At 60.2% G+C, this 55,113-nt stretch carries 52 protein-coding genes and 3 tRNA genes (1 of these 55 cut by a window edge); 20 read left to right on the top strand and 35 right to left on the bottom strand.

The window, feature by feature from the left end:
* Positions 1-91: 91 nt before the first annotated feature.
* The 3 genes from fadJ to ACJ8IN_RS14105 all read right to left on the bottom strand — a co-directional run bounded on the left by fadJ (position 92) and on the right by ACJ8IN_RS14105 (position 4,060).
* Entirely contained in the window at positions 92-2,257 is a 2,166-nt protein-coding gene (gene fadJ, locus ACJ8IN_RS14115; protein ID WP_308326154.1) for a fatty acid oxidation complex subunit alpha FadJ, read from the bottom strand.
* Positions 2,257-3,567, bottom strand: coding sequence for an acetyl-CoA C-acyltransferase FadI (gene fadI, locus ACJ8IN_RS14110; RefSeq protein WP_308325934.1), 1,311 nt, complete (start codon positions 3,565-3,567; stop codon positions 2,257-2,259). The genes fadJ and fadI overlap by 1 nt, the downstream gene beginning before the upstream one ends.
* 196 nt (positions 3,568-3,763) lie before the next feature.
* On the bottom strand, positions 3,764-4,060 hold the full coding sequence (locus ACJ8IN_RS14105; RefSeq protein WP_072145088.1) for a YfcZ/YiiS family protein: 297 nt from the start codon (positions 4,058-4,060) through the stop codon (positions 3,764-3,766).
* A 405-nt stretch (positions 4,061-4,465) separates the two neighbouring features.
* Here ACJ8IN_RS14105 and fadL point away from each other — a divergent pair, with 405 nt between their 5' ends.
* Positions 4,466-5,788: a long-chain fatty acid transporter FadL gene (gene fadL, locus ACJ8IN_RS14100; RefSeq protein ID WP_033648086.1), complete on the top strand. Its 1,323-nt coding sequence runs from the start codon at positions 4,466-4,468 to the stop codon at positions 5,786-5,788.
* A 117-nt stretch (positions 5,789-5,905) separates the two neighbouring features.
* Here fadL and mlaA read toward each other — a convergent pair whose 3' ends face one another.
* From mlaA to ccmA, 10 genes are all read right to left on the bottom strand, one after another.
* Positions 5,906-6,664 carry a phospholipid-binding lipoprotein MlaA gene (mlaA, locus tag ACJ8IN_RS14095; protein ID WP_033635394.1) on the bottom strand — a complete coding sequence of 253 codons (759 nt, stop codon included), beginning with the start codon at positions 6,662-6,664 and terminating at the stop codon, positions 5,906-5,908.
* A gap of 28 nt (positions 6,665-6,692) precedes the next feature.
* Positions 6,693-7,907, bottom strand: coding sequence for a c-type cytochrome biogenesis protein CcmI (ccmI, locus tag ACJ8IN_RS14090; RefSeq protein WP_047571136.1), 1,215 nt, complete (start codon positions 7,905-7,907; stop codon positions 6,693-6,695).
* Positions 7,907-8,374 carry a cytochrome c-type biogenesis protein gene (locus ACJ8IN_RS14085; protein ID WP_049233953.1) on the bottom strand — a complete coding sequence of 156 codons (468 nt, stop codon included), beginning with the start codon at positions 8,372-8,374 and terminating at the stop codon, positions 7,907-7,909. Before ACJ8IN_RS14085 ends, ccmI begins: the two co-directional genes overlap by 1 nt.
* Positions 8,371-8,922, bottom strand: coding sequence for a DsbE family thiol:disulfide interchange protein (locus ACJ8IN_RS14080; protein ID WP_015378623.1), 552 nt, complete (start codon positions 8,920-8,922; stop codon positions 8,371-8,373). Before ACJ8IN_RS14080 ends, ACJ8IN_RS14085 begins: the two co-directional genes overlap by 4 nt.
* The gene (locus ACJ8IN_RS14075) at positions 8,919-10,889 is read right to left on the bottom strand and encodes a heme lyase CcmF/NrfE family subunit (RefSeq protein ID WP_308325935.1); all 1,971 of its coding nucleotides are present in this window, start codon (positions 10,887-10,889) and stop codon (positions 8,919-8,921) included. The genes ACJ8IN_RS14080 and ACJ8IN_RS14075 overlap by 4 nt, the downstream gene beginning before the upstream one ends.
* Complete coding sequence (ccmE, locus tag ACJ8IN_RS14070; protein ID WP_004936264.1) at positions 10,886-11,380, bottom strand: cytochrome c maturation protein CcmE; 495 nt, start codon at positions 11,378-11,380, stop codon at positions 10,886-10,888. Before ccmE ends, ACJ8IN_RS14075 begins: the two co-directional genes overlap by 4 nt.
* Complete coding sequence (gene ccmD, locus ACJ8IN_RS14065; protein WP_004936267.1) at positions 11,377-11,613, bottom strand: heme exporter protein CcmD; 237 nt, start codon at positions 11,611-11,613, stop codon at positions 11,377-11,379. The genes ccmE and ccmD overlap by 4 nt, the downstream gene beginning before the upstream one ends.
* Positions 11,610-12,347, bottom strand: coding sequence for a heme ABC transporter permease (locus tag ACJ8IN_RS14060; protein WP_004936270.1), 738 nt, complete (start codon positions 12,345-12,347; stop codon positions 11,610-11,612). Before ACJ8IN_RS14060 ends, ccmD begins: the two co-directional genes overlap by 4 nt.
* A 119-nt stretch (positions 12,348-12,466) precedes the next feature.
* Positions 12,467-13,126: a heme exporter protein CcmB gene (ccmB, locus tag ACJ8IN_RS14055; protein WP_025303731.1), complete on the bottom strand. Its 660-nt coding sequence runs from the start codon at positions 13,124-13,126 to the stop codon at positions 12,467-12,469.
* The gene (gene ccmA, locus ACJ8IN_RS14050) at positions 13,126-13,758 is read right to left on the bottom strand and encodes a cytochrome c biogenesis heme-transporting ATPase CcmA (RefSeq protein ID WP_033653721.1); all 633 of its coding nucleotides are present in this window, start codon (positions 13,756-13,758) and stop codon (positions 13,126-13,128) included. Before ccmA ends, ccmB begins: the two co-directional genes overlap by 1 nt.
* Positions 13,759-13,978: 220 nt before the next feature.
* Here ccmA and ACJ8IN_RS14045 point away from each other — a divergent pair, with 220 nt between their 5' ends.
* Entirely contained in the window at positions 13,979-14,905 is a 927-nt protein-coding gene (locus tag ACJ8IN_RS14045) for a formate/nitrite transporter family protein (protein ID WP_033653720.1), read from the top strand.
* Between the two features lie 129 nt (positions 14,906-15,034).
* Positions 15,035-15,109: transfer RNA gene (locus tag ACJ8IN_RS14040), tRNA-Arg, on the top strand.
* Between the two features lie 94 nt (positions 15,110-15,203).
* Here ACJ8IN_RS14040 and ACJ8IN_RS14035 read toward each other — a convergent pair.
* The 4 genes from ACJ8IN_RS14035 to ACJ8IN_RS14020 all read right to left on the bottom strand — a co-directional run bounded on the left by ACJ8IN_RS14035 (position 15,204) and on the right by ACJ8IN_RS14020 (position 19,198).
* Positions 15,204-16,478 carry a lactonase family protein gene (locus ACJ8IN_RS14035; RefSeq protein ID WP_308325936.1) on the bottom strand — a complete coding sequence of 425 codons (1,275 nt, stop codon included), beginning with the start codon at positions 16,476-16,478 and terminating at the stop codon, positions 15,204-15,206.
* A 20-nt stretch (positions 16,479-16,498) separates the two neighbouring features.
* Entirely contained in the window at positions 16,499-17,299 is an 801-nt protein-coding gene (locus ACJ8IN_RS14030; protein WP_308325937.1) for a helix-turn-helix domain-containing protein, read from the bottom strand.
* A gap of 704 nt (positions 17,300-18,003) precedes the next feature.
* Positions 18,004-18,225, bottom strand: coding sequence for a hypothetical protein (locus ACJ8IN_RS14025; RefSeq protein WP_004936288.1), 222 nt, complete (start codon positions 18,223-18,225; stop codon positions 18,004-18,006).
* A 1-nt stretch (position 18,226) separates the two neighbouring features.
* Positions 18,227-19,198, bottom strand: a complete 972-nt coding sequence (locus tag ACJ8IN_RS14020) for a hypothetical protein (protein ID WP_041036124.1) — start codon at positions 19,196-19,198, stop codon at positions 18,227-18,229.
* A 227-nt stretch (positions 19,199-19,425) separates the two neighbouring features.
* On the opposite strand from ACJ8IN_RS14020, the gene ACJ8IN_RS14015 reads away from it, so the two are divergent.
* The 3 genes from ACJ8IN_RS14015 to dsdC all read left to right on the top strand — a co-directional run bounded on the left by ACJ8IN_RS14015 (position 19,426) and on the right by dsdC (position 22,707).
* The gene (locus ACJ8IN_RS14015; protein ID WP_033653717.1) at positions 19,426-20,922 is read left to right on the top strand and encodes a helix-turn-helix transcriptional regulator; all 1,497 of its coding nucleotides are present in this window, start codon (positions 19,426-19,428) and stop codon (positions 20,920-20,922) included.
* Positions 20,923-21,056: 134 nt separating this feature from the next.
* The gene (locus ACJ8IN_RS14010; RefSeq protein WP_033648096.1) at positions 21,057-21,308 is read left to right on the top strand and encodes a CsbD family protein; all 252 of its coding nucleotides are present in this window, start codon (positions 21,057-21,059) and stop codon (positions 21,306-21,308) included.
* A gap of 469 nt (positions 21,309-21,777) precedes the next feature.
* Positions 21,778-22,707, top strand: a complete 930-nt coding sequence (gene dsdC, locus ACJ8IN_RS14005; RefSeq protein WP_060424386.1) for a DNA-binding transcriptional regulator DsdC — start codon at positions 21,778-21,780, stop codon at positions 22,705-22,707.
* 11 nt (positions 22,708-22,718) lie between these two features.
* Here the strand turns inward: dsdC and ACJ8IN_RS14000 are convergent, their stop codons facing one another.
* Both ACJ8IN_RS14000 and ACJ8IN_RS13995 read right to left on the bottom strand, forming a co-directional pair.
* Positions 22,719-23,021, bottom strand: a complete 303-nt coding sequence (locus ACJ8IN_RS14000; RefSeq protein ID WP_041036126.1) for a hypothetical protein — start codon at positions 23,019-23,021, stop codon at positions 22,719-22,721.
* A gap of 213 nt (positions 23,022-23,234) precedes the next feature.
* Positions 23,235-23,525 (bottom strand): hypothetical protein, encoded by a 291-nt coding sequence (locus ACJ8IN_RS13995; RefSeq protein WP_015378635.1) that lies wholly within the window; start codon positions 23,523-23,525, stop codon positions 23,235-23,237.
* A 396-nt stretch (positions 23,526-23,921) separates the two neighbouring features.
* Here ACJ8IN_RS13995 and ACJ8IN_RS13990 point away from each other — a divergent pair, with 396 nt between their 5' ends.
* Positions 23,922-25,073 carry a porin gene (locus ACJ8IN_RS13990; RefSeq protein WP_033635409.1) on the top strand — a complete coding sequence of 384 codons (1,152 nt, stop codon included), beginning with the start codon at positions 23,922-23,924 and terminating at the stop codon, positions 25,071-25,073.
* A 56-nt stretch (positions 25,074-25,129) separates the two neighbouring features.
* On the opposite strand, the gene mltB is transcribed toward ACJ8IN_RS13990, so the two are convergent.
* Positions 25,130-26,218 (bottom strand): lytic murein transglycosylase B, encoded by a 1,089-nt coding sequence (mltB, locus tag ACJ8IN_RS13985; protein ID WP_033648101.1) that lies wholly within the window; start codon positions 26,216-26,218, stop codon positions 25,130-25,132.
* A gap of 279 nt (positions 26,219-26,497) precedes the next feature.
* Here mltB and ACJ8IN_RS13980 point away from each other — a divergent pair, with 279 nt between their 5' ends.
* Entirely contained in the window at positions 26,498-26,953 is a 456-nt protein-coding gene (locus ACJ8IN_RS13980) for a DUF805 domain-containing protein (protein ID WP_060424388.1), read from the top strand.
* On the opposite strand, the gene pgaD is transcribed toward ACJ8IN_RS13980, so the two are convergent.
* The 4 genes from pgaD to pgaA are packed head-to-tail and all read right to left on the bottom strand — an operon-like array spanning position 26,950 to position 33,191.
* Complete coding sequence (gene pgaD / locus ACJ8IN_RS13975; protein ID WP_060424390.1) at positions 26,950-27,390, bottom strand: poly-beta-1,6-N-acetyl-D-glucosamine biosynthesis protein PgaD; 441 nt, start codon at positions 27,388-27,390, stop codon at positions 26,950-26,952. The genes ACJ8IN_RS13980 and pgaD overlap by 4 nt on opposite strands.
* Positions 27,387-28,721: a poly-beta-1,6-N-acetyl-D-glucosamine synthase gene (pgaC, locus tag ACJ8IN_RS13970; protein WP_308325939.1), complete on the bottom strand. Its 1,335-nt coding sequence runs from the start codon at positions 28,719-28,721 to the stop codon at positions 27,387-27,389. Before pgaC ends, pgaD begins: the two co-directional genes overlap by 4 nt.
* Complete coding sequence (pgaB, locus tag ACJ8IN_RS13965; RefSeq protein WP_308325940.1) at positions 28,718-30,724, bottom strand: poly-beta-1,6-N-acetyl-D-glucosamine N-deacetylase PgaB; 2,007 nt, start codon at positions 30,722-30,724, stop codon at positions 28,718-28,720. Before pgaB ends, pgaC begins: the two co-directional genes overlap by 4 nt.
* A 10-nt stretch (positions 30,725-30,734) precedes the next feature.
* Positions 30,735-33,191, bottom strand: coding sequence for a poly-beta-1,6 N-acetyl-D-glucosamine export porin PgaA (pgaA, locus tag ACJ8IN_RS13960; protein ID WP_308325941.1), 2,457 nt, complete (start codon positions 33,189-33,191; stop codon positions 30,735-30,737).
* A 581-nt stretch (positions 33,192-33,772) separates the two neighbouring features.
* Here pgaA and ACJ8IN_RS13955 point away from each other — a divergent pair.
* The gene (locus tag ACJ8IN_RS13955) at positions 33,773-34,210 is read left to right on the top strand and encodes an antitoxin HicB (protein WP_039564886.1); all 438 of its coding nucleotides are present in this window, start codon (positions 33,773-33,775) and stop codon (positions 34,208-34,210) included.
* Between the two features lie 557 nt (positions 34,211-34,767).
* Positions 34,768-34,842, top strand: coding sequence for a membrane protein YpdK (gene ypdK, locus ACJ8IN_RS13950; protein WP_099782600.1), 75 nt, complete (start codon positions 34,768-34,770; stop codon positions 34,840-34,842).
* Between the two features lie 66 nt (positions 34,843-34,908).
* Here the strand turns inward: ypdK and ACJ8IN_RS13945 are convergent, their stop codons facing one another.
* The 3 genes from ACJ8IN_RS13945 to ACJ8IN_RS13935 all read right to left on the bottom strand — a co-directional run bounded on the left by ACJ8IN_RS13945 (position 34,909) and on the right by ACJ8IN_RS13935 (position 37,431).
* Positions 34,909-35,433, bottom strand: coding sequence for a cytochrome b (locus ACJ8IN_RS13945; protein WP_060422013.1), 525 nt, complete (start codon positions 35,431-35,433; stop codon positions 34,909-34,911).
* 109 nt (positions 35,434-35,542) lie between these two features.
* Entirely contained in the window at positions 35,543-36,772 is a 1,230-nt protein-coding gene (gene alaC, locus ACJ8IN_RS13940; RefSeq protein WP_033648107.1) for an alanine transaminase, read from the bottom strand.
* Between the two features lie 119 nt (positions 36,773-36,891).
* On the bottom strand, positions 36,892-37,431 hold the full coding sequence (locus ACJ8IN_RS13935; RefSeq protein WP_033648108.1) for a GNAT family N-acetyltransferase: 540 nt from the start codon (positions 37,429-37,431) through the stop codon (positions 36,892-36,894).
* 168 nt (positions 37,432-37,599) lie between these two features.
* Between ACJ8IN_RS13935 and ACJ8IN_RS13930 the strand changes: the two genes are divergently transcribed.
* The 3 genes from ACJ8IN_RS13930 to ACJ8IN_RS13920 all read left to right on the top strand — a co-directional run bounded on the left by ACJ8IN_RS13930 (position 37,600) and on the right by ACJ8IN_RS13920 (position 41,366).
* On the top strand, positions 37,600-38,844 hold the full coding sequence (locus ACJ8IN_RS13930) for a DUF1479 domain-containing protein (RefSeq protein WP_060427600.1): 1,245 nt from the start codon (positions 37,600-37,602) through the stop codon (positions 38,842-38,844).
* Between the two features lie 99 nt (positions 38,845-38,943).
* Positions 38,944-40,635 (top strand): sensor histidine kinase, encoded by a 1,692-nt coding sequence (locus ACJ8IN_RS13925; RefSeq protein WP_033635418.1) that lies wholly within the window; start codon positions 38,944-38,946, stop codon positions 40,633-40,635.
* A complete protein-coding gene (locus ACJ8IN_RS13920) occupies positions 40,632-41,366 on the top strand; it encodes a LytR/AlgR family response regulator transcription factor (RefSeq protein ID WP_033653705.1) in 735 nt (244 codons plus the stop codon). The genes ACJ8IN_RS13925 and ACJ8IN_RS13920 overlap by 4 nt, the downstream gene beginning before the upstream one ends.
* Positions 41,367-41,370: 4 nt before the next feature.
* Here the strand turns inward: ACJ8IN_RS13920 and ACJ8IN_RS13915 are convergent, their stop codons facing one another.
* Entirely contained in the window at positions 41,371-41,703 is a 333-nt protein-coding gene (locus tag ACJ8IN_RS13915; protein WP_308325942.1) for a DUF2502 domain-containing protein, read from the bottom strand.
* Positions 41,704-42,100: 397 nt separating this feature from the next.
* Here ACJ8IN_RS13915 and ACJ8IN_RS13910 point away from each other — a divergent pair, with 397 nt between their 5' ends.
* Positions 42,101-43,330, top strand: coding sequence for an L-lactate MFS transporter (locus ACJ8IN_RS13910; protein WP_033635420.1), 1,230 nt, complete (start codon positions 42,101-42,103; stop codon positions 43,328-43,330).
* A gap of 70 nt (positions 43,331-43,400) precedes the next feature.
* Here ACJ8IN_RS13910 and glk read toward each other — a convergent pair whose 3' ends face one another.
* A complete protein-coding gene (gene glk / locus ACJ8IN_RS13905) occupies positions 43,401-44,363 on the bottom strand; it encodes a glucokinase (RefSeq protein ID WP_033648112.1) in 963 nt (320 codons plus the stop codon).
* A 310-nt stretch (positions 44,364-44,673) separates the two neighbouring features.
* Here glk and ACJ8IN_RS13900 point away from each other — a divergent pair, with 310 nt between their 5' ends.
* Positions 44,674-45,921 carry an ion channel protein gene (locus ACJ8IN_RS13900; RefSeq protein WP_060427603.1) on the top strand — a complete coding sequence of 416 codons (1,248 nt, stop codon included), beginning with the start codon at positions 44,674-44,676 and terminating at the stop codon, positions 45,919-45,921.
* Here ACJ8IN_RS13900 and ACJ8IN_RS13895 read toward each other — a convergent pair.
* Both ACJ8IN_RS13895 and ACJ8IN_RS13890 read right to left on the bottom strand, forming a co-directional pair.
* Positions 45,918-46,610 (bottom strand): aspartate/glutamate racemase family protein, encoded by a 693-nt coding sequence (locus ACJ8IN_RS13895; RefSeq protein ID WP_060424402.1) that lies wholly within the window; start codon positions 46,608-46,610, stop codon positions 45,918-45,920. The genes ACJ8IN_RS13900 and ACJ8IN_RS13895 overlap by 4 nt on opposite strands.
* Before the next feature lie 67 nt (positions 46,611-46,677).
* Positions 46,678-47,130 carry a multidrug/biocide efflux PACE transporter gene (locus tag ACJ8IN_RS13890; RefSeq protein ID WP_060424405.1) on the bottom strand — a complete coding sequence of 151 codons (453 nt, stop codon included), beginning with the start codon at positions 47,128-47,130 and terminating at the stop codon, positions 46,678-46,680.
* 99 nt (positions 47,131-47,229) lie between these two features.
* Between ACJ8IN_RS13890 and ACJ8IN_RS13885 the strand changes: the two genes are divergently transcribed.
* Positions 47,230-48,099 carry a LysR family transcriptional regulator gene (locus ACJ8IN_RS13885; protein ID WP_060424407.1) on the top strand — a complete coding sequence of 290 codons (870 nt, stop codon included), beginning with the start codon at positions 47,230-47,232 and terminating at the stop codon, positions 48,097-48,099.
* On the opposite strand, the gene ACJ8IN_RS13880 is transcribed toward ACJ8IN_RS13885, so the two are convergent.
* Positions 48,096-49,757 (bottom strand): alpha-keto acid decarboxylase family protein, encoded by a 1,662-nt coding sequence (locus ACJ8IN_RS13880; protein WP_308325943.1) that lies wholly within the window; start codon positions 49,755-49,757, stop codon positions 48,096-48,098. The genes ACJ8IN_RS13885 and ACJ8IN_RS13880 overlap by 4 nt on opposite strands.
* A 189-nt stretch (positions 49,758-49,946) precedes the next feature.
* On the opposite strand from ACJ8IN_RS13880, the gene mgrA reads away from it, so the two are divergent.
* Positions 49,947-50,936: an L-glyceraldehyde 3-phosphate reductase gene (mgrA, locus tag ACJ8IN_RS13875; protein ID WP_060424408.1), complete on the top strand. Its 990-nt coding sequence runs from the start codon at positions 49,947-49,949 to the stop codon at positions 50,934-50,936.
* Between the two features lie 224 nt (positions 50,937-51,160).
* A complete protein-coding gene (locus tag ACJ8IN_RS13870) occupies positions 51,161-51,571 on the top strand; it encodes a DUF2502 domain-containing protein (RefSeq protein WP_049195598.1) in 411 nt (136 codons plus the stop codon).
* Positions 51,572-51,612: 41 nt separating this feature from the next.
* Here the strand turns inward: ACJ8IN_RS13870 and ACJ8IN_RS13865 are convergent, their stop codons facing one another.
* Entirely contained in the window at positions 51,613-52,848 is a 1,236-nt protein-coding gene (locus ACJ8IN_RS13865; RefSeq protein ID WP_033635427.1) for an Nramp family divalent metal transporter, read from the bottom strand.
* A 377-nt stretch (positions 52,849-53,225) separates the two neighbouring features.
* On the opposite strand from ACJ8IN_RS13865, the gene ACJ8IN_RS13860 reads away from it, so the two are divergent.
* On the top strand, positions 53,226-54,413 hold the full coding sequence (locus ACJ8IN_RS13860) for a NupC/NupG family nucleoside CNT transporter (protein ID WP_004936373.1): 1,188 nt from the start codon (positions 53,226-53,228) through the stop codon (positions 54,411-54,413).
* A 118-nt stretch (positions 54,414-54,531) separates the two neighbouring features.
* Here ACJ8IN_RS13860 and ACJ8IN_RS13855 read toward each other — a convergent pair.
* Both ACJ8IN_RS13855 and ACJ8IN_RS13850 read right to left on the bottom strand, forming a co-directional pair.
* A tRNA-Ala gene (locus ACJ8IN_RS13855) sits at positions 54,532-54,607 on the bottom strand.
* A gap of 60 nt (positions 54,608-54,667) precedes the next feature.
* Positions 54,668-54,743 (bottom strand) — tRNA-Ala (locus ACJ8IN_RS13850).
* Between the two features lie 308 nt (positions 54,744-55,051).
* Here ACJ8IN_RS13850 and ACJ8IN_RS13845 point away from each other — a divergent pair.
* Positions 55,052-55,113 carry the beginning of a formate/nitrite transporter family protein gene (locus ACJ8IN_RS13845; RefSeq protein ID WP_308325944.1) on the top strand. 724 nt of this gene lie beyond the right edge of the window, so 62 of the gene's 786 nt are visible here — the first part of the coding sequence; its start codon is at positions 55,052-55,054; the stop codon falls past the right edge of the window.

The raw sequence follows: 55,113 nt of genomic DNA, 5'->3' as shown, positions 1-55,113 counted from the left end.
ACAGCCTCACCGGCTGACGCTGTTGCAAGGAGTGATGGCGATCACAACGCGACCCTGTTGCAACTATAGTGCAAATCGGGCCGCCCTGCGTTCAGCTCCCCAGCGGGTAAAAGCGCTCGCCCTGCTGCGCCATGCGCTGCAGGCGTTCGCACGGGGCGAAATGCTCGCCGTGCTGCTGACGCAGGTAGTCCAGCGTCTTCACCACTTTCTCGGCGCCGAGCTCGTCCATATAGCGGAACGGGCCGCCGAGGAACGGCGGGAAGCCGATGCCGAACACCGCGCCGATGTCGCCGTCGCGCGCGCTGCGGATCACGCCTTCGTCCAGGCAGCGCGCCGCTTCGTTCAGCATCATCATCACGCAGCGTTGAGCGACGGTCGCCGGCAGCATGTGCGCCTTCGGCGTGACGCCGAGCAGCGTATACAATGAGGTATCCGCACGTTTGCGCCGCTGCCGCTGCTGCCCTTCGCTCGGGTAGAGATAGAAGCCGCGGCCGTTCTTGCGCCCTTTGCGCCCGTCTTTCAGCACCGCATCGAACGCGGCAGGCGCGGCGAAGCGCGGCCCCAGCGCCTCGACCAGTACCGGGATGATCTTGGTGCCGACGTCGATGCCCACTTCGTCCAGCAGGGTGATCGGGCCGACCGGGAAACCGAAGTCCACCAGCGCCTTGTCCAGCGACTCAATCGGCTCGCCTTCCAGCAGGCAGCGCGCCGCTTCGTTGATGTACGGCGCCAGGATGCGGTTGACATAAAAACCGGCGCTGTCACCCACCACGATGGCGGTTTTACCCTGCTTGTGCGCCAGAGCCACGGTGGTGGCGATGGTCTCTTCGCTGGTGCCGGCGTGCGGGATCACTTCCACCAGCGGCATCTTGTCCACCGGGCTGAAGTAGTGCAGGCCGATCACCTGCTGCGGCCGCTGGGCCTTTTCGGCGATGCGGCCGATAGGCAGCGAGGAAGTATTGGAGGCGAACACGGTATGCGGCGCGCAGTTGGCTTCTACCTCGGCCACCATCTGCTGCTTCAGCGCCAGATCTTCGAACACCGCCTCGACCACGATATCCACCTGTTCAAAGCCAGTGTAATCGGTAGAGCCGGAGATCAGCATCATCTGCTTTTGCCGTTCCGCCGGGCGCATGCGCTTGCGGCGCACCCGCTTGCCGAGCACGTCCCAGCTGTATTTCAGCGCATGGTTGATACCGGTTTCATTGATGTCTTTGATGCGAACCGGCAATCCGCCGCGGGTGGCGGTGACGCAGGCGATGCCGCCGCCCATCAGGCCGCCGCCGAGAATGCCGACGCGATGCAGGGCGTGCGGCTGGGCATTGCCGCCCCGCTCCTTTTTCAGCGCGGTGGAAGCGAAGAACAGGCTGCGCAGCGCCGCCGACTGCGGCGTCATCGCCAGCTCGCCAAAGGCGCGCGCTTCAGCCTCATAGCCGCTGGCGCTGCCGTGATCCAGCCCGGTGCGCACCACCTGAATGATGCGCTCCGCCGCCGGGTAGTTGCCGTGGGTTTTCGCCAACGTTTTCTTGCGCACGATGCTGAACAGCAGACTTCTGCCCAGCGGGCCGTTGAGCAGGCGATCCTGCCACGGTAGCTCGCGCTGATGCTTCCAGCCCTGCTTCACCCGCTCGATGGCGGTCTGCAACAGAATCGACTGCGGCACGGCGTCGTCCACCAACCCCATGCGCAGCGCCTGGCGGGCGCGAATGTGCTTGCCGGTCAGGATCATGTCCAGCGCCTTGGCGGCGCCAATCAGGCGCGGCAAGCGCTGCGTGCCGCCGGAGCCCGGCAGCAGGCCCAGCTGCACTTCCGGCAGCCCGAGCGCGGTTTTGTCATCCAGCGAACAGATGCGGCCATGGCAGGCCAGCGCCAATTCCAGGCCGCCGCCCAGGCAGGCGCCGTGAATGGCCGCCACTACCGGCACCGGGAACGCGGCGATCTGCGCCAGCGTGCTCTGCCCTTTCCTGGCCAGCGTTTCCGCCTCTTTGGCGCTGGTGCAGGCGGCAATCATAGTGATGTCGGCGCCGGCGATAAACGAGTCCGGCTTGCCGGAAACGATCACCAGCCCTTCCAGCGCGGTATGCTGCTGCGCCCGGATCAGCACGTCGTTGACCTGTTCGACGAACTCGGCCTTGAGCGTGTTCACCTTGTCGCCCGGCACGTCGATGGTGATCACGCCGATGTTGTCGGGGCGAATCGTCAGCTGAAAGGCCGACGGTTTGGCGCGCTGTTCATGCAATGCGTTTTCGAAGCTCATCATTCCACCTCCACGATCATCGCGGCCCCTAACCCGCCGGCGGCGCAGGCGGTGGTCAGGCCCAGCCCGCCGCCGCGGCGTTTCAGCTCATGCAGCGTCTGGGTGATCATGCGCGCGCCGGTGGCGGCGAACGGGTGGCCATAGGCGATGGAACCGCCCAAGACGTTGAATTTGTTCATGTCCACTTCGCCGATCGCCTGGCTGCGGCCAAGCTTCTCGCGGGCGAACTCTTCGCTGGCGAACATCTTCAGGTTGGCCAGCGTTTGCGCGGCGAAGGCTTCATGCATGTCGATGAGCGTCAGATCGGCCAGACCGATGCCGGCGCGATCCAGCGCCAGCGGCGTAGCGTAGGAAGGCCCCAGCAGCATGTCTTCCCACACGTCGATGGCGGCGAAGGCGAAGCTGCGCAAATAGCCCAGCGGCTGCAGCCCCAGCTCTTTGGCACGCGATTCGCTCATCATCAGCACCGCCGCCGCGCCGTCGGTCAGCGGCGTGCTGTTGGCCGCGGTGACGCTGCCATGCTTGCGATCGAACGCCGGCTTCAGCTTGGCGTAGGAAGCCAGGCTGGAATCTTTACGGATGTTGTTGTCTTCAGAAAGCTGCGCGCGGTAAGGCGGCACATAGGCGGTCATCACCTCGTCGCGCAGCCACCCTTCCCGCCAGGCCTTGGCCGCCAGCTCGTGGGAACGGTGCGCCAGCGCATCCTGCGCCTCGCGGGTGATGCCGTGGCTCTTCGCCATCTGCTCGGCGGTATCGCCCATGCGCAGGCCGGTGGAATACTCCGCCACCGCCGGCGGCACCGGCATCAGATCGCGGAATTTCAGCCGGCTGAACAGTTTGAGGCGCTGCGACAGCGTGCGCGCCTTGTTGACGTCCACCAGCGTGCGCGCCAGCGCCTTGCTGACGCCGATCGGCAAGACGGAAGAAGAATCCGCCCCGCCGGCGATGCCAACGCTGATGCTGCCGGCCATGATGCTCTCCGCCACGTTGGCGATCGCCTGGAAGCTGGTGGCGCAGGCGCGCGACACGCTGTAGGCGTCGGTATGGACGCTCATGCCGGTGCCGAGCACGATTTCACGCGCGATGTTCGGCGCCTCGGGCATTTGCACCACCTGGCCGAACACCAGTTGTTCGATAAGCTGCGGATCGATGCCGCTGCGCGCCAACAGCTCGCTCACCGCCGTTTTCCCTAAATCCACCGCCGGAATGCCGTGATAGGCAGTCGCCTGTTTGGCAAAGGGGGTACGCAGTCCATTCACAATCGCAATGCGGTCACCATGACGGGTCACCAACGGCAGTGCCTTACTCATAAATGCTCCTGAAGAAAATAACGTCAGCGCAATGGGCAGAAAGAGGTCTGACCTGATGAGGTCATTGTTAACCAAACGGTTACATTTGGCAAACCGGCAGAGATCAAAACTGCGAGCAGGCGCACTTTCTATCGGGGGCGGTGTGGGGAAAGGCAATCCCCGGCACGCGGCAGGCGGCGCCGGGGTAAAACGGGGATTAACGCAGGCCGAGCTGGAAGATCAGGGTTTCCGCCTGGCAGGCGAAGGTAAAATCGGCCTCCAACTGCACGCCGCCGTCAACCGGTTTAATGCTACTGCTGATGTCACAAGGGTCGGATTCGACCGCGCGTGCCTTTTCGCTCAGGGCGGCCAGCATCGCCTCCGCATCTTGTTGATTGCTGAACACCTGGCTGTAGGACGCGGTGCAATCGGTGTTATCCATCACGGTGCCGACATCCACACAGCAACACGCGGCGGTTTCCTGGGCGCTGCATTTATTAATTGCATCTGACATGATTGGTTCTCCTCAAAGGCCTCGGTTATCAGCCCAAATTGCCGTTTTACTCACCGGCACAAAGCTACAAAATTCTGCAGGTATTTTACGCTTCCACGCCGGCAATCACTAGCACTTACTTTTAATGGGTGTTTTAAGTGATGGAAATCACAAATAAAAATGAGCGCCTGCTAAGGAATGGTAAGAATTTTGTTATTTACCGCTGGCGTTTTGTTAAGCAGATCTCTTTTTTGATATCAGGTTGGAAATATTTCAAAAACAAACTTGCAACATTTTCACAGGTCAGACCTATACTTCAGCCACTGGTCTGATTTGTCTGAACGATAACGGACCCTACAATCCCGCGCTCCTTGTTACCTCGTGTAACAATAGTTTAAATAATAAACACATAATGAGGTTTTGGTCATGAGCCAGAAAAACCTATTGACTAAATCAGCTCTCGCAGCTGCAGTGGCAATTATCTCTTCAAACGTGTCTGCCGCAGGATTCCAGCTGAATGAGTTCTCATCAGCTGGTTTAGGACGTTCGTATTCTGGCGAAGGCGCCATGGCGGATACGGCGGCCTCGGCAAGCCGCAACCCGGCGTTGCTGATGATGTATACCCGCCCGGAACTTTCTTTCGGCGCGGTCTTCATCGACCCGGACGTTGACATTACCGGTCAATCCCCTTCCGGCGCCAGTTTGGATTCGAAAAACATCGCGCCGACCGCCTGGGTGCCGAACCTGCATTATGTTCACCCGATTAACGATCAGTTCGCCGTAGGCGGCTCGGTCACCAGCAACTACGGTCTGGCGACAGAATTCAACGACGGCTATACCGCCGGCGCTTACGGCGGCAAGACCGATCTGACCACCCTCAACCTGAACCTCAGCGGCGCATACCGTCTGAATCAACACTTCAGCTTCGGTCTGGGCTTCGATGCGGTGTACGCCAAAGCCAAACTGGAACGTTACGCCGGTGAACTGCCGAAGCTCATCGCCGGTTCCGGCCAATTACCGCCGCAGCTAGCCGGCCCTGTTTCGCAGATCCCGGCAGATACCCAGATTTCGCACCTGAAAGGCGACGAATGGGGCTTCGGTTGGAACGCCGGTATTCTGTACGAAGTGGATGAAAACAACCGTTACGGCCTCACCTACCGCTCTGAAGTGAAAATCGACTTCGACGGCGACTACAAGAGCAGCCTGCCTTCAGCCTTCAACCCGCTGCTGGCCTCTCAAGGCCTTCCGTGGGGCACCAACGGCAACACCATTCCGGGTTCTCTGAGCCTGCACCTGCCGGAAATGTGGGAGCTGTCCGGTTACAACAAAGTGGCGCCGCAGTGGGCCATCCACTACAGCCTGGCCTACACCAGTTGGAGCCAGTTCCAGGAGCTGAGAGCCACCGGCAACAACGGCCAAACGCTGTTCGAGAAGCATGAAGGCTTCAAAGACGCTTACCGCATCGCGCTGGGTACCACCTACTTCTACGACGACAACTGGACCTTCCGTACCGGTATCGCCTTCGATGACAGCCCAGTGCCAGCACAGAACCGTTCGATTTCCATTCCGGATCAGGATCGCTTCTGGCTGAGTGCCGGTACCACCTATGCGTTCAACAAAGACGCGTCGGTCGACGTCGGCGTTTCCTACATGCACGGCCAGAAAGTCACCATCAAAGAAGGCCCTTACACCTTCAACTCTGAAGGTAAAGCCTGGCTGTACGGCGCCAACTTCAACTACCGCTTCTAATCTCGCCTGAGATGGACGCCAAAGCGCCCCGCGGGGCGCTTTTTCTTTGCCTGCCGCGTGCCGCCGGCATAAAAAACCCGCCTGCCGGCGGGTTTTTCATTGGCGTGACGCCCGTGATTACTGCGAGTCGATCTCGTCCAGTTCGCCCTGAATCGCCTTGGCGTTCGGGTTCTCTTCCGGCTTGAGCGAGCCGCCGTTGGCGATGAAGTCGTGGCGCTGGAAGTAAGCTTCGCGCACCATGATGTAAGGATCGGAGGAGTTGCGCAGCAGGCCGTCGGAATCCAGCAGCTGGGCGCGGGTTTCGATCCCCTCGACCACCCATTTACCCGCCGACATCCAGAAGGTAAGGTAGCTCAGCATCGGATACAGCGTATCCGCAAAGTCGCCGCCGTCTTCACGCAGGGTGAAGCTGCCGTAGCCCGGCAGCATCACGTACGGGCCGTAACCCACATCGTAATGCCCCAACGTGCTGCCGAAGCGGTTCGGCTCTTCGCGCGCCAGTTTCGGGTTGGCCATGCCGGCCACGTCGATCAGGCCGCCCATCCCGAGCAGGGTGTTCAGGAAGAAGCGGTTGAAGTGAATCATCCCGCGGTAAGGGTCGCCCTTGAGGAAGGCGTTGACCATGCTGGCCGGCTCTTCCAGGTTGGAGGTGAAGTTGCTGATGCCGTTACGCGCCGGCATCGGCACGTAGTCACGCCAGGCCACCGCGACCGGACGCAGGATATAGGGATCCAGGACGTTGTAGTTGAAGTCGAACATCGTCCGGTTGAATCCTTCCAGAGGATCGGAACGCCCTTGCGGATCGTTGTCTGGCGCGCTGGCACAGCCCACCAGTAATACCGTTGCGAATGCCACCCCAGTCAGGCGAAAGTTCATATTTTTCTCCATAAAAACACGTTCGGTCTTATTTTTCAGTGACCTGCTTGTTTATCTGAACGCTAACCTGCTCTTTACCGCTGAATGTCTGCAGCGAGCTTTCGCCGAACCAGTCCCCCGGCTGCGGCGTGGCCAATCCGTCCTGTGAGAGGCGCACACGCACCTGCACCTGATGCTGCGCCGAGAGCAGACGCTCGGGCATCATGGCGTTGCTGTCATCCAGAGAGAAAGACAGCGGAAAACGGCTCAGCGGCAATTGTTTTACCGCCACCGGCACCGAGCTGACGCCGTCAGTGACCGAAATGACCAGCGTCCCCTGCGCCGGCAAGGCTTTCGCCGCCTGCGGTGACAGCGAAACGGTCACATTCAGTTTAACATTTTCTCCGCCTGCCTGGGCTTTTGCTTGTGCAATGCTGCGCTTTATCACTTCCGCGCGCGGATCGTTGGCCGGCAGCAGCTGCAGCATCACCTGCCAGGCGCCGATCGCCTGCTTGAAATCGCCCTGTTCGAAGGCATTGAACGCCAACAGGCTCAGCACCCGCGGATCGCCGTGGTTTTCCGCGATCATGCGCCGCAGCAGCTGCGTCGCCTGCTTGTTATCCTCCGGATCGTTGGAGCGCGTCAAGACCTCGGCATAGCCGAGCCGCACTTCCAGACTATTCGGATCCAATTGATAAGCATGGGCAAACGCCTGCGTGGCGGTGGTGGCGTTGTTCAACGCCATGCCGACGCGCCCCAGCATCATCCAGTCGTTGATGTTGCGATCGTCCTGCTGCAGCGCGGTGCGCAGCCCCAGCCCGAGGCGGGCGATCTCTTCCATGCTCAGCGGTTTGGCGCGCTCATTGGCAACGCGCTCGCGCAATTCCGGCATTTGCGCCTGCACCAGACGCCAGTCCAGCACCTGCGCCAATCCGCCGGTTTTCAGATAAAAGCCAACGGTCACCGCCAGCAATAACAGCACGCCCGGCACCAGCGCCCAACGATTGATCGGTTTCGCCTGCGCCGCTTGCTCGGCCGGGATGTCGTTCAACAGGTTCTGTTGCAGCTCTTTCACCAGCTCCGGGCGCTCGGCCACCACGCCCTGCTGCTCGTCCTGCTCCAGCTCGCTGAGACGATCCTGATAAAAAGCCTTGTTCAACGCATCGCGCGTGGCGGCGCTCTGCTTGCCGTGGCGCATTGCCGGCACCACCAGCAACGCGGCGGCGCCGGCCAGCAACACGCAAATAATCAGCCAAAAAGCCATTAGGGTTTCTTCCTGTCAGTCTCTTGCAACAGCGCCGCCAGGCGCTGCCGTTCCCGTTCGGAGAATGCATCGTCCACCGCCGCGTCGGGCCGGCGCCGGGTGCGCAGGATCACCACCGCCCCGCCGATCAGCACGAACAGCAGCGGGCCGATCCACAAGATCAGCGTCGCCGGCGTTACCGGCGGCTCGTAGGTGACGAAGTTGCCGTAGCGCGCCACCATGTAATCAATGATCTGCTGCTTGCTTTGCCCCTGCATCATCAGCTCGTACACCTTGGTGCGCATGTCGGCGGCGATGATGGCGTTGGAATCGGCAATGCTGTTGTTTTGACATTTCGGGCAGCGCAGCTGTTCGGTCAACTCGCGATACTGCTGCTCCTGCTCGACGGAGTTGAAGCGATAGGTATCGATCGCCGCGGCGGCGCTCCAGCTCAGCAGCGCGGCGCACAGCAGGACAATCAGCCTCATGCCTCACCTCCGTACTTTTTATACAGCGGCAGCACTTCCTGCTGCCAGACGCGCTCATTCATGTCACCGGCGTGGCGATAGCGAATAATCCCCTGGCCGTCGATGAGAAAGGTCTCCGGCGCGCCGTACACCCCGAGATCCAACCCAAGCATGCCGTCGCCGTCGTACAGGCTGAGGGCGTAGGGATTGCCGAGGGAATTCAGCCAGGTCACCGCCTTGGCGCGATCGTCTTTATAGTTCAGGCCGACCACCCGCACGCCGCGCGCCGCCAGCGTGTTGAGATACTGGTGTTCCGCGCGGCAGGTCGGGCACCAGGTGGCCCAGACGTTGAGCAATATCGGCTTGCCGTCGCGCAGCACCGCCTGATCGTAGGTTTTGCCGGGCTGATCCAGCGATTCCAGCCTGAAGGTCGGCACCGGCTTGCCGATCAGCGCCGATTCCAGCATGGTCGGATCTTCGCCGCCGGCGTTGCGCGTCAACTGCACCATCAGCGCCGCCACCAGCAGCAGGAAGAGGACCAACGGGATAAACAGCAGCTTGCGCTTCATGATTGCGCCTCCAGCTTGCCTTCGCGCTTGAGTTTTTTGCTCATGCGGTAACGCGGGTCGAGGATGCACAGCAGGCCGCCGATCGCCATAAAGACGCCGCCGAACCAGATCCAGCGCACAAAGGGTTTGTAATACAGGCGCACCGCCCAGGAACCGTCCTCCAGCTCTTCGCCCAGCGCCGCGTACAGATCGCGGCTGAAACCGCCGTCGATCGCCGCCTCGGTCATCATGCTGCGCGCCACGCTGTAATAGCGTTTCTCCGCGCGCAGCGTCGCCTCCGGCTTGCCGTTGCGCGTGACGTCGATGATGCCGACGCCGCCGCTGTAGTTCGGGCCGCGAATGTCATGCACGTCGCGGAACACGAAGTGATAGTTGTGGATATCCACGCTGTCGCCGGCCTTCATCCGCACGTCGCGCTCCACGCTGTAGTTCTGGCTGAAGGCGATGCCGATCACCGTCACCGCCACGCCGAGGTGGCCGAGCACCATGCCCCAGTGGCTGCGGGACAGCTGCCGCAGGTCGCGCCAGAAACCGTGACGGTGGGTGGCACGCTCATGCAGTTCCATCAGCGTCAGGATGATCACCCACAGCGCCATGATCAGGCCCACCACCGTCATGCCAGCGATGCTGTCCTGCAGCAGCCACGGCAGCAGAATCGACAGCGCCAGCGTCGCCAACAGCGCCACGCCGAGGCGGCGCCACAGCTTGCTCGGCTCATCGCGGCGCCAGCGCACCAGCGGGCCGATGCCCAACAGCAGCGCCAACGGCGCCATCAGCCAGGTGAACATGGTGTTGAAGAACGGCTCGCCGATCGAGATGCTGCCCAGCCCCAGCTGTTTGTGCACCAACGGCAGCAGCGTGCCCAACAGCACCACCAGCATGGCGGCGATCAGCAGCACGTTGTTGCCCAGCAGGAAGGTCTCGCGCGAGAAGGTCTCGTGCTGCACCCGGCTGCGCACCTGGCCGCCCTTGACCGCGTACAGCAGCAGCGAACCGCCGATCACGATCACCAGATAGGCGAGGATAAACATGCCGCGCGCCGGATCGGAGGCGAAGGAGTGCACCGAGACCAGCACGCCGGAACGCACCAGGAAGGTGCCCAGCAGGCACAGCGAAAAGGCGGTGATCGCCAGCAGCACCGTCCAGGCTTTGAACGTGCCGCGTTTTTCGGTCACCGCCAGCGAATGCATCAGCGCAGTGCCGGCCAACCACGGCATAAAGGAAGCGTTTTCCACCGGATCCCAGAACCACCAACCGCCCCAGCCCAGCTCATAGTAGGCCCAGGCCGATCCGAGCACGATGCCCAGCGTGAGGAACACCCAGGCGGCGGTGGTCCACGGGCGCGACCAGCGCGCCCAGGCGGTGTCGAGCCGGCCGGCCATCAGCGAGGCGATGGCGAAGGCGAAGGCGACCGAGAAGCCGACATAGCCCATATACAGCAGCGGCGGGTGGAAGATCAGGCCGATATCCTGTAGCAGCGGGTTGAGATCGCTGCCGTCGATCGGGAAGTTCGGCAGCGTGCGGGTGAACGGATTGGAGGTCATGATGATGAACAGCAGGAAACCGGCGGTGATCATCCCCATCACCGACAGCACCCGCGCCACCGCATCCTGCGGCATCGCCCGGCTGCACAACGCTACCGCCAGCGACCAGCAGCTCAGCAACAGCACCCACAGCAGCAGCGAACCTTCATGCGCCCCCCAGGTGGCGGCGATACGGTAATACACCGGCAGCCGGGTATTGGAGTTGGTGGCCACGTAGGCGACGGTAAAATCGTTGACCACGAAGGCGTGCACCAGGCACAGAAACGCCAGCGCTATCGCGGCGAACATGCCGTAGGTCAGCGGCCGGGCCACCGCCATCATGCGGCTGTCCTGCCGCGCCGCGCCCCACTGCGGGTAAATGCTCAGCAGCAGCGCGATCGCCAGCGCCAGGCACAGCAGAAAACTGCCCAGTTCCGGCATCATGACTTGGCGCCCTCCGCCTGCGGCGCGTTATACGCTTCCGCCGGGCCTTTGTGGTTCTCTTTCATCGCGTCGGCCACTTCCGGCGGGGTGTATTTCTCGTCGTGTTTGGCCAGCACTTCGCGCGCATTGACCACGTTGCCCTCACCCAGCACCCCCTGCGCCACCACGCCCTGCCCTTCGCGGAACAGGTCCGGCAGAATGCCGGTGTAGGTCACGCCGATCGCGCCGCGCGCGTCGTAAATCTTGAAGCTGACCTGCAGCGTATTGGGATCGCGTTTCACCGAGCCCGGCATCACCATGCCGCCGATGCGCAGCCGCTGGCCGACCTCGGGCTTCTCATGATTTTCGCCCTTGCCCTGCAAAATTTCACCCGGGGTATAGAACAGATCGATATTGGAGCGCAGCGCGTACAGCATCAGGGTCGCGGTCAGCGCGATGCCGATCAGCACAACGATCGCCAGATAAAGGCGGCTTTTACGACGTGGATTCACAATGATTTCTCCCGCGGTGCGGCGGATTTTTGTTTTGATTGTTGCGCATGGCGAATGCGCCGCTCGCGCGCCTGACGGCGGCCGATCTCGGCGAGCAGCTGGCGCCGTTGCCAGACGGTGTGCGCCACCAGCCCCAACAGCGAAATCAGCGTGGCGGCGACCGCCAGCCAGACATAGAAGGCGTAACCGCCCATGGCGAAAAACGCCGACCAGGAATCGAATGCGGCATTCATGACTGACGCTCCTTATTCACCAGCCCGGCGACCCACGGGCGCTGGCGCTCCTGGAACAGGATCAGATTGCGCAGGCGCATCAGCGTCAGCGTGACGAACAGCAGCAGGTAGCCGAGGATCGCCCAGCGCAGCGGGGTGCGCATACTGGGCGCGATGGACTGCTGCATGTTGGTCGAACCCTGATGCAGCGTATTCCACCATTCGACCGAGAAATGGATGATCGGGATATTCACCACACCCACCAGCACCAGAATCCCGGCGGCGCGGCCCGCCAGGCGGCGGTCTTCGAAAGCGTTGTACAGCGCGATGACGCCCATATAGAGGAACAGCAGCACCAGCTCGGAGGTCAGACGCGCATCCCACACCCACCAGGTGCCCCACATCGGCTTGCCCCAGGCGGAGCCGGTCACCAGCGCGATAAAGGTGAACACCGCGCCGATCGGCGCCATCGCCGCCACTACGGTATCGGACATTTTCATCTGCCACACCAGGCCGATAAACGCCGCCACCGCCATCGAGGCGTAGATGCCCATCGACCACATGGCCGCCGGCACGTGAATATAAATGATGCGGAAGCTGTCGCCCTGCTGATAATCCTTCGGCGCGAAACCAAAGCCCCATGCCCAGCCAAGCAGCAGGCAAGCCGCCGCCGCCAGCCCCAGCCAGGGGATAAAGCGGCCGCAGACGTGATACAGCCGTTCAGGCCGCGCCAGTTGATGTAACCATTTCCACATTGTCGTCAGTGCTCACGGTAATTTTTATGCGTCGGCCGCCCCGAGCGATCGAAACGGCGAAAATCTTCTGCGGGGTACGCTCTTGTCGGCCTTGCCCGTCTGTTCATTCAATACGTTAGCTAGTGCACGCTCACTCGCAGCGCCGCCGCGGTGGCAAACGGCGCCAATGTCACGCTGCCCGCCAGCATCGCGCCAAGTATCGCCAGGTAACCGTCGATCGGCATGCCCATCGAAGCGGCGTCGATCGCCCCGGTGGCGAAGATCAGCACCGGAATATACAGCGGCAGCACCAGCAGGCTGAGCAGCACGCCCCCTTTGCGCAGGCCGACGGTCAACCCCACGCCGATAGCGCCGATCAGGCTCAGCGTCGGCGTGCCGAGCAGCAGCGTCCCCGCCACCGCCAGCCAGGTCTGCATATCGAGTGACAGCAGCAGCGCCACCAGCGGCGACAGGATCAGCAGCGGCAGACCCGTCACGACCCAGTGAGCACACACTTTGCCCAGCACCGTCATCGGCAGCGGCGTCGGCAGCAGCAACAGCTGCTCCAGCGAGCCATCGAGGAAATCATCGCGAAACAGCCGCTCCAGCGACAGCAGCGAGGCCAGCAGCGCCGCCACCCACACGATGCCCGGCGCAATGCGCGCCAGCAGCTGCGGCTCCGGGCCAATCCCCAACGGGAACAGCGTGATCACTATCAGGAAAAACCACAGCGGGTTGACGATCTCCGAGCCTTTACGGCAGGCGATCTTCAGTTCGCGGCGCACCAGGGTCAAAAACATCACAAACTCCCCGCGTCGTGTTCCGCCAAACGAACTTTGCCCACCGTTTGGCCGACGCCGGCCAAATCCTGATGGGTGGTCAACAATACCATGCCGCCCCGCTGCGCATGTTGTTCAAAAAGGCTAATCAACTCGGCCACGCCCTGTTTGTCGATCGCCGTCAGCGGTTCATCAAGGATCCACAGCGGCGCCGCGCTGAGCCACAGCCGCGCCAGCGCCACGCGCCGCTGCTGCCCGGCGGAAAGCTGCGCCACCGGCAGATCCTCGTAACCCACCAGCCCCACCTGCTCCAGCGCGCGCCAGATGGCCTGATGCTCGGCCGCGCCGCGCACCGCTTGATAAAACTGCAGATTTTCGAAGGGCGTCAATACGGCTTTGATGCCGGGCTGATGGCCGATAAACAGCAAATCTTGCTGGTAATTCGCGCGATCGCGCAGCGTGTTGCGCCCGCGCCAGCACACCTCGCCGCCGTCCGGCCGCGCCAGGCCGGCGAGAATGCGCAGTAAACTGGTCTTGCCCGCGCCGTTCGGCCCTTCTACCTGAATGATATCGCCCGGCTGAACTGAAAAGCTTAGCTCGCTAAACAGGATGCGCTCATCGCGCACGCAACTCAGACTTTTGGCTTCCAGCATCGGGGAACTCATATTTTTCTTTGGGATAGCGAATCATAGCATAAGCCTTTCCCCGCACGCAGCCCGCGGCGGGCGCGCCGACGGGCCAATATGGCGAGCAGGATCAAGAATGCGTGGAAAAAATCGGCGGATTTTAACTCTTGTTACCTTTTTCTGTATTTCGCCGCATTTAACTACGCTTAATGACGTGAACTCACCCTTATGAAGCAGGAGCGACAGCATGAACGAACAGCGACGCCAGGAGCACGAGCCGGATGAGACGATGCAGGTAGAGAGCGAAGAACAGGAACAGGGCAAGCGCGAAATCGAAGTCAGGGAAGAAAATCTGCCTTCGCGCGCGGCGGCGGTGCATGAACAGATCCGGATGGAAGGCGAAAAAGAGCTGGAGCGCGACTGGCTGGCATTGCTGTGGTCGGCGATCGCCGCCGGGCTGTCGATGGGCGCCTCGCTGGCGGCAAAGGGCATTTTCCACGCCCGCCTGCCGGACGATCCCAGCCGCTTTTTTATCGAGAACCTCGGCTACACCTTCGGTTTCATCATTGTCATCATGGCGCGCCAGCAGCTGTTTACCGAAAATACCGTCACGGCGGTATTGCCAATCATGCATAAACCCACGCCGCGCAACCTGCTGATCCTGCTGCGCCTGTGGGGGGTGGTGCTGCTCGGCAACCTGATCGGCACCGGGCTGGCGGCGCTGGCGTTTACCCATATGCCGCTGTTCGACGCCGAGACGCGCGGCGCCTTCATCAGCCTGGGCGAAGAGGTGATGCGCCATACGCCGGGAGAAATGTTCGCCAACGGCATCCTGGCCGGCTGGATCATCGCCACCATGGTGTGGATGTTCCCGGCCGCCGGCGCGGCGAAAATCTGGGTGATCGTGCTGATGACCTACCTGGTGGCGATTTGCGATCTGACCCATATCGTGGTCGGCTCTGTCGAGATCCTCTATCTGGCGTTCAACGGCGCGATTGAATGGCAAGAATTCATTTACCCGTTCGCCCTGCCGACGCTGGCGGGCAACATCATCGGCGGCACCTTTATCTTTGCGCTGATAAGCCACGCGCAGATCCGCAACGATTTGAGCGCCAAAAATCGGGCGGCGCGTCTGCAAGAGGAAAAACGGCGCCACGGCGGGGAAAAACCGTGATCGCCGTCGGTTAGCCGAGGAAATTTCGGCATGAACTGGCGAGGTATTGAGCAAACGCGCCGCTAAGCGCTTATTCTGCGGGTAAAAAAAGGTATAATGCCCCGGCAGCTTCGGTTGCCGGCCCGCAGCGTCCCCGTAGTTAAACGGATATAACAAGCCCCTCCTAAGGGCTAGTTACTGGTTCGATTCCAGTCGGGGACGCCATTCTTTCTTGTCCAGCCATTCCCCGTCATCTGCACCCGCAATTCGCCCTTTTCCCCCGTTCAGATTCGATTTCCCCCGAGTGTTATGATTGGCATTAATTAAAAAACTTAATATCCGTCGGAGTAGAAACCGTCGTCGCCTGCCCTCTGGCCTGCAACTCGCCCTTCTCATCATCGAAATCGAACAACATAACGGTATTGGTAAACACATTCGTCACATAGAGATGGTTACCGCCGGCATCGAAAGCGAGCGCACGCGGCTCAATGCCGCCGGCCTCATAGCGCGTTGGCACATCTGGCAGCCCATCCTCGCCAATTTTTAATACCAGCAGGTGGTTATCGGCACCGCGATTGGTGGCAATAAGATATCTGCCGCTCGGGCTGAGGATTATTGCCCCACCGCTTTTCGCCTCCGCTGAATCCTGCCCGCCGTTCAGTTTCACCTTCCCTTGCCGCGTCAATCGATGGTCGCTGACGGCAAACACCTCAATTTCACTCGCCATTTCAGTGATGACGTAGGCGTATTCCCCTTCTGGCGAGAACGCCATGTGCCGTGGGCCGGCGCCGGGTGCGAAGGCGACATCGCGCGAAGCATCCGCCTGCAAAGGCTGCGCGTTGTCCGAGCGATAGCGGTAGGCGCGCAGCTTGTCCCCGCCGAGATCCGCCGCGTACAGGTATTGGCCATCGCGGCTGAAGGTGGTGGAGTGCGCATGGCCCCCTTCCTGGCGCCCCTGCACGGCGCCGGAGCCGGGCGTGAACGGAAAATGCTGCACCCGTTCTCCCAGTTTGCCGTCGCCGCCAATCGGTAATACCGTCACCCCCGCGCCGACTTTGGCGACGGAGTAGTTGGCGACAAACAGAAACTTGCCATCCGGGCTGAGGGTGGCATGCGTCGGCTGCCGGCCCGCGCTGCTCACCGTATTCAGCACCCGCACGGCGCCGTCTTTGTCTATCGCCAAGGCAGTGACCGTTCCCGCGTTCTCCTCATTGGTGACATAGGCGAAACGGCCATCGCGAGATTTTACGATCCATGACGGGCTTTTCATTTTAATCACGTCGAGCAGCGTTAATGTGCCGTCGCCATTAACCGCCAGACGATAGAGGCCTTCACTGGGGTGCGCCGGTTTCTGCACCGCAGGCGCATCCGGAATATGGGTCCAGGTGCCGACTAACGCTATTTGCTGATGCTCCCGATTATTTGCCATCGCATTTCCTGAAAACATGAAAAGAGTTAATGCCAACGCGAATTGAATGGCCTGCCTGGCTAAACCGGCCACGCTCGCTCCGCCAGACACAGACAATGTCAAAGGTAGCATACGGCGCGCATAATGACGCTTATTCATCGAATCGGGGGATTTCTCTATACTCATGATATTTCCTTTTCTCAACGCTACGCTACAGGAATAAGTATATCGACATTGACGACGCGACTGTGTAAATGCTCATGTCTATATAGTTCGATAAAAAAACTTTCTCTCACCTTGACATTGATAGCCGGCAGATAGGCGTCATAGATATCTGCAAAAAAATCAATGTACTCAGACAACTCACCCATAAAGGGGATGACAATATATTTCCCCATGGGTATATAGAAGTTAAATATGGAATGAAAAACCTCTTGCTCCTTGCCGTTTGAATGCCATTTTCCCGCTCTGTTGTTTTCCGCACGATAAGCCTTCCCATGCTTGCTTAACCATTTCTCATTAGTCTGCGTAATGTCACCGGCATCTCTGTATTTCCTTATGGAGTGGAAGATCAATGCCTTGTACTGCTTTAACAGCTCGATATCATCCGGCATGACCGTGTGATAAAAATAGGGTTTCTTGTCAATGCCATACGGTGGGATCTGGGTGGAAAAATCCCATCCCCGGCTGTTCCTAAAGCTGTTGGGCGTTTCGCCAAAGAAACGTTTAAACGCCCGCGTGTAACATTGCTGAGAGGCAAAGCCCGATGCCAAGGCGACATCCAATATGTTCCCTTGATGTTGTTTAAGCAAGATTGCGGATCTGCTCAGCTTTCTGTTTCTGATATAAGTCCCTAACGTAATGCCAAAATAATGTTTAAACAGCCGCTGTAAATGCCATTTAGAGTAACCCGAGATAATAGACACTTTCTCAACGGAAAGTCCCTCTATAATATTCTTCTCCATATACTCTAACACCTGTAAAAGAATATCTTTTCGATAGTCCATGCGCGCTCCTTGCCTTTATAAAAATCGTGTCCTTTTCATTAAAATCGTTAACCAACCAAACCAAGTCATTAAGATTAATCCTAAAAAAATCACCCTGACAACGCCATTTTTACGGCATGGGAAAAGTCATCATATAAATAACTGAAAATGATCATGTTATATAAATATGCTTGCGAAAAACACGTGAATAAAAAATGCGCCACGCAAAGTGCATCCATTAAAGATGCATTTGCCACGCCAGGGCAAATCACACTTTATGTTAATTGTTTTATCTTAAAGTGTTTTTTTACATCCCAATTGCATGACCAAATAGGAATTTCATCATTGCAAATTAAAATACATTTTATAATCAGGCTGACTGATAAAACTTATTGAGGCTAATAAATAAAAGCATGAACAGCGTTTGAAAAGAAGATAGGGACAGGCTCATTTTCTGAACATCGGGCCAGAAAATCACAGATCGTAATAGGGAGCTTCTTTTATCTTTTTTCCTGCGCTGAGAAGAACCGATGTTTTAACACATCTTGCTAGATGCCCTATTTTACCCTCCACGCCAATTGGGGCGCTACTTTGCCCACCGTGAACCGCCGGCCCTCCAACGTAAAAGCCTCATGCCGACTCGCACCGTGCGTTGTTGCCAGAATAGCCTGATTGCCCAGTAAAAAGCCCAGCCTATAAGGCCGGGCCTTTCATTAACGGCCTGATTAATCAGCCAGGTTGTCGATCTCTGCGGATCTATGCTTGCGCAACAGATACAGCAGCAAAGATACCCGCCGCTCGGTGCGTTCCGGGGTATCCGGCGGCAGGTTGTAGCGCAGGGTGTAGCGCTCGTTATTCTCGTTGCAAAAATCGATGACGAGCACGGGCGCAGAGGCCCCCGCTACTTTTCGATAATTCAGCGAGATGCACGACAGGTTTTTTTTCATCTCAACTTACCGCGACAGTGCGGCGGGTTGATTCGGCAATCCGCCCCACGCCGGCGCTCAGCGCGGCGCCCAACAGCAGCATCAACAGCGAACCCCACGCGGCGCGCGACAGCTGTTTGGCCGCTTCGTCGGCCGCTTCACGCGCTTTCTGCTCGGCCTCGGCCTTGAGTTTTTCCACTTTCTGCACCGCCTGCTGGTAAGCCTGAGCATAGTTATCGACGATTTGACTCGCTTCATCGCGGCTTTTGCCGGTGCGCGCCGCAACGATATTCACCAGCGCATCCTTGTCGGCGGCGCTCAACGTCGGCTCACCGGACTGCTTGACGCGGTCGAACCACTGCTTGAGCTCGGAGGCGGCCTGCGCCGGATCGGCAGCCGCGTCCATGGCCGATTGCTTGCCGTCGGCGGTCGCCCTATCGGCCTTCTGTTCCAACCGAGCCGGATCCAGTTCCGGCTTGCCGGTCTGCTTGAGCGTGGCGTTCAACTGGTTTTCCAGGCTTCCCCAGTCAAGGCTGATGCCCTTTTTATCCAGCTGTTGCTTGAGGCCTTCGCCCACGTTTGGCGCCGCCGCCGCCAGGCCGCTGCCCGCCAGCGAAAGCCCTTTGCCCACCGCGCTGCCCGCCAGCCCCACCACGCCACTCGCCAATGAAACCACCAGCCAGGTGGTCAGCAAGGTGGTGATCGCCCAGCTCAGCAGGCCATGCAAGCCGCCGCGGTTCGGTGCGGTGCGGCCGGCGACGAACGCGCCTGCGGCCAGCGACGCCAGCGTTGAAACCAGCAGCCAGATCCCGGTGCCGGTGCCAAAGCCGCTCAGCGGGTTACCCTTTTGCATCATATCCACGGCCTGGGCGCCGATAGCCGTGCCCAGCACGCTGAAGATCAGATAAGTCACCAGCGCCACGGCACTCCCGGCCAATATCGAGCCCCATGACACCTGAAACGCAAAGCGATTTGATTCATAGACAGTGGTCATCGTTGTTCCTTATATTTTCTGGACAAGTGATTGCACGCACGGCGGATAACCGCGCAGACAGATGCAGTCTGCCGCGCGGCGTCGTCGGCCGTCCCGGTTCATTTGCGCCAGAATGACTAGTGCATTCACACCCTGCGAATACGCACGTTATGCACTAAGCTGCTCAGCGAGTAGCGTAACCCGCGGCCCCGGTCAGAGGCCGCTCCCTTCTGTCTAGCGGAGAACACATGAGCCAATCCGTCCTGGCCAGCGAAACCCACCGCGGCCACCTGCAGCAAATCATCTCCGGCTTGTCCGACGGCGTGATCCTGACGGATACCGATCGAACGCTGCTCTGGGCCAACGAGGCCGCGTTGGCCATGCATGGCGTGAGTCATCAGAAAGCCCTGGGAGCCAATGCCGGCGAGTACGCGGCGCGTTTTGCCCTGCGCTATCGCAACAATCATCCGCTGGCTTTGGAACAGTATCCGCTGAACCGGGTTGCCGATGGCGAGACCTTCACCGATGTGGTGGTGGAGGTTCGGCAGGCCGACGATCCGGACAGCTTCTGGGTGCACCGCCTGCGGAGCCTGATTATCACCGATGCGCAGGGGCAACCGGAGCTGCTGGCGCTGATCCTGAGCGACGCGACGGAGTGGGCCAGCGCCGAACAGCGCTTTGAAAAAACCTTCAACGCCAATCCGGCGCCGGCGGTCATTTGTCGGCTAAGCGACCTGCGCTACGTCAAGGTCAACCAAGGGTTCCTCGATATGACCGGTTACCAACGTGAACAGGTCATGGGCCGTTCGGTTTATGAACTCGACGTTTTGGAACAGGCGGAGCACAAAGATCTGGCGATACAGCGCCTGGGGGAAGGCGCCACCATTCCACAAATGGAGGCCGAGCTGAAACTGCCCGGTGGCGGAAGCAAGCTGGTGGTGGTTGCCGGCCAACCGCTGGACATCAATGAAGACGACTGCATGCTGTTCACTTTTACCGATCTCGAACCCCGGCGCCAGGCGGAATCGGCGCTGCGGGAAAGTGAAGAGCGGTTCGCCAAGGCATTTCGCCTGAGCCCGGTGCCGACGTTGTTGTGTACGGCGCACGAGCGGCGCGTGCTGGACGTCAACGAAGCCTTCACCCGCACCACCGAGTACGACGCCGAAGCCTTGATCGGCAAGACGATCGATGAGATCCCGTTTATTGACGATCCCGAGGCGAACCGCCGTTTGTTTGCCGCGCTGGAAAAAAGCGGCAACGTCGAAGGGCTGGACATCCGGGTGCGCAAGAAAGGGAGCGAGTCGATCGACTGCGTGGCCTCGGCGGATGCCGTCAGCATCCACAATGCGCCCTGCTACCTGCTGGTGCTCATGGACATTACCGAACGCAAACGCTCGGAGCTGGAGCTGGTCAGCGCCATCGAAGAAGTGATGCAGGACGCCTCCTGGTTCAGCCAAACCCTGATTGAAAAACTGGCCAACGTGAAAAGCATCAACCGGCCCGATCAGGCCGGATTGACCGCCAGCGATCTCACGCCGCGCGAGCGCGATGTGCTGGAATTGATTTGCGAGGGGCTGCCGGACAAGAAAATCGCGGCGCGTCTCAATCTGGCGCTCAACACCATTCGCAACCATGTCGCGACGGTCTATTCCAAGCTTGGCGTGCACAGCCGCAGCGAAGCCATCGTCTGGGCCAGAGAACGCGGGCTGTTTACCGGCGGGCTGGCCGCCAGGAACGGCAAGTAGCCTGCAAATGCACTATCCGCACCGATGCAAACGCCCCTTATAGGCTCAAAGTGAAGTGCATAACATGGAGGTGCAAATGCAGGCTTTCGCCCTGTGCGGAAGCCAAACGGATCGAACCTTAGGAGCGCATCACAATGAACAGCGAAAAAGCCAATGGCATGATGGAAAAAGTGGCGGGCAAGGCGCAGGAAATGGCGGGCGACGTCACCGGAAACCCACGTTTGCAGGCCGAAGGCGCCACGCGCTATGCAGCGGGCGCGCTGCAAGAAAAATACGGCGACGCCCTGAGCTGCGCCGGCAGCATGATGAAGAAAAACCCCCTCGCCGCATTAGCCCTCATTGCCGGCGCTGGCCTGTTGACCGGCCTGCTGCTGCGCCGCCGTTGATACGCGCCGGCGAGCAAACCGTCTTTCCCTGAATGCCGCGCCCGGTTAACGACAACCGGGCGCGGTGCTATCGGCCAACGGGCAATGCCGTGCGAGCATATGGCCTTTTCGATTTATTCATCCGTTACGCCGACAATGATGATTAACGGCTATTCAGCGGCATCGGGTTATTATGGCGAAACGGCGATATCCCTCATGGAATAGACGGCATTCTTTTTCATACCGTCGCACGCCGCCTTTACTCACTGCTTAACGACAGCCATTTTATTTTCCTCGCGTATTCCTGATTTTTATCGTCTTCTCAACCCAAACCCCTCGGCGGTTATTTACGGCCTTGGTGCAATAAATCGGCTTACCCTCAACATCATTAAAACCATCAGGTTAAAATTCGACTCCATTCGTCAACCTGGGTTTATCCTCCTCTCCATTAAATGTTAAGATCGCTGTATTGCGCGCACGGAGAAATAGCATGTTCCCCACTAAAAAACATTCACTGCGGGCCACCCCGCTGACCAGCTATCAATTTTCCCGGCTGCATACTTTCGAATGCGTCGCCCGTCATTTATCTTTTGCGCTGGCGGCGCAAGAATTGTCGATCACCCCCAGCGCCGTAAGCCACCGCATTAATTTGCTCGAAAAGGAGTTGGGTTTTCTGCTATTCCAGCGCTTTCATCGCAGAATTACCCTGACGCCGGAGGGCGAGCGCATGCAATGGGCGCTGGACAGCTCCTTCAACACGCTGAATCAGGAAATTCTGGACATCAAGAATCGCGAGCTGACGGGGACATTGACCCTCTACTCGCACCCGTCTCTGGTGCAATGCCTGTTGCTACCGCGCATCGGCGATTTTATCGCCCAGCACCCCACCATTCACCTCAACATTCTGACCGGGCAAGAGATCATCAACCTGGCCAACCGCGGCGTGGACTTGGCGATGTACTTCGGCAAACTGCCCTCGGGGCGGCATCTGGACGAGGCCTTTATGCAGGAATCGATGGTGCCGATCTGTACGCCGCAGTACGCCGCCGCACATAGCCTGTACGATGCGCCGGAAAATTTGGCCCACTGCACGCTGCTGCACGATCGCTACAACTCCGGCGAAGACGAGTGGCAAACCTGGTCGCAACACTTTGCGCTGGGGCTGGATACCGACAGCAAAAGCATGGAGTTCGACCGTTCCGATCTCGCGGTGCTGGCCGCCACGCGACACCTTGGCGTCGCCATGGGGCGGCTCAATCTGGTGCAGGACTGGATCAAAAGCGGCGAGCTGATCATTCCGTTCACCGACATGACCGTGCCCTGCGAGCACTGCTATTTTACCTCGACCATCTCCGAGCGGCAGTGGCCGAAAATCCTCGCGTTTAAGCAGTGGATCATGAAAATCGCCCCTCTGGTCTGATGGCCGGAGGGCTAGCGCATTATTTTAGGGGAATAAGAAAAATTCAGCGCGCAGGCGTAGAGCCGGCCGGCCTTTGAATAAGAGATATATTTGCGGTTTTTATCCCAGGCCAGCAGGGAGTTATTGGCAAAATAATAAACCTCCAATTGCATCCCATTAGCCAACCTCGACCAGCCTCGGCTTCGTATCACGGTAAAATCACCGTTATCGCCGAGCGTAATCAGCGGCACGCCCCAGGCATAGCGGGATATTTGCAGCTGAATAATGAATTGGCTTTCGCAGCTTATTTGGTAGTTCTGTACATCAACATCCATAATTTATATTTTTGGTGCCACCCTTCGGTAAAAATAAATAAGATAAGAACAACTCACCACGCTTAACACCAGCGCGATCAGCAAACAGGCGCACAGCGTGGCGCGATCCCAAGTGAAGCGCTGGCCGCGGCGGCAGCCCTGCCGTCGATTCCGATTCTCGCATTCATAATAGGGTTCTCGCCGCCGCGAGAATAATAACAGGCTACCGTCGCGTTATTCTTTGTACACCACGATTTCCTGATAAAGCTTAATCACCTCACCATCGCTGTCGACGGAGTCGGTATATTCGGTTTGCTGCGCCAAATGAATCACCTTCCATCCTTTGCGTGCTAATTCGGGGATCGTCAGGCGCCCCACGCCGCGGCAGGAAAACAGGGTGTCGTCAGACAACCTCAGCTTACTAACCTCTGCATAATCATAGGCTTGAGAATGGCAAACGTGCGACTCCGCCGCCATCGCCGGCAGTGAAAACAGCCCCACTAACAACATTAACAGGTTTCTCATGGCGACCTCCCAATCGCTTATTCATGCCGGCCGATTACGCAGACAAAGGCTGACGTTAATACGCCGGCGAAAGGCTCGAATTAATTCTCTCTTGCACGGCTGAAATTACAGGCTGGCGCCGGTGACTGACAAATGAAAAATATAAACCTTGGCGTTAGATGAATTCATCCGAATCGCCAGACATGCGCAACGGCGCTTTTCACCGCACGAAATGGTTAAAAACCGGTCGATAATTAGCAAGAAAAGTAATTCTTTATGTCACTGTTTATGTTACAAATGCCGCCCGCCGCTAACACACCAAAAAAACCGTCAAAATGCGTGAAAACGCAGCGTTCTGCGCAAAACATCGGCATGGCGGCGCTGATGGGGCGGTCATACATAAAACAGGGATAACACATGGCAATCAAATTGCGCGTATTGACTCAAGCGGTGGCGCTGGGTCTGGCGATCGGCAGCGCGTCGTTCGCCGCTCAGGCGGAAATCACCCTGCTGAAGCAGGATCCGCAGGCCGGCGATCCGCTCAGCCGCCTGAACTTCACCGTTGGCGGCAGCATCCGTCCACAGTTCAACAACATGACGGGCGACGGCGACAAGGGCTCCTACAAGCGTAACGGCTTCGACGGCGGCACCCGCTTCCGTTTCGCGGCGGACTACTACCTGTTCGACGATATCAGCTGGATCAGCTACTACGAACTGGGCGTGAACATTCCGGCGCTGTTCGACTGGGATCACCACTATGCCGACGGCGCGAGAAACACCAGCCGCCGCATGTTGTACACCGGCCTGAAAAGTAACACCTGGGGCCAGATGACCTTCGGCCAGCAGAACAGCGTTTACTATGACGTGGTGGGCGCCAAGACCGATATCTGGGACTACGACATGCTGGCCCAGGCGCCGGGCAACGGCATCAACGGCGACTACGACGGCTCTTACCGTTCACGCAAGATGCTGAAGTACAAGAACCGCTTCGGCGATGCGGACGTTTATGCCTCGTACCTGTTCAGCGACAGCGACTACCTGCCGGGCAACGGCCTGCGCTATAAGCGCAAAGGCGGTGGCTCACTGGGCGTGGACTACCACATCACGCAGGATCTGACCTGGGGCACCGCCTGGAACTACACCCGCGCCGAAATGCGCAATCCGTCCACCAGCGGCAGCAAGAGCTACGATCAGCACATCGTCGGCACCGCCCTCAGCTGGAAACCGGACAACTGGACGCTGACTTTCGGCGGCGGTTACTACCACGACTTCCTGACCACCAAGAAAACCGACATCAACAATTACTTCGCCGGCGATGCCTGGGGTATCGAATACCTGGCCGGTTATACCGTGCCGGTGGGCCAGTACGCGGTGAAATCGGTGATGCCGTACTTTATGGGCGATCGCCTGGAATACATCAGCGGCCGCAACTACCAGCGCATCGACAACGGCCTCGGGGTTACCGTGCAGTTTGACTACGGCTTCCGCGTTGACGTAGAGCACGTGCTGACATCGAGCACCGACAACCTCGGCGATATGACCGTGGTGCGTCTACGCTACGATTTCTGATTGTTCCGCACGTAAAAAAGGCCGCGCAAGCGGCCTTTTTCGTTATTGAAGCAGCGTCAGAAGCCGCCGCGCGCCGAGCGCCCTACCGCTTCGCCCAGCTGCCATACCGCCATGGCGTAGTGGGTGCTGTGGTTATAGCGGGTGATGACGTAGAAGTTCGGCAGGCCGTACCAATACTGGTAGCCAGTGCCGACGTCCAGCCGCAGCAGGCTGGCTTCCTGATTGTCGCCGAGCGAACCCTGCGGGCTTAGGCCGGCTTCCGCCAGCGCAGCGACCGAGTAGCGGGTCTTGAAGCCGTTTTCCAACCCCGGCGCCTGGCCGTTGGCCTGAATCGCGACCGGCTCGCCTTTGGACCAACCGTGCGCCTTGAAGTAATTGGCCACGCTGCCGATGGCATCGACCGGATCCCACAGGTTGATATGACCATCGCCGTTGAAGTCGACCGCATAGCTCTTGAAGGAAGACGGCATGAACTGCCCATAGCCCATCGCGCCGGCGAAGGAGCCGCGCAGTTCGAGCGGATCGTCGCCCTCGGTACGCGACATCAGCAGGAAGGTTTCCAGCTCGCCGGCGAAGTAATCGGCGCGGCGCGGGTAGTTGAAGGCCAGCGTCGCCAGCGCATCGATAATGCGGGTTTTACCCATTACGCGGCCCCAGCGGGTCTCCACGCCGATAATCCCCACAATGATCTCCGGCGGCACGCCGTACACCTGCCAGGCCCGCTGCAGCGCATCCTGATATTGATTCCAGAACACCACGCCGTTTTGCACGTTATCCGGCGTGATGAACTTGTTGCGGTAGCGCAGCCAGGAACCGTTCGGGCCGGTAGGCCCCTGGGTAGACGGTTTCGGCGCCTGCCTGTCCATCAGCCGCAGCACCGAATCCAGGCGCCGAGCCTGCGCCAGCACGTCGTGCAGCTGCTGCCGATCAAAGCCGTGTTCCCGCACCATCTTATCGATAAAGCGTGCGGTATTCGGGTTATTGGCGAAATCTCCACCCAGCGGCGCGCCGCTGTGCGCCGGGCTCAGCAAAAAGCCGCCCTTTACCGGAGTGCCCTGCGGCGTAGCGGTGGTACTGGGTTTCGGCGTGCTGCTACAGGCAGCAAGCAAGGTAATCAGCGGTAAAAGCGCAACCAGGTGACGCATCGGATATCCATATAACCATGCAAGAGATAAGTGGGAGTTATGTTAATGCATTGTTCAACGCGAACAAACAGGATTATGCCGCCAATTACCGCGCCAGGTAGCCAAACGTGCCAAATTGTGACGTTTTGCACGGTGAGAGAACGCCCGGCGCGGCCGCGCGGAATCTCAACCGCGACTAAATGAGAAAAGTTATCACCTTGACGCCCCCTTTTACCCCGATAAAATGCCCGGTTGCTTGCCACCCGGCTATCGCCGCAATGATCACGACAATGGACTGTGATGGAATCTCTCGGACAACTCGCCAAAGACCTGTACCGTGGGCGCATCTCGCGCAAACCCTTTATTTTTTCGCTGGCGATCTTCGCCGTTGGCATCGTGCTGCTGTCGTTTCTGTCGACCTATCTGGACAAAAACCATTTTCGCGCCCATGCGCACGGCGATACCGAGGAATTCGTCTCGGTGCTGCTGTATCTGCTGTGCATTATGGTCTGGGCGCTGTTCTGTTTCGGCCTGGTGGCGTGGTTCATGGCCAAAACCGCGTTCCGGCTCAACGATATCGGCCTGCCCGGCTGGGCGCTGGCCGCAGCGTGCTATGTTTGCTCGGTGCTCAACAACTACTCCCCCGGCCCGGTGGCGCGCTGGCTGCCTCTTTTCAGCCTGGCCGTCATGATCTGCGCTCTGCTGTTGCCGCCGAGCGGGCTGCGCCGCAGGCCGGGCGGCGACGCTGACGATTAACGCAGCTGCACCACCTTGTTCGCGGCCGGTTCGGCCGCCGTCAGCCTGCCGCTGACCTGGCTGATGCCGCCGCCGCTGTTATGGGACACCACGGCGTTCGGCAAACGCCGCAGCTGCCGGGTCAGCTCGGGCGTGATATAGCCGATGTGGGTGTTCTGTTGCTGTTTCCGCCAGCGGTCGGCCGCCCTGCGACGGGAGAAATACTGGTTGTATTTGGCCCAGGCGATCAGCGTGACGGCATTGAACAACGCCACAATGATGTACAGCGAGATCACTTCCAGCAGCGACAGGGCGGAGCCCACCCCGTGCTGATCCATCACCGACATCAGGCCGCGGCTGAACAGATAAAGGAAGCCGCACCAGGCGAAAAGCGTCAGCAGGCTGTCTACCACGCGCGGCAACAGGCCGCGTTCGGAATAAATCAGGACGTCCGTCATTCTTTGATCCTCCCAATGCCCCGGTCGGGGCTGATCCAGCGCGCACGCCCGCGCCGAGCTTTCAACATCACTTTGGAAAACGCCACCAGCGTGGTCAGCAGGCTGAGCAGCCAATACACCAGCGGATACCAGATGATCCAGAACAGCGAGCGGCCGAAGCCCTTCTCATAACGCTTCTCCAGCAGCAGGCTGACGGTGAACTGCAGCAGGCACACCACGCCCAGCACCAGGCCGGTGAACGCCGGCGTCAGCAACGAGTGAATGCGGATGCCCTCCGGCAGCGGCACCGCCAGCCCGACCAGGAAAATCAGCACGCTGACCAGGTAAGTGAACGCCCACAACGTGGAGAGGCAATACTCGGCGAACAGCAGCCACATATGCCGGTGCTCCCAGGCCCACAGGTTGCGCAGATTCTTTAAAAACACCTCGGCGCCGCCCTGCGCCCAGCGCAGGCGCTGCTTCCACAGCCCGCGCAGGGTCTCCGGCATCAGGATCCAGCACAGCGCCCGCGGTTCGAAGAAGATAGCCCAGTGCTTGAGCTGCAGTTTCCAGCTGATGTCGATGTCTTCGGTGATCATGTCCTGGCTCCAGTAACCGACATCGGTAAGCGCTTGCTTACGAAACGCGGCCACCACGCCGGAGATGGTGAACAGGCGGCCATAAACGCGCTGCGTGCGCTTGATAAGGCCGATGATCGACGAAAACTCACCGACCTGGATGCGGCCGATCAGCGTGGAGCGCGTGCGGATGCGCGGGTTGCCGGTCACCGCGCCGACGTGCGGATTGGCCAACAGCGGCGCCACCAAATAGGCCGCCGCATCGCGATCCAGCAGCGCATCGCCGTCGATGCACACCAGATACTCGCTGCGCGCCGCCGCCGCGCCCGCCTGCAGCGCGATCGCTTTGCCCTGATTTTGCGCCAGATGGATCACCCGCAGCCGGTGGAACTCCAGCGTCAACTGATCCAGCACCTCGGCGGTGTCATCGCTGGAGCCGTCGTTGATGGCGATCACTTCGATATTTTCATAGCGCTGCGCCATCGCCGCCGAAATGGTTTCACGCGCGTTCAACCCTTCGTTGAAACAGGGGATCAGCACGCTGATCGACGGGTTGCCCGGCAGCGCCGGCGCGGGCATGTCCGGGCTCCAGCGCCAGTGGCGCTCGCGGTGCAGCCAGAAATAGATGCCGCCGGCGATCCAGATGCCGGACATGAACAGCGGCCAGAAGAACACAAAGTTGAGCAGCACTTCGCCGGTAAACAGCAGGACGATGCCGAAAGGCACGCTCAACACCAGACACAGGATGAATAAGGCAATTAAACGATCGGTCATGGCAGTGGGAACCAGGCTGAGGACAACACCGGGCGAACGGCATCCAGCTTAGGCCGATCGTTGAGGAAGTTGTCGGGGTAATAACCAAAGCTCTGAGCGCCATTGCGCTGCAGGCGACGCATCCATTCGGCCAGCAGTTGACCGTCATCCAGGCTGATCCGGCGCTCCTTGCGCCAGTCGACGGCCTGCAACTCAAACACCGTTTTATCGAGCGCGCCGGGGTAAGCGGCCACTTTGCCCACCAGTTGATCCAGCCAGCGGCCGCTGTCGGCGCGCGGCACGTTTTCCATCAGCGGCATCGCCATCGGCGCCACCCAGTCGTAGGCCTGCAGGAAATCCGCCAGATTCTGGCCGAACCAGGCTTCGCTGGCGGGATCGAGCACCGGCATCGCATAGATGTTGCGCGCGGTTTGCACCTGCGGGCCGCGGATCGCCCGCACCCGCTCGGTCAGCGACTGGGTAAATTCGATCAGCGCCCGGCTCTTGAAGCGCGTCCAGCGCGCCATCGCCTGCGGATCCTGGCGTATCGCCGCCACCGAATCGGCGAAGCCGGCCTGGCGGTAGGCCGCAGCGGCGTCGGGGCCGGCGTCTTCGAAGTCCGACAGCAGGGCATCGTCGTGGAACAGGATCCCTTTGAAGGTGGCGTGAGCCGCCAGATCCTCGTAGATCTCACCGATGCGCTGGCGCGCCACCGGGCTGAACGGCGACAGGCGGCGGTACTGCTTGTCGTCTACCGACAGCTGCCCGTTTTGCGGATCGAGGCACTGTACGCGCGGCACGTCAGATCCCAGCTCGAACGCCAACACCGGCATCCAGGCATACACGGCCACGCCGGTGCGCGAAGAGAGCTGCCAGGAGACCCGGTTGAACAGGTCGGCCTTCATCGGCAGCCAGCGGTTGGGGAAATAGAGCTCGCGCACGTTGCCGTCGCCTTTTGGATCGGCGAACGCCTGCAGGAAAACGGTATTGATGCGCAGGTCGTAGATGCGCTGGATCAGCTTGTCGAGGTTTTTGGCCTGCTGCTGCGGATCGGGATCGTAAAGGTAGTCGAGATCGACGTGCGCCACCCGCATGATCTGCCGGTTCTGTATCTGCGTCAGCTGCTGGGCGAAGCTCGTCAGCGACGGGTTGCCGGCCACCAGCATGCGCGGCACGTTCTCAGGCGCGTTGACGTCTGCCAGCCCGTTCTCCAGCGTCAGCGCCATGCGGTAACCGTGCTTGCGCGCGATGTCCAGCGCCACGCCGCCGGCCGCGCCGTACGGCCAGACCCAGACGCGCGGCGCCTTGCCGGTGGCGGCGGTGATGCGCTGGGTGATCAACGCCACGTCCTTCTCGATGCGTTGGCGATATTCCGCCTCGCTTTCGTAGCGGCCCTGTTTGGCGTCATACAACCGATTGGCAACCGCCGGTTCGGTATTGCCCTGCGGGTTGGCGATGCCGCCGTAATGCGAAGCGTAGGTGTGCGCGCCGATCTCCACCAAGCCGGAGTCCGACACTTCCCGCACCTGCTGCCAGGTGAGGAAGCGATCGCGCGGCGTCATCAGGCCGCCGAAATCGACCGGCTTGTCGGCCGGCGCATCCAGCCAGACGCCGACCGGCGCCAGCACCGCCGGCCAGTTGTAGGCCTTCAGCAGCGGGAAGACCCGGCTGTGGAAGCTGCGGTAGCCGTCGTCGAAGGTCAGCAGCACCGCCTTGTTCGGCAACGCCGGGCCGCCGTTTTGCGCCTGCAGGATCTGCTCGACCGACACCGGCTGGTAGCCGTTTTGCTTCAGCCAGGCGAACTGTTCATTGAGCGCGCTGGTGCGCACCGACATGTAGCGCTGGTCCGCCGCGCCGTCTTCCACGTCGTGATACGCCAGCACCGCGTAACGGTTGGCCGGCCACGGGCGTTCCATCGGCCCCACGGGCCGCTCCGCCGGCGGCGTGAAGCGCGGCACGTCCGCCTGGCTGCAGGCGGTGGTCAGCAACGCGGCCAACACGAAAAGCGAAGATCGAATAAGCATGATTATTCCTTTAAAAACGGTAATTCAGATCAAACGTCACGCCGATGTTCCGCTCGCGCTTGCCGTCGTAAGGATGCTTCTCAAACTGCAGCATCGCGCCGGCGTCCAACACCCCGTTCCAGCTGATGCGCTGGCCGTAACCCAGCTGGGTGATCGGCTTGCGCGCATAGTCCCGCTGCCAATAGCTGCCGGCGCCGGCCTGGAACTGCTGGCTCCACTCGGTCTGATAATGGCGATACAGGGTGTGATCGAGCGTTAACGACGGCAGCAGCGTGAAGTCGCGCTTCGGGTTGTAATACGGCACGTTCTCCTGGCTGTTGCGGCTGCCGGACAGCGTCAGGTTCATGTCCAGCCGATAACGGGCGCCGGCGAGCAGCCGTTGCCGCCCTTCCAGGCCGTATTCCAGCCGGTTGTTGCCGTCCGAGAAGTGCGAAGGCGCCACGCTGGCGCGCAGCTCGCGGCTTTCGTTCTGCTGCCAACGCAGCCACAGGTTGCCGCCGTTGGCGCTGATGCCGTTGATCAACGCGCGCAGCGGCGTCTCGGCCGACAGGCGCGCCACCGAACCGCCGAGGCGCCATTGATCATTCAGGTCATACCAGGATGAAAGGCGCAGGCCGAGCTCATTGCCGTGGCCGTAGTTGCGGTTGGCCACCTCGGCTTCCAGCCACAGATCGCGCGAGCGCCACTCGGCGCCGGCGCTGAGATCGCGGTTGATGCCCTTGCCCTCGTCGAACTGGCCGGTGTTGAATCCCCAGCCGGTGAACAGCCGCCAGTTGTCGTCGATCGGCGGTGAATAGAGCGCGGCGTGAATGCCGAAATCGTGGCTGCCGCTGACCGGCCCGTCGGAATCGATGCCCTGATTGCCGCTGATGCGCAGTTCAGACATGTGGTGAATGCGGCGCGAACGCTCGAGCTGCTGAGCGGCGACGCTTTCCGGCGCGCGTTGGATGACGTCGTCGGCCAGCAAATCCAGCTGCCGCCACTCCTGCAATTCCTGCGCGACATAGCCCTGCTGGATCTCCAACGGCAGGCTGCGCGGCTCCAGCCCTTCCACCTGCTTCAACTCGTCCTCGGCGCGGCGCGGCCAGCCGCGCGCCAAATAAACGCTGGCCAATGAGATGCGCAGCCCCTGATTGCCCGGCGCCGTGCGCGCCAGATGGGTCAACTGCCGTTCGGCCTCGGCCAGATCGCGTTGATAAACCCGTGACTGCGCCAGCAGCGATTGGCCGACCAGCCAGTCATCGTTGTAGGCCAGCGTCGGCAACTGGTACAAGCGGGTCGCGTAGGGATAGCGCTGGCTGACGCGCTGCGCCAGCAACGCCGCCCGATCGATGCGTTCGTCCTCCGCCTGCGCGTAAAACAGATCGGTTTCGTCTTCGGCGGTCACCGCCTGCGGCGCGGCGGCGTTCAAGCGGCTGAAAATGGCCTGCGCCTTATCCGGCTGCTGCAGGTAGAGGTAGGCGGACGCCGCCCAGCGCTGGGCATAATCCGGCACCGTGCGCCCTTCCGCCTGCAAGGTTTGATACTCGCTCACCACATCGGCCATGCGATAACGCACCAGCAGCGCGCCCAGGCGATCGATACGCGCCTGCTGGTAGCTGTCCTGCGCCTCCGGCAGCGGCCGCCACTGCGTCAGCAGTTGGTCATAGCGCGCCAGCGCACGGTCGGCGATGACGAAGCGTTCCTGTTCGCCACGAGCATCGATAAACGACAGCCGCACCAGTTCGGCGGCTTCATCCGCCTGCAGGCGCCGCTGCTGCGCGGGCGGCAATGCCAGTCCCTGGCTTGCACGCAGCGCCGGATCCGCGACCCGGTTCGCCGCCAGCAGCGTCACGTAATAAGCCTGAATGCCGGCGTCGGACGGCGCCAGCGCACGGGCGCGGGTCACGTTTTCCAACGCCGCCCAGCTGCGGCCGGCGGCCTGATCCACATAGGCGCGCGTCAGATACCACGTCGCCGGTTCCAGTAACTTCTCCGCTTTGGCCGCTTCCGTTTGCGCCTGCGCATCCCGCCCGGCATCCGCCAGCGTCATCACGTAGCCACGCTGCAGGCCGCCGTCGGCGGGAGCGAGCTGCAACGCCGCCCGCCACAGGCGCAGCGATGGTTGCCACTGCTTAAGATTGCGGTAGGCGCGGGCCGCCGTCGCCAGGCTGGCGCTATCCCGCTGCAGCGCGGCGCCGTCGGCACGCCAGAGTGCGACCACCTCTTCGTCATGGCCGGCCCAACCGGCCACCTGGATATAATCGGCTCGCTGCTGCAGGCTCAACCCCTCCCGAGCGCGCCGCTGCGATAAATACGCCAGCACCGGCGCGGTATCGCCCGATCTGGCCTGACGGATCAGCGCGTCATAGCGCTCATCCGCCAGCGCGGCGGCCGGCAGGGATAAACCGATAAACAGCAATGACGCCGCATATTTGGTGACGTGGCGTTCGGTAAAGCGTAATGAACGCGAGTTAACTTTAGGCACGAGGTATTCCTTTAATCCGTGAGCTGCTGTCCTGGCAGAGTGCAAATGCGAGCAGGCACCCGAAAAGTCGGCTAGAGCCGTCGGGTAATAAGCATGGAGTAATGAATATTTCTGTCTGGCGCAGACATAAAGAGAATCGAATGCGCCTTTGCCTAAAAAGAGTATTTTATAAAGCTGCCGGTGAATACCGCAGCCAGGTGATATCTGCCTGAAACTGGAATTTCACAATTGTTAATAAGTGAAATAATAAAAATTAAACCACCATAAATCAAATGCATGAACTTTTATCATGATCAATATTCTTATTTTCACCCTTCCGTGTGAAATTGTATAAAAACCGGCGTGATATTTGATTTTAATTCTCATTATCACCCATCAACAGGGATATTAATCCAAACACCTAATTAAATAATCTGTCTTCATGGAAGAAATAATAAGAATATTGCTCACAAAGAAATTAAATTTGCCTGCTAATAATTATTACTTTCAATTTAAATTCCCCCACGGCTGCGTTCATGCTGGCTATCTTCCGGGCATGCCGTCACAATAGCGCCTCATTCAGGCTTCAATCAGGGATTGCCATGTACAGCCACTACCCCGCCCATTACACCTTCGATCGCGACAGCGACGCCTGGCAGATCGGTTTTCACGACTTCCCCGAGTGGCAATCTGCCTGCTATAAACGCGAAGACATCGAGCTGGAAGCGCAGGAAAGCCTGCTGGCCGCCATCGCCGCCGCGATGGACGAAGGGCTGCCCCTGCCCGCCCCTTCCCCTGTGCAAACCGATGATCTGAGAGTACATCTGCCGGCGCTGGTGGCGCTGAAGATCGAGCTGCACAACGCCATGCTGCGCAAAAACACCGGCAAAGCGGCGCTGGCGCGCAAGCTGGGATTCAACGGCGGGCAAATGGAGCGGTTGCTGGATATCGGCTACGCCTCGAAGGTTGAGGCGTTGGAGCAGGCGCTGTATCTGCTGGGCTACGAAGTGCACGTGACAATAAGCGAAGTTTGCCAATAGGTTAGCGGCAGGTAAGCGAAATATTATCCAACGGGGCTAAATTTTCCCCGTTTTGCGCCGATATGATCGCTACCTAATCACTTGTCGCAACAACGAAGGCTAAAAATGGAGTGGAGTCGCCGTCATATTTGGGCCGTTATTCTGCTGTCTTGTCTCGTTTTTTGGGTCATTTTGGCGACCGGCATCAACGCCGTCGCCTGAGCGCCTGCCGCCGCATTGCAATACCTCGATTTTATAGCCCGCTGCGGCGGGCTACTTCCCGGCGCTTGCCCATAAAAAGCGTTATAAAACAGCCCTCACTGTGCAAAAAACAGCCAAAAATTGTGATCAAAAACACAGTATTGAAATCAGACCAGTATTGAGAGTACATTAGCGCCGATCCTGTCGCGGTTCGGATTTTACCTCACGGAGCATGAGGCGCGACAACCGGACAACCCGCGCTCGAGGACGTTGTTCTTTCGCTTGGAAGAATCCGCCCGACAAGCAGGTTGCCCATAAAATACTCAGCACAACAATCGGGATCATTGCTGGCGAGGACTCCAGACAGGAGTTGTTCAGTGAAATATTTTTTGATGGGCGTGTCATTCATGCTGGTTGCCTGGGTTGGCACCTTCATGTTGATGGTTGCCTGACAGCAGCCTGACCGGGAACACAGACAAAGGGACGCGCAAGCGTCCCTTTGGCGCTTCGGCTAGCGATCATTTGCCCGGCATCATGCGGCGCAGGGTGTCGTCCTTGCGCAGATAGTGATGATACAGCGCCGCCAGCGCATGCGCGCCAATGATAAAGTAGCCAACGTTTGCAAGCGTCTCATGCACCGTTTTGACCAGCCGGCGCATCACCGGATCCGGCGTCACCCACTGCGGCACCGGCCAGCCCAGCAAAGACCACGATTTACCGCCATAGGCCAGGGTTAACATACCCAGCAGCGGCAACATCAGGAAGACCACGTACAGCAGCCAATGGAAGATCTTGGCGCCCACTTCCTGCCACTCCTCCAGCGGCGGCGTGGTCGGCGGCGCAGCGCGGAAAGCGCGCACCGCCAACCGAATCAGCATCAGGGCAAAGACCGATACCCCGAAATTAAAGTGCAGATTTTTGACCACCGGCCCCCACGCCTCCGGCATCGAATCCTTCAGCAACATCGCCGAATAGGTGAGGATCACCAGCAGCAGCGTCAGCCAATGTAAAACGATTTGCGATCGCGCGTAGCGGTTGCTCATACACTCAGTCCAAAAAATAAAACTCAGCGTAGTCGAGCATAATGGGGAAATGATGAAGAAAACCTTGGGACGGAAAAATAAGGCCGGGCGAACGCCCGGCCTGACAGGATTATTTGGCGCTGCCCGCCTTGCCCGGCTTCAACAGCCCGTCCGCGCGGAACATCGCCTTGATGCCGCGCACCGCCTGGCGGATACGGTCCTGGTTCTCGATCAGCGCGAAGCGCACGTGGGTATCGCCGTAGTCGCCGAAGCCGATGCCCGGCGAGACGCAGACCTTGGCTTCCGCCAGCAGGCGCTTGGCGAACTCCAGCGAACCTAGGTGGGCATAAGGCTCGGGAATTTTCGCCCACACGTACATCGACGCCTTCGGATTTTCCACCATCCAGCCGGCCTCATGCAGCCCTTTCACCAGCACGTTGCGGCGCTGCCGATACTGCTCGGCGATATCGCGCACGCACTGCTGATCGCCTTCCAGCGCGGCGATGGCCGCCACCTGTAGCGGCGTAAAGGTACCGTAATCGTGATAGCTCTTGATGCGCGCCAGCGCGCTGACCAGCTCGGGGTTGCCGACCATGAACCCGATGCGCCAGCCGGCCATGTTGTAGCTTTTCGACAGGGTGAAAAACTCCACCGCAATGTCTTTCGCCCCCGGCACCTGCATGATCGACGGCGCTTGCCAGCCGTCATAGACGATATCGGCATAGGCCAGATCGTGGATCACCAGCACGTTGTACTGCTTGGCCAGCGCCACCACCCGCTCGAAGAAATCCAGCTCCACGCACTGCGCGGTCGGGTTGGACGGGAAGCCGAGGATCATCATTTTCGGGCGCGGAATGGTTTCCCGAATGGCGCGCTCCAGCTCACCGAAGAAATCCACGCCGTCCACCAGCGGCACAGAACGCACCTGGGCGCCGGCGATCACCGCGCCGTAAATGTGGATCGGGTAGCTGGGGTTCGGCACCAGCACGGTATCGCCGTGATCGAGGGTCGCCAGCATCAGGTGCGCCAGCCCCTCTTTCGAACCGATGGTGACGATGGCTTCGCTTTCCGGATCGATATCCACCTGATAACGGTCGGCATACCAGCGCGAAATGGCGCGGCGCAGGCGCGGAATGCCGCGCGAGGTGGAATAACCGTGGGTGTCGTCGCGCTGGGCGACGGCGCACAGTTTTTCCACGATGTGCGGCGGCGTCGGGCCGTCGGGGTTACCCATGCTGAAGTCGATAATATCCTCGCCGCGACGGCGCGCGGCCATCTTCAGTTCGGCGGTGATGTTGAATACGTAAGGGGGAAGACGTTCAATGCGCGTAAAACGGCGCTGTGGACTGTTATCAGCCATAGGGGATTCCTCGATAGACGTTAGCGCCCGGACCGTCCGAGCGACGCTGGCCAGCGAACTGACCGAATATCGAACATAGCGCAGCGCCGACGAGCTTGTCGATACCCGGCGCGATATTTTTATTTGCCGCCCTGAAACTCCGCCGCCAGCAGCCCGAACAGCCAGTCGTCGCACCACTGCCCCGCCAGACGGTAGTTGTCGCGCAGCGTGCCTTCCAGCTGAAAACCGCACGACTCCAGCAGGCCGCGCGAAGCGAGGTTGCCCGCGGTCACGGTGGCGGTCAGCTTGTGAAAACCGCAGGCGTTCACCGCAAAATCCAGCACCGCCCGCAGCGACTCCTTGCCATAGCCCTTGCCCTGGCCGGCAGGCAAACTCCCGTATCCCACTTCCGCCTGCCGATACGGCACCCACTGCGGGCGAAAGCCGGTAACGCCCACAGCCTCCCCGCTGTGCTTCTCACGCATCACCAGGCACAGCCACTGCTCACCGTGTTTGTCCCAGGCCGGCAGCCGCTCCTCGAACCGGGCGCGGATCTCCGCTTCGCTGCGCGGATCGGAGATGTAACGAATCACCTCGGGATCTTGGTACAGGCGCAAAAACAGCGGCCAATCCTCGGCGGTTATCGACTGTAAGTGCAGACGTTCAGTGACCAGCTTCATAAAATCTCCGAAAAACGAAAAAGAGGAACTTACGAATGAAAGATATCTCTTTATTTTCCTCGATTGGTTGCCGATAATCATTCACGTTAAAACCACAAAACCATAACGTCTTGCCCGATTCCCTACAACCGCTCGCCGCAGTCACTCACACGGCACGAGGAGAACACCATGGCCTCTTTAGTCATCGACGATATTCCGCAGACGATCGTTAACGTCAAGCGCCAGCTGCGCCAGGCATTGCCGAACTACCGCGATGTATTTCTGGCGCTGGAAGAGAACATCCGCGGCCAGGTCGAACAGATCCGGCGCGAGCTGGCCGCCGGCCACAATCCGGTGCCGCAGATCGACGCGGAAGATATCCTGCAGCAGCGCGTCAGCGAGCAGCAGATAGCGCTGATCAAACAGCGCGGCGCCTGCGCCATTCGCGGCGTGTTTCCCCGCGCCAAGGCCGAGGGCTGGAACCGGGAAATCGGCGACTACCTCGAGCGCAACAACTTCGTCGAGCGGTTGAAAAACGCCGCCGAAGACAACTATTTCGGCAAACTGGCCGCCAGCAAACCGCAGATCTACGGCATCTATTGGTCGAAACCGCAGGTCGAGGCGCGGCAGGATGCGCGCATGCATGCGGTGCAGGTGTTCCTCAACAGCCTATGGGCCACCGAGAGCAACGGCAAACAGCATTTCGATCCGACCCGCGTCGCCACCTATGCCGATCGCACCCGCCGCCGCCCGCCGAACTCCTCGTCGCTGGGCCTGTCGCCGCACGTCGACAGCGGCACCATCGAGCGCTGGCTGGACGAAAACTTCCGCTATGTGTATCGCCACGTTTTCTCCGGCGACTGGCAGCAGTACGATCCCTTCGCCGCCGACGGCCGCACCGAGGTGCGCGAGATAGCCTCGCCGGCGGTCTGTTCGATGTTCCGCACCTTCCAGGGCTGGACGGCGCTGACGCCGCAGCGCACCAATGCCGGCACGCTGAACCTGGTGCCGATCGCCAATGCCATGGCCTATGTGCTGCTGCGCGCGCTGCAGGACGACGTCGCCGACGACGATCTGTGCGATGCGGCGCCGGGCCGCGCGCTGTCGATCTCGGAAAAATGGCATCCCCTTTTATTAAGTGGGATTTCCCCTATTCCCGATCTGGAGCCGGGCGACACGGTATTTTGGCACTGCGACGTGATCCACGCGGTGGAGAACGAGCATAACGGCGAGTTCGACAGCAACGTGATGTACATCGCCGCCGCGCCGGGCTGCGAGAAAAACGACGCCTATCTGCAGCGCCAGCTGCCGAGCTTTATCAACGGCAGAACGCCGCCGGACTTCGCCCCCGACGACTTCGAGGTGGATTTCGACGGCCGCGCCACCGCCGACCTGCTGACGCCGCTGGGCAAAGCGCAGCTCGGCATGGGCTGATCCCCCGCCCGTGGCGCGCGCCACGGGCCCCTTTCGCTGTGGTATACTGCCGCCATCCGTAGGCCGCAGCGAGAACCCGTCGTGCACCCTTTTTTTGAAATGCTGTTGGCGGTGTTTGATCGCGCCGCGCTGATGTTGATCTGTCTGTTTTTCCTGACCCGCACCCGGCTGTTCCGCCAACTGCTGCAAAAAGAAGACCATACGCCGCTCGAGCTCGGCATCGTCACGGCGATCTTCTCGCTGTTCGCGCTGTTCAGCACCTACTCCGGCATCAACGTCGAAGGATCGCTGGTCAACGTGCGCGTCATCGCCATCATGGCCGGCGGCATCCTGTTCGGCCCCTGGGTGGGCATCGTCACCGGCATCGTCGCCGGGGTGCACCGCTATCTGATCGACATCGGCGGCATCACCTCGGTGCCTTGCCTTATCACCAGCATCATCGCCGGCATCAGCGCCGGCTACATCAACCTCAAGGTGAAAAAAGAGCAGCGCTGGCGCGCCGGCATCGTCGGCGGCATGCTGTGCGAATCCCTCACCATGCTGCTGATCGTGCTGTGGGCCAAGCCGACCGAGCTTGGGTTGGACATCGTGTCGCAGATTGCCCTGCCGATGATCCTCGGCACGGTGTGCATCGGCCTGATCGTGCTGCTGGTGCAGAGCGTCGAGGATGAAAAAGAGGTGATCGCCGCGCGCCAGGCCAAGCTGGCGCTGGATATCGCCCACAAGACGCTGCCCTATTTTCGCAACATCAACAGCGAATCGCTGGCCACCATCTGCGATATCATCCGCCAGGACATCCGCGCCGACGCGGTGGCGATCACCGATACCCATCAGGTGCTGGCCTACGTCGGCGTAGGGCGCGAAGCCTACCCGATCGGCCGCGAAGGGCTGAGCCGCGTCACCCGAGAAAGCATTCGCCACGGCAAAATCATCATCAAGAACAACCTGGAAAACCCGGCCGCGCCGCAGATCCATTCGCAGCTGGTGGTGCCGCTGTGGGAAAAAGGCGAAGTGACCGGCGCGCTGAAAATTTACTACTGCCACGCCCACCAGATCACCAACACGCTGAAGGTGATGGCGGTCGGGCTGTCGCAGATCATCTCCACGCAGATCGAGGTTTCCCGCATCGAGCATCTGCGCCAGATGGCGGACAAAGCCGAAATGCGCGCGCTGCAGAGCAAGATCAACCCGCACTTCCTGTTCAACGCGCTGAACGCCATCTCTTCCTCTATTCGCCTGAATCCGGACACCGCGCGCCAGCTGATCATCAATCTGTCGCGCTACCTGCGCTACAACCTGGAACTGAACGACGAACTGATCGATATCCGCAAGGAGCTGCATCAGATTCAGGACTATATCGCCATCGAACAGGCGCGCTTCGGCGCCAAGCTGACGGTGATTTACGACATCGACGACGACGTCTCGGTGCGCATTCCCAGCCTACTGATCCAGCCGCTGGTGGAAAACGCCATCGTGCACGGCATCCAGCCCTGCAAGGGTAAAGGGGTGGTGGTGATCGCGGTGAAAGATCAGGGCGATCGGGTGAAGATTTCGGTGAAGGATACCGGCCACGGCATCAATCAGGAAACCATCGACCGGGTGGCGCGCAACGAGATGCCGGGCCACAATATCGGCCTGCTCAACGTGCACCACCGCGTGTCGCTGCTGTATGGTGAAGGGCTGCATATCCGCCGCCTGGAGCCGGGCACCGAAATCGCGTTCTACATCAGCAAAAACGGCGGCAAGCTGCATCAGGAACCGAGCGCGCCGCCGGTCGGGGAGGCCTCATGAAAGCCATCATCGTGGAAGACGAATTCCTCGCGCAGGAAGAACTCAGCTACCTGATCAAGAAACACAGCAATATCGATATCGTCGCCAGCTTCGAGGACGGGCTCGACGTCCTGAAATACCTGCAAACCCACCAGGTCGACGCCATTTTCCTCGACATCAATATCCCGTCGCTGGACGGCGTGCTGCTGGCGCAAAACATCAGCAAGTTCGCGCATCGCCCGTCGATCGTGTTCATCACCGCCTATAAAGAGCACGCGGTGGAAGCGTTCGAGATCGAGGCGTTCGACTATATCCTCAAGCCCTATCACGAAGCGCGCATCGTCACCATGCTGCAAAAGCTGGAGGCGCTGCACCAGCGCCCCGCCGGTGGGGCGGAACCGGCCAGCGCGCCGAGCCGCGGCAGCCACAGCATCAACCTGATCAAAGACGAGCGGATCATCGTTACCGACATCAACGACATCTACTACGCCGCCGCCGATGAAAAGGTGACGCGGGTCTATACCCGCCGGGAAGAGTTCGTGATGCCGATGAACATCACCGAGTTTTACGGCCGGCTGCCGGAAGCGCATTTCTTCCGCTGCCATCGCTCTTACTGCGTTAACCTGGCGAAGATCCGCGAGATCGTGCCCTGGTTCAACAATACCTACATTCTGCGGCTGAGCGATCTTGAGTTTGAAGTGCCGGTCAGCCGCAGCAAGGTGAAAGAGTTTCGCCAGCTGATGCGCCTGTAAGCGCTTACCAGCGCGGGCCCGGACGGTAGTAATAGCCGGGCGGGAGCGGTGGCGGCAGGCGGTAATGCGGCCGATCTCGCCAGTCGCGCCGCGGCGGCCCGTAGTAAATCACCCGTGGCGGCGGGCCATAATAGTACCCGCGCGGGCGTTCATGCCGGTGGTGATCGGCCCACCAGCGCGGATCGCGCCAGCGATAGCCGTCCCAGTAGTGGCCGCGATTATCGCGATCGCCGATATGCAACGACAGGCCCGGCACGTTCACGCCGATGGACACGTCGGCCTGGCTCGCCAGCGGCAGCGCCAGCAGCGCGGCCAGTAACAACAGCGTTTTTTTCATTTCATGGACTCCTGCAGAGCGGACCTCGTCCGATCGCAGATAACATAGTCCCGCGCTCATCGCCGCTCTATAGGCGCAATGCCGATTTACGCCTTTCAGACGCATCCTTCACAATCTCACCACAATCGTTCACCGGCAGTTAACAATAAATCGTTGATATCTTTGATGTAGATCACGTGTCACCCACGGCATTTCACGCGCTTTTCGGCGCAAAAACGGCAACTCACGCCGCATAACATGCATTTCATTCCTTCCGCCGTGCAACTCATTCCCGATCCGCCGCCCGCCGGGGGGGCCGGCCATATAATAAGCCCATACCGCGGGAACACAGCTTCACCCCGCAAATTTCAGCCAGCGGCTCACGCCCGGCAACGCACACACAGGAAGGAGACCGGCCATGAACACCAAACCGGCAAATCGCAGCTTAATCGTTCTCGGCACCATCATCTGTCAGATGGGCCTGGGCACCATCTACACCTGGAGCCTGTTCAACCAGCCGCTGGTCGACAAGTTCCACTGGGGGCTGGCGGACGTCGCCACCACCTTCTCCATCACCAGCTTCTTCCTGGCCTTCGCCACGCTGTTCGCCGGCAAGCTGCAAGAGCGCTTCGGCATCCGCAACCTGACGCTGTGTTCCGGCATTCTGGTCGGCCTGGGCCTGATCGCCAGCGCCCACGTCAGCTCGCTCGACATGATCTACCTGCTGGCCGGCGTGGTGGTGGGCTTTGCGGTCGGTATCGCCTACATCTCCACCCTGTCCAACCTGATTAAGTGGTTCCCGGCCAATAAAGGCCTGATTTCCGGCATCTCCGTCGGCGCCTTCGGCAGCGGCAGCCTGCTGTTCAAATACGTCAACGCCGCCCTGATCGCCGACGTCGGCGTTTCCGGCGCCTTCTTCTACTGGGGTGCCATCGTGATGGGTCTGATCGTCGTCGGTTCCCTGCTGCTGAAAGAGCCGGTGCTGGCGACCAACGCCGCGCAGCAAGGCGCCAACGGTCTGGGCAACGACTTCAGCGTGCGCCAGATGCTGGCCACCAAAGAAGCCTACCTGCTGTTCACCATCTTCTTCGCGGCCTGCATGAGCGGTCTGTACCTGATTGGCATCGTGAAAGACATGGGCGTTCAACTGGCCGGGATGGATTTGGCCACCGCCGCCAACACCGTGTCCGCCGTCGCCATCTTCAACACCGCCGGCCGCATCATCCTGGGTACGCTGTCCGATAAAGTGGGCCGCATGCGCGTCATCAGCTTCACCATGCTGGTTACCGTGCTGGCGATTGTCGCCCTGAGCTTCATGACCCTGAACCACACGCTGTTCTTCATCTGCGTCGGCGCGGTGGCCTTCTGCTTCGGCGGCAACATCACCGTGTTCCCGGCGATTGTCGGCGACTTCTTCGGCCTGAAAAACCACAGCAAAAACTACGGCATCATCTACCAGGGCTTCGGCCTGGGCGCGCTGGCCGGTTCGTTCGTCGCCAAATACTTCGGCGGCTTCCACGCCACCTTCATGGTGATTGGCGTCCTGTCCGCCGCCTCTCTGCTGATTACGCTGTTCATCAAAGCGCCGAAGGCGGTGGAAGCGGAAACGGCAGAAACCACCCAGACGGCGGAATTGGCCAAAGCCTGATCCCCCGCGAAAACGACAAGGGGCGCAACCTGCGGGTTGCGCCCCTTTTTTTATTACTTCATCTCTGGGCTTACAGATGCATGCCCAGCGTCTGGCGCAGATGCGCGCCGGCACCCAGCAGGCCCGGCTGGCCGTGCGTTATCATGAACACCGGGATGTCTCGCACATAGTCGCGGAAGCGCCCCTTGTCTTCGAAGGCGGCGCGAAAGCCCGAGGCCTTGAAGAATTCCATAAAGCGCGGCACGATGCCGCCGGCGATGTACACGCCGCCAAAGGTGCCCAAATTCAGCGCCAGGTTGCCGCCGAAGCGCCCCATGATCACGCAAAACAGCGACAGCGCACGGCGGCAATCGATGCAGCTGTCGGCCAGCGCCCGCTCGGTGATGTCCTTCGGCTCCCATTTTTCCGGCAGGCGGTTGTCCGCCTTGACGATGGCGCGATACAGATTGACCAGGCCCGGCCCGGACAGCACGCGCTCGGCGGAAACGTGCCCCACTTCACCGCGCAGTACCTCCAGAATGATGTCCTCTTCTTCGCTGTTCGGCGCGAAATCGACATGGCCGCCCTCGCCCGGCAGGCTGACCCAGCGGCGATCGACGTGCACCAGGTGGGCGACGCCCAGCCCGGTGCCGGCGCCGTACACCGCGATCGGTTTGCCCGGCTGCGCATCGCCGCCGCCAAACTGCAGCACGTCATCTGGCGAAAGCATCGGGATCGCCATCGATACGGCGGTGAAATCGTTGATCACTTCCAGGTGGCTCAGCCCCAGGCTGGCCTTCATTTCTTTGATCGAGAACGCCCAGCTGTGGTTGGTCATCGCCACCCAGTCTTCGGTCACCGGGCAGGCGATCGCGATACAGGCGTCCTGCACCTCGATATCGCACGCTTTCAGGTATTGGCGGATCACCGCCTCCAGGCTGTCGAACTCCAGGCCGGAATAGGTTTTCGCCTGGGTAATTTCACCCGTCGCAACAGTGCACAACGCCAGGCGGGCATTGGTGCCGCCAACATCACCCACGAGGGCATAGGTCATTGATTTCGTCTCCGCAAAATGAAAAATAAAAAGCTGCCCACACTGTAAAATCCTGCTGCGAAAACAACAATCACCCGCCCCGGATCTGCACCCCAATAGCGATCCGGATCACAAAAAACGTTTCAGCTTACCCGCGACGCCGCGCCTTGAAACAAATTGCGGCAAAAAACGCCCCCCGGCGACTGTTAACCGTCATCGCCGCCGGGCAATATCAATGCGTGCCTGCGCGCCGATAGTCTGGCAAGCTGTGGCCACAGCCCAACCACCCGCTCTCCCTGCCCTGTAGGGAGGCATCGACAAGGGATTACCCATGCTGCATCCGCGCGCCAATGCCATGTTGGCCTTTGCTTTGCCTGCGCTGATTATCGGTTCCGCTTCCAGTCTGGTGCTGCTGCTGGTGATGAAAGTCGCCGCCGCGCTGCAGCAATTACTGTGGGTAACCCTGCCCGATGCGCTGAGCCTGGATGCCCAGTCGCCCTGGTGGCCGGTCGCGATGCTGACGCTGACCGGCGTGGCGGTGGGCATTATCGTGCGCTATATGCCGGGCCACGCCGGGCCGGACCCGGCGACGGAATCGCTGATCGGCATGCCGCTGCCGCTCTCCGCCCTGCCGGGGCTGGGGTTGGCGCTGATCGTCGGCCTGGCCGGCGGCGTCAGCCTGGGGCCGGAGAACCCGATCACCGCCATCAATATCGCGCTGGTAGCGGCCGCCGGTGCGCGCCTGCTGCCGAAGGTGCCGCGCATGGACTGGATCATCCTGGCGGCCGCGGGCACCATCGGCGCGATGTTCGGCACGCCGGTCGCCGCCGCGCTGATCTTCTCGCAAACCCTGGCGGGCAATAACGAAACGCCGCTGTGGGATCGCCTGTTCGCCCCGCTGGTGGCCGCCGCCGCCGGCGCGGTCACCACCCAGATGTTCTTCGTGCCCAATTTCGCCCTGCAGCTCGACGCCTACGACGTGACGCGGCTGCCGGACATCTTCAGCGGCGCCATCGTGGCGCTGATCGCCATCGCGCTCGGCATGGTGGCGCTGTGGTGCTTCCCGCACGTTCACCGCCTGTTCCATTCGATGAAGAATCCGGTGTTGATGTTAGGGCTGGGGGGTTTTGTGCTGGGCCTGCTGGCGCTGGTGGGCGGAGAGATTACCCTGTTCAAAGGGCTGGATGAAATGAAGCGCCTCGCGCAAGACGACGGCTATTCGGTGCCGGCGCTGTTGGCCATTACCCTGACCAAGCTGGCGGCGCTGGTGATCGCCGCCGCCAGCGGCTTTCGCGGCGGGCGCATCTTCCCGGCGGTGTTCGTCGGCGTGGCGCTGGGGCTGATGCTGCACCAGCACGTTCCGGCGGTGCCGGCGGCGATCACCGTCTCCTGCGCCATCATGGGGCTGGTGCTGGTGGTGACGCGCGACGGCTGGCTCAGCCTGTTCATGGCAGTGGCGGTGGTGCCGGATCTGCACCTGCTGCCGGTCTTGTGCATCGTGATGCTGCCCGCCTGGCTGGCGCTGGCGGGCAAACCGCTGATGCTGGTGAACCGCCGGCAACCGCCGCACGACGATTAGGCCAGCGCGAACGCCGCGGCGGCGCGGGCGTGGATCGCGGTGGTGTCGAACACCGGCACCGAGGCATCCTGCTCGCTCACCAACAACCCTATCTCGGTGCAGCCGAAAATAATCCCCTGCGCGCCCTGCTGCTCCAGATCGCTGATGATCCGGCGATATTCGTCGCGCGAGGCGTCGCGAACTTTACCGAGGCACAGTTCGTCATAGATGATGCGGTGTACGATGTCGCGATCGGCGCTGACCGGCGTCACCACCTCAATGCCGTGCAATTCCTGCAGGCGGCCACGGTAGAAGGTCTGCTCCATGGTAAAGCGCGTGCCCAGCAGCCCGACGCGGCGAATGTTTTTTTCCCGCACCTGCAGCGCCGTGGCGTCGGCGATGTGGATCAGCGGCAGGCCGCTGGCCTGCTCGACCGCCTCCGCCACCTTGTGCATGGTGTTGGTGCAGATCACGATGGCTTCGGCGCCGGCGGCGCGCAACGCCACCGCGGCGGCGGCCAGCAATCGGCCGGCGCCGTCCCAATCGCCCTGATGCTGCAATCGCTCGATCTCCTGAAAATCGACGCTGTAGAGCACGATTTTGGCCGAATGCAGCCCGCCGAGGCGCGCCTTTATCTGCTCGTTGATGGTGCGGTAATACGGAATGGTGGATTCCCAGCTCATGCCACCCAGCAAGCCCAACACTTTCATTTTTCTTTCCTCAGCCTGTTGCGACAATCCTCTGACCTTACCTGAGAATCGCCGGGCTGACGACGCCTTATTCAGCGCCGGAATTGATCGGCTGGCGCGCTTCGAACCAGCGCTGGCGCAGCGTGTCGTACAGCCAGTTATAGGCCATGGTGTAGGGCAAGAAGAACAGGAAGAAACCGATTTCCAGCATAAACGCCTGCGCCCAGGAGATGCTCAGCATCCAGGCGGCGATCGGTACGCCGATCAGGATAAAACCAGCTTCAAAGCCGACGGCGTGCAGCGCACGCACTTTCAGGTTACGCACCACCCGGCTGACCGGCCACAGGCGGTCGAACACCGTGTTGTAAACCATGTTCCACAGCATAGCGACGGTGGAGAGCATCACCGCCAACGCACCGACCTGCACCATTGAGCGGTTCAGCAGCCACGCGCCCAGCGGGGCGCAAATCATCACGGCGATGGCCTCGAAACCGACGGCGTGGACGATACGTTCAATGAGAGACTTGTTTTGCAGTTGCATACATCACCTTTTTTCCGACAGTTGTTGCGAAAGTCAGGTGATTATCATCGCTTTTTTGGGTAGATTAAAAATAGATACCATCGATAAAGTAGATAGTTTATGCACTATTCCCCGGAAGCGCTGCACGCGTTTGTCGAAGCCGCCGCCCTCGGCTCGTTTTCCGCCGCCGCGCGCAAGCTGCGCAAAAGCCAATCCACCATCAGCACCGCCATCGCCAATCTGGAGGCCGACCTGGCGCTGACGCTGTTCGATCGCAGCGCGCGCCAGCCGGTGCTCACCGCCGCCGGCCGCAAAGTGCTGGGGCATGTGCAGGCGATCCTCGCCGCCAGCGAGCGGCTCGACGCCCTGAGCATTCAACTGGCGGGCGAGGTCGAACCGCGCCTGAGCATGGTGTTCTCCGATACCTATCAACCCAAGCATCACGATCAATTGATGCAACAATTCGAACTGCGTTACCCGGAGATTGAGCTGGAGTGGATGATCGCCGAGGAAGGCGACGTTATCGATCTGCTGCAAAGCGGCCGCGCGCATTTGGGCATGGTGGAAGTGCAAAAAAGTTATCCGCCGGATATCGCTTTCTCCCGCTTGCCGGAACAGACCGAAATGGGGCTGTTCGTCGCCCATCAGCACCCGCTGGCGCAGGTCGCCGCGCCGACGCCGGAGCAGTTGTCCAGCACCCGTCAGCTGATCCTGAATACCTACACCGGCGCCGAAGCGGCCAGACAGGGTGGCCTGGTTTGGTCGGCGCCCAGCTATCTGCTGTTGCTGGAGATGGCGGAACAGGGGTTCGGCTGGGCGGTGTTGCCGCACTGGCTGGTGCAGCAATACGGCCACGGCAGACTCACCCAGCTGCGGCCGCGCGGTTGGCCAAAACTGATTTCGGTGGATGCGGTATGGTCCAAACTGACCCCGCCGGGCCCGGCGGGGTTCTGGATGCTGGAGCGCCTGCTGGGAGATACCCTGCCTTAAGCGGCGGCGTTGCGCGCCTGAATGGCGCGCGAAACGGTGTCGAGCAGCTCGGGAATGTCCATCTTCGGCAGCATCACTTCAATGAAGACCAGCCGATCGCCGTCGGCTACCTCGCGCAGCGCCTGGCGCAAGCCGTCCGGATCGCTGACCCGCAGCGCCTTCACCGGCCGCTCGCCGGCCAGCGCAGGCGGCAGCTGCGTCCAGTTCCAGCGCGCGATGTCGTTATAACGTTGCTCCGGCCCGTGGATGGCGCGCTCGACGGTATATCCCTGATTATTCAGCACGAAGATCACCGGCTTAAGCCCGTCGCGCAGCATCGATCCCAGCTCTTGCACGGTCAGTTGCGCGGCGCCGTCGCCAATCAGCAGCACTGCCCGACGCTGCGGTTCGGCGGTCTGCACGCCGAACGTCGCCGGCAGGGTATAGCCGATCGATCCCCAGAGCGACTGCACGATCAACCGGCAGCCGCGCGGCAACGTCAGCGCCGCCGCACCAAAACAGGCGGTGCCCTGATCGGCCAACACGATATCCCCGGGCCGCAGGAAATCCTGCATCTGCCGCCAGAAGGCGTGCTGATCCAGCCCTTCCCCATCGCCTTCCGGCAGCGCCGGGCGGACGATCGGCGGCAACGGCCAACGCGACGCCAGCGACAGGCTCAGGCGATGCAGCGCCCGCACCGCCTCGCGCATCGGAATGCGGCTAAAGCGCTGCCGCCCGACCCAGGCTTCGAACGGCTGAATGTCGATGCATTTTTCCACCGGCAGATGATGCGTGAAACCGGCGGTAATGGTGTCGGTCAAACGCACGCCGACGTTGATCACCACATCGGCGTTTTCGATAAGCTGTTTCACCGCCGGATCGCTGGCACCGCCGCAGTAGGTACCGACAAAACCGGCGCGGTTCTCATCCAGCACGCCTTTGCCGAGCAGCAGCGTAGCGTGCGGAATGTCGACCTCCTGCAGCCACTCGTCCAGCGCCGCTTCGGCGCCGAAGCGCTCGGCCAGGAAGTCCGCCAGCAGCGATACCCGCCGCGCCGACAGCAGCTTTTCGCGCGCCGCGGCGATAAACGCCTGCAATGCGCTGCGCGACAGTTTGGCCTGGCGCAGCATCAGCGGCGCCGGTTTACTCGGCAGCGGCGCCTGCGCGACGTCGCTGGGCAACATCAGGTAAACCGGGCGATGCTCCAGCAAGGCGGCGCAGATCAGGCGGTCGATCTCCTCTGCGGCGTTGTCGGCGGTCAGGTCGGCCTGCGCGACGGTTACCTCTTTGGCTATCCGGGCGAAGTGGGTGAAGTCGCCATCCCCCAGCGAATGGTGCAGCAAATCACCGGCGCGCTGAGCGCGCTGCGCCGGCGTGCCGACCACGTGGATCACCGGCAGGTATTCGGCGTAGCTGCCGGCCACCCCGTTTAACGCGCTCAGCTCGCCGACGCCAAAGGTGGTGAGCAGCGCGGCCGCCGGTTTGCAGCGCGCATAGCCGTCGGCGGCGTAGGCGGCGTTCAGCTCGTTGGCGCAGCCTACCCAGGTGATTTGCGGATGGGCGAGGACGTGATCGAGGAATTGCAGGTTGTAATCCCCCGGCACGCCGAAGAAATGACGGATGCCGATTTGGGCCAGACGATCGAGCAGATAATCGGCCACCGTAAAGGTCTGAGTCATGATCATCACCTGTCTGCAGCTGGAGCGATTACCTTTAAGTATCGAAGATGCTGTTCAAATTTCGAACAAGGATTCCTGCATCGATCGGCAACCTGGCGTTACATGCCGGCGCTGTGATCGCTCCCCCGGCAGCGCGGTGTGAAAGCGTATACACTCAAAGCACTTCACCTCTCGCCGACAAGGATAACTATGTCCTACCCCGCCTCCCCCTCACGTTATCAAGACATGGAATACCGGCGCTGCGGCCGCAGCGGGCTGAAGCTGCCCGCCGTCTCGCTCGGACTGTGGCACAATTTCGGCGACGCCACGCTGTACGACAACGCCCGCGGCCTGATCCGCTGCGCCTTCGATCGCGGCATTACTCATTTCGATCTGGCCAATAACTACGGCCCGCCGCCCGGCGCCGCCGAGGAGAACTTTGGCCGCATACTCAACGCCGATCTGCGGGCCTGGCGCGATGAGCTGATCGTCTCATCCAAAGCCGGTTACACCATGTGGCCCGGCCCCTACGGTGATTGGGGCTCGAAAAAGTACCTGGTCGCCAGCCTCGATCAGAGCCTGAAGCGCATGGGGCTGGAGTATGTGGATATCTTTTATCATCATCGGCCGGATCCGGAGACGCCGCTGGAAGAAACCATGGCGGCGCTGGATTTGTTGGTGCGCCAGGGCAAAGCGCTGTATGTCGGCCTGTCCAACTACCCGGCCGAGCGCGCGCGGCAGGCATTCGACATTCTGCAGCGGCTCGGCACGCCGTGCGTGATCCACCAGCCGAAGTATTCGATGTTGGAACGCGGGCCGGAGACGGCGCTGCTGGATACGCTGGCGGAGCATGGCGTCGGCTCGATCGCCTTCTCGCCGCTGGCGGGCGGCCTGCTGACCGACCGCTACCTGCACGGCGTTCCGCAAGATTCCCGCGCCGCCAGCGGCAGCCGGTTCCTGCAGCCGGAGCAGTTGACCGCCGAGCGGCTGGACAAGGTGCGCCGCCTCGATGCGCTGGCGCGGCAACGCGGGCAGAAGCTGTCGCAAATGGCGCTGGCCTGGGTGCTGCGCGGCGATCGCGTTACCTCGGTGCTGATCGGCGCCAGCAAGAATGCGCAGATAGAAGACGCGGTGGGCATGCTGGCCAATCGCCACTTCAGTGAAAAAGAACTCGCGCAGATCGAGAAAATCTTATTGTAATCGCTTACAAATTCCGCCGCTCAATCGAGCGGCGATACCCCAGAAAAATCTCAAATCTTGGCCTTCGTCGCCGTTTTCAGAGTGGCTCTAAGATTCAACCCTATGCGCCGGCGCTATGATGCCGATATTGCAGCAAAAATAACGATAAGGCCGCTTTTTTAAACTGATGAACGCGCTTCATAAAGTGACAAACGGCCAGGCCGCGCAAGCGGAAAGGAGAAGTCATGTTTAAACCTCTGCTCTTGGCCGCCATCTTGGCGGCGACGGTACTGCCCGCCGCACAGCAGGCGCACGCCGAAGGGATCAGCATCGATCTGATGCCGGGCGTTTCACTGCGCATCGGCGATCGGGACAATCGCGGCCGTTACTGGGACGGTTACGACTGGCGCGATCGCGACTGGTGGCAAGGCCATCAGGGGCGCTATCTCGGCGACCGCAGCCGCCGCGGTTACTACTGGGACGGCTATCGCTGGCGCGACCGCGACTACTGGCGCAAACACTATTACTATCATGAAGGACGCTATCGTAAATACGACAGGCATTACGATAAGCACCACTGGAAGAAAGAGAAAAAGCACCACCACGATCATGACCGCGATCGCTGGCGCCGCCACGGCGATGACGACCGCGATTAACGACGACGGGCCGGCGCAATGCCGGCCCGCGCTATTTTCGCCTACAGCACGCTGCCGATCAGCAGGTAGCCGTTCAATCCCACCACCACCAGCACGATCAGCTTGCCCAGGTTTTGCACCACAGGGCCGTTGACCATCTCCCCCATCAGCGCCCGATTGCCGGTGAAAGCCAGCAGCGGCACCAGCGCCAGCGCGATGCCGAAGCTGAGCAGCACCTGGCTCAGCACCAGAATGCGCGTGGCGTCCATCCCCAGCATGATGACGATAAACGACGGCAGCATGGTCACCGCACGCCGCAGCCACAGCGGAATATGGAAATGCACGAACCCCTGCATCACCACCTGCCCCGCCAGCGTGCCCACCACGGTAGAGGAGAGGCCGGCGGCCACCAGGCTCAGGCCAAACACGGTGGCGGCGGCTTGCCCGAGCAGCGGTTGCAGCGTCAGGTAGGCCACGTCGAGATCGGCGATGCCGCTGTGGCCGCTGAAATGAAACGCGGCGGCGGCGGTGGCCATCATCGCCAGGTTAACAAAACCGGCAATGGTCATGGCCACGGCGACGTCGACTTTGGTGGCGGCATAGCGTTCCGCCTTGTCGTGCTCGCCGCCGATTTGGGTGAGCGAGGAATGCAGGTAGATCACGTGCGGCATGATGGTGGCGCCCAATACCCCGGCGGCCAGAAATACCGCATCGCCGTTGGGCAGATCGGGCAGCGCCATGCCCTTCAGCAGCGGCGCGAGCTGCGGCTGGGAGAATGCCAGCTCGACGATGTAAGCGGCGGCGACGAACAGCAGCAGGCCGCCAATCACCAGTTCCAGCGGCTTTTGCCCGCGCTTTTGCAGCATCAGAATTAAAAATGTGGCGATGCCGGTCAGCACGGCGCCCTGCAGCAGGGAAACGCCGAGCAGCAGCTTGAAGCCGATCGCCGCGCCGATAAACTCGGCCAGATCGGTCGCCATGGCGATGATCTCCGCCTGCACCCAATAGGCCCACACCGCCGGCCGCGGAAAGCGATCGCGAATGTGCTCGGCCAGATTTTTCCCGGTGGCGATGCCCAGCTTGGCGGACAACAGCTGGATCAGCATCGCCATCACGTTGGCCCAAACCACCACCCACAGCAGGCTGTAGCCGAACGAGGCGCCGGCCTGGATGTTGGTGGCGAAGTTACCGGGATCGATATAGCCGATAGCAGCGATGAAGGCAGGCCCCATCAGCGAGAGTTTGATTTTTCTGGCGGAGCGACCGGAGGTGGTTTCAACCACGCGACTGTTCAGCATATGTTGAACCCTTACTGAAATTACGTTTATCTCCACTCTATATAAATGATAATAATTATCAAGCGCATTTAGAGCGGTAAAACTTATCTCTGTAATAGCCAACATTAACGGTTTTATCGAAGGGTTCAGCGCGGAGCTTGCCGATTTCCGTGCTTTTCTGATGGGATTTTGGCTGCAATACCCCTGAAAGACAGGTTAGCACAAGAATACGAATTTCCTATTGCCGATTTAACGTCTTGATTTTTTATGCTTTTGCGCAACACTTTAGGAGAACTCCCGCTATGATTTTCCATATTTGCAATAGAAGTCTCGTTTTTAAACGTAGCGTTACATAAAATGACAGCCGAAATTCAGCCTGCCTCAAATTTGGAGCAAACATGTCCCATATTGCGCACTTTGCGTTGGCGATAGTGGTGGTGGCGATCCTGGCCCTGTTGGTGTGCCGCGATCGCAAAAGCATCCGCATTCGCTATGTTATTCAATTACTGGTTATCGAAGTACTGCTGGCCTACTTTTTCCTGCATTCGGAAGCGGGTTTGGGCTTCGTAAAAGGATTCGCCGCGCTGTTTGACAAACTGCTCGGGTTTGCGGGACAAGGGACTGATTTCGTGTTCGGCGGCATGGGCGACAAAGGCCTGGCGTTCTTCTTCCTGAAGGTGCTGTGCCCGATCGTCTTCATTTCGGCGCTGATCGGTATTCTGCAGTACATCAAGGTGCTGCCGTTCATCATCCGCATTATCGGTACCGTGCTGTCGAAAGTGAACGGCATGGGCAAGCTGGAGTCATTCAACGCCGTCAGTTCGCTGATCCTCGGCCAATCCGAAAACTTCATCGCCTACAAGGATATCCTGGGCAAGATGTCGGAAAAGCGCATGTACACCATGGCGGCGACCGCGATGTCTACGGTTTCCATGTCCATCGTCGGCGCCTACATGACCATGCTGGACGCCAAGTTCGTGGTGGCGGCGCTGGTATTGAACATGTTCAGCACCTTTATCGTGCTGTCGCTGGTCAACCCGTACGACACCAATAAAGAAGAAGAGCTGCACCTCGGCAACCTGCACGAAGGCCAGAGCTTCTTCGAAATGCTGGGTGAATATATCCTGGCCGGCTTCAAAGTAGCGATTATCGTTGCCGCGATGCTGATCGGCTTCATCGCCCTGATCGCCGCGCTCAACGGTGTGTTCAGCGCTATCTTCGGCCTGAGCTTCCAGGAAATCCTCGGCTACTTCTTCTATCCATTCGCCTGGATCATGGGCATTCCTAAGCACGAAGCCCTGCAGGTTGGCAGCATCATGGCCACCAAGCTGGTTTCCAACGAGTTCGTGGCAATGATGGAGCTGCAGAAAGTGTCTGCCGAACTGTCGCCGCGCAGCCTGGGGATCCTGTCGGTGTTCCTGGTGTCCTTCGCCAACTTCTCTTCCATCGGTATCGTGGCCGGTGCGATCAAGGGCCTGAACGAACACCAGGGCAACGTGGTGTCGCGCTTTGGCCTGAAGCTGGTGTACGGCTCTACGCTGGTCAGTATCCTGTCCGCTTCCATCGCGGGTCTGGTGCTGGGCTAAGCCTCGAACCGACTGCGATAACAAGGCGCCTGCGGGCGCCTTTTTTGTTGGCCTGCATTCGGCGAAAGTGAAATGACGCAAAGCAAAAAGCCGACCCTGAGGTCGGCTTTTTAAATGGTGGTGGAGCTAGACGGGATCGAACCGTCGACCTCTTGCATGCCATGCAAGCGCTCTCCCAGCTGAGCTATAGCCCCACAAAAGTGGTACGCTTTGACCGGCGTTACGGTATTCCCCAACCTCTCTGAGAAGAAGGTTGGTGGAGCTAGACGGGATCGAACCGTCGACCTCTTGCATGCCATGCAAGCGCTCTCCCAGCTGAGCTATAGCCCCGTTCCACAATCACTTTGTGCTGTGAACGGGGCGCATAATATGAAACCCGCTCAAAGCTGTCAACGGCTAAATTGAATTACTGAATCAAGCGTTGAAAAAGCCGCCAAATCAGCATGTTTGGCGCTAAAAAATCATCACTTAGTGCAGAGTTCATCCATTTTGCGCGCTACATCTCAAAATGGTAAAAGACCCTGCATATCACGTTGATTTTTAATTAACGGAATGTTAGTGAAATGCGCTTGAGTCGGACTCCCGAGCGGCATAGACTGCCCGCGCCATAAACTTCATTACTATAAACCGAGTCCGTCATGTCTTTGCATTCACCAAAAGAAATCGCCGCCCTCGCCGTTCAGGCCGGGGTAAATAAAAG

The sequence above is a fragment of the Serratia sp. CY31944 genome (assembly GCF_052169175.1).
In the GTDB taxonomy this organism is placed as follows: domain Bacteria; phylum Pseudomonadota; class Gammaproteobacteria; order Enterobacterales; family Enterobacteriaceae; genus Serratia; species Serratia sarumanii.
The sequence above is the reverse complement of the archived record's forward strand: the minus strand, read 5'-3'. Positions and strand labels throughout refer to the sequence as shown.

What these genes read in the sequence shown, in the direction of transcription:
- fadJ (WP_308326154.1), bottom strand. Translation starts at nt 2,257, where the DNA reads ATGAGCTTCGAAAACGCATTGCATGAACAGCGCGCCAAACCGTCGGCC.
- fadI (WP_308325934.1), bottom strand. Translation starts at nt 3,567, where the DNA reads ATGAGTAAGGCACTGCCGTTGGTGACCCGTCATGGTGACCGCATTGCG.
- ACJ8IN_RS14105 (WP_072145088.1), bottom strand. Translation starts at nt 4,060, where the DNA reads ATGTCAGATGCAATTAATAAATGCAGCGCCCAGGAAACCGCCGCGTGT.
- fadL (WP_033648086.1), top strand. Translation starts at nt 4,466, where the DNA reads ATGAGCCAGAAAAACCTATTGACTAAATCAGCTCTCGCAGCTGCAGTG.
- mlaA (WP_033635394.1), bottom strand. Translation starts at nt 6,664, where the DNA reads ATGAACTTTCGCCTGACTGGGGTGGCATTCGCAACGGTATTACTGGTG.
- ccmI (WP_047571136.1), bottom strand. Translation starts at nt 7,907, where the DNA reads ATGGCTTTTTGGCTGATTATTTGCGTGTTGCTGGCCGGCGCCGCCGCG.
- ACJ8IN_RS14085 (WP_049233953.1), bottom strand. Translation starts at nt 8,374, where the DNA reads ATGAGGCTGATTGTCCTGCTGTGCGCCGCGCTGCTGAGCTGGAGCGCC.
- ACJ8IN_RS14080 (WP_015378623.1), bottom strand. Translation starts at nt 8,922, where the DNA reads ATGAAGCGCAAGCTGCTGTTTATCCCGTTGGTCCTCTTCCTGCTGCTG.
- ACJ8IN_RS14075 (WP_308325935.1), bottom strand. Translation starts at nt 10,889, where the DNA reads ATGATGCCGGAACTGGGCAGTTTTCTGCTGTGCCTGGCGCTGGCGATC.
- ccmD (WP_004936267.1), bottom strand. Translation starts at nt 11,613, where the DNA reads ATGAATGCCGCATTCGATTCCTGGTCGGCGTTTTTCGCCATGGGCGGT.
- ACJ8IN_RS14060 (WP_004936270.1), bottom strand. Translation starts at nt 12,347, where the DNA reads ATGTGGAAATGGTTACATCAACTGGCGCGGCCTGAACGGCTGTATCAC.
- ccmB (WP_025303731.1), bottom strand. Translation starts at nt 13,126, where the DNA reads ATGTTTTTGACCCTGGTGCGCCGCGAACTGAAGATCGCCTGCCGTAAA.
- ccmA (WP_033653721.1), bottom strand. Translation starts at nt 13,758, where the DNA reads ATGCTGGAAGCCAAAAGTCTGAGTTGCGTGCGCGATGAGCGCATCCTG.
- ACJ8IN_RS14045 (WP_033653720.1), top strand. Translation starts at nt 13,979, where the DNA reads ATGAACGAACAGCGACGCCAGGAGCACGAGCCGGATGAGACGATGCAG.
- ACJ8IN_RS14035 (WP_308325936.1), bottom strand. Translation starts at nt 16,478, where the DNA reads ATGAGTATAGAGAAATCCCCCGATTCGATGAATAAGCGTCATTATGCG.
- ACJ8IN_RS14030 (WP_308325937.1), bottom strand. Translation starts at nt 17,299, where the DNA reads ATGGACTATCGAAAAGATATTCTTTTACAGGTGTTAGAGTATATGGAG.
- ACJ8IN_RS14025 (WP_004936288.1), bottom strand. Translation starts at nt 18,225, where the DNA reads ATGAAAAAAAACCTGTCGTGCATCTCGCTGAATTATCGAAAAGTAGCG.
- ACJ8IN_RS14020 (WP_041036124.1), bottom strand. Translation starts at nt 19,198, where the DNA reads ATGACCACTGTCTATGAATCAAATCGCTTTGCGTTTCAGGTGTCATGG.
- ACJ8IN_RS14015 (WP_033653717.1), top strand. Translation starts at nt 19,426, where the DNA reads ATGAGCCAATCCGTCCTGGCCAGCGAAACCCACCGCGGCCACCTGCAG.
- ACJ8IN_RS14010 (WP_033648096.1), top strand. Translation starts at nt 21,057, where the DNA reads ATGAACAGCGAAAAAGCCAATGGCATGATGGAAAAAGTGGCGGGCAAG.
- dsdC (WP_060424386.1), top strand. Translation starts at nt 21,778, where the DNA reads ATGTTCCCCACTAAAAAACATTCACTGCGGGCCACCCCGCTGACCAGC.
- ACJ8IN_RS14000 (WP_041036126.1), bottom strand. Translation starts at nt 23,021, where the DNA reads ATGGATGTTGATGTACAGAACTACCAAATAAGCTGCGAAAGCCAATTC.
- ACJ8IN_RS13995 (WP_015378635.1), bottom strand. Translation starts at nt 23,525, where the DNA reads ATGAGAAACCTGTTAATGTTGTTAGTGGGGCTGTTTTCACTGCCGGCG.
- ACJ8IN_RS13990 (WP_033635409.1), top strand. Translation starts at nt 23,922, where the DNA reads ATGGCAATCAAATTGCGCGTATTGACTCAAGCGGTGGCGCTGGGTCTG.
- mltB (WP_033648101.1), bottom strand. Translation starts at nt 26,218, where the DNA reads ATGCGTCACCTGGTTGCGCTTTTACCGCTGATTACCTTGCTTGCTGCC.
- ACJ8IN_RS13980 (WP_060424388.1), top strand. Translation starts at nt 26,498, where the DNA reads ATGGAATCTCTCGGACAACTCGCCAAAGACCTGTACCGTGGGCGCATC.
- pgaD (WP_060424390.1), bottom strand. Translation starts at nt 27,390, where the DNA reads ATGACGGACGTCCTGATTTATTCCGAACGCGGCCTGTTGCCGCGCGTG.
- pgaC (WP_308325939.1), bottom strand. Translation starts at nt 28,721, where the DNA reads ATGACCGATCGTTTAATTGCCTTATTCATCCTGTGTCTGGTGTTGAGC.
- pgaB (WP_308325940.1), bottom strand. Translation starts at nt 30,724, where the DNA reads ATGCTTATTCGATCTTCGCTTTTCGTGTTGGCCGCGTTGCTGACCACC.
- ACJ8IN_RS13955 (WP_039564886.1), top strand. Translation starts at nt 33,773, where the DNA reads ATGTACAGCCACTACCCCGCCCATTACACCTTCGATCGCGACAGCGAC.
- ACJ8IN_RS13945 (WP_060422013.1), bottom strand. Translation starts at nt 35,433, where the DNA reads ATGAGCAACCGCTACGCGCGATCGCAAATCGTTTTACATTGGCTGACG.
- alaC (WP_033648107.1), bottom strand. Translation starts at nt 36,772, where the DNA reads ATGGCTGATAACAGTCCACAGCGCCGTTTTACGCGCATTGAACGTCTT.
- ACJ8IN_RS13935 (WP_033648108.1), bottom strand. Translation starts at nt 37,431, where the DNA reads ATGAAGCTGGTCACTGAACGTCTGCACTTACAGTCGATAACCGCCGAG.
- ACJ8IN_RS13930 (WP_060427600.1), top strand. Translation starts at nt 37,600, where the DNA reads ATGGCCTCTTTAGTCATCGACGATATTCCGCAGACGATCGTTAACGTC.
- ACJ8IN_RS13925 (WP_033635418.1), top strand. Translation starts at nt 38,944, where the DNA reads ATGCTGTTGGCGGTGTTTGATCGCGCCGCGCTGATGTTGATCTGTCTG.
- ACJ8IN_RS13920 (WP_033653705.1), top strand. Translation starts at nt 40,632, where the DNA reads ATGAAAGCCATCATCGTGGAAGACGAATTCCTCGCGCAGGAAGAACTC.
- ACJ8IN_RS13915 (WP_308325942.1), bottom strand. Translation starts at nt 41,703, where the DNA reads ATGAAAAAAACGCTGTTGTTACTGGCCGCGCTGCTGGCGCTGCCGCTG.
- ACJ8IN_RS13910 (WP_033635420.1), top strand. Translation starts at nt 42,101, where the DNA reads ATGAACACCAAACCGGCAAATCGCAGCTTAATCGTTCTCGGCACCATC.
- glk (WP_033648112.1), bottom strand. Translation starts at nt 44,363, where the DNA reads ATGACCTATGCCCTCGTGGGTGATGTTGGCGGCACCAATGCCCGCCTG.
- ACJ8IN_RS13900 (WP_060427603.1), top strand. Translation starts at nt 44,674, where the DNA reads ATGCTGCATCCGCGCGCCAATGCCATGTTGGCCTTTGCTTTGCCTGCG.
- ACJ8IN_RS13895 (WP_060424402.1), bottom strand. Translation starts at nt 46,610, where the DNA reads ATGAAAGTGTTGGGCTTGCTGGGTGGCATGAGCTGGGAATCCACCATT.
- ACJ8IN_RS13890 (WP_060424405.1), bottom strand. Translation starts at nt 47,130, where the DNA reads ATGCAACTGCAAAACAAGTCTCTCATTGAACGTATCGTCCACGCCGTC.
- ACJ8IN_RS13885 (WP_060424407.1), top strand. Translation starts at nt 47,230, where the DNA reads ATGCACTATTCCCCGGAAGCGCTGCACGCGTTTGTCGAAGCCGCCGCC.
- ACJ8IN_RS13880 (WP_308325943.1), bottom strand. Translation starts at nt 49,757, where the DNA reads ATGACTCAGACCTTTACGGTGGCCGATTATCTGCTCGATCGTCTGGCC.
- mgrA (WP_060424408.1), top strand. Translation starts at nt 49,947, where the DNA reads ATGTCCTACCCCGCCTCCCCCTCACGTTATCAAGACATGGAATACCGG.
- ACJ8IN_RS13870 (WP_049195598.1), top strand. Translation starts at nt 51,161, where the DNA reads ATGTTTAAACCTCTGCTCTTGGCCGCCATCTTGGCGGCGACGGTACTG.
- ACJ8IN_RS13865 (WP_033635427.1), bottom strand. Translation starts at nt 52,848, where the DNA reads ATGCTGAACAGTCGCGTGGTTGAAACCACCTCCGGTCGCTCCGCCAGA.
- ACJ8IN_RS13860 (WP_004936373.1), top strand. Translation starts at nt 53,226, where the DNA reads ATGTCCCATATTGCGCACTTTGCGTTGGCGATAGTGGTGGTGGCGATC.